Origin of the sequence: Chryseobacterium sp. YIM B08800 (assembly GCF_026163565.1) — a bacterium.
GTDB lineage: Bacteria > Bacteroidota > Bacteroidia > Flavobacteriales > Weeksellaceae > Chryseobacterium.
In genome coordinates this window covers 1-57,671 of record NZ_JAPDKN010000004.1, presented here as the reverse complement: position 1 = coordinate 57,671, position 57,671 = coordinate 1, and the positions used below count along the sequence as shown (strand labels likewise).

At 32.9% G+C, this 57,671-nt stretch carries 34 protein-coding genes and 1 pseudogene; 29 read left to right on the top strand and 6 right to left on the bottom strand.

Annotation, left to right across the window (positions count from 1 at the left end):
• Positions 1-45 precede the first annotated feature (45 nt).
• The 5 genes and pseudogenes from OEW74_RS02165 (at position 46) to OEW74_RS02145 (ending at position 7,695) form a co-directional block, all read left to right on the top strand.
• The gene (locus tag OEW74_RS02165) at positions 46-408 is read left to right on the top strand and encodes a hypothetical protein (protein ID WP_265426928.1); all 363 of its coding nucleotides are present in this window, start codon (positions 46-48) and stop codon (positions 406-408) included.
• A gap of 82 nt (positions 409-490) precedes the next feature.
• A pseudogene (locus tag OEW74_RS02160) lies at positions 491-3,643 on the top strand (efflux RND transporter permease subunit); the annotation flags it as partial.
• 240 nt (positions 3,644-3,883) lie between these two features.
• Positions 3,884-5,092: a TolC family protein gene (locus OEW74_RS02155; protein ID WP_265426927.1), complete on the top strand. Its 1,209-nt coding sequence runs from the start codon at positions 3,884-3,886 to the stop codon at positions 5,090-5,092.
• 7 nt (positions 5,093-5,099) lie between these two features.
• Positions 5,100-6,251 (top strand): efflux RND transporter periplasmic adaptor subunit, encoded by a 1,152-nt coding sequence (locus OEW74_RS02150; RefSeq protein ID WP_265426926.1) that lies wholly within the window; start codon positions 5,100-5,102, stop codon positions 6,249-6,251.
• A 256-nt stretch (positions 6,252-6,507) separates the two neighbouring features.
• Positions 6,508-7,695, top strand: a complete 1,188-nt coding sequence (locus tag OEW74_RS02145; protein ID WP_265426925.1) for a GAF domain-containing sensor histidine kinase — start codon at positions 6,508-6,510, stop codon at positions 7,693-7,695.
• 59 nt (positions 7,696-7,754) lie between these two features.
• Here the strand turns inward: OEW74_RS02145 and OEW74_RS02140 are convergent, their stop codons facing one another.
• Positions 7,755-8,426: a DNA-3-methyladenine glycosylase family protein gene (locus tag OEW74_RS02140; RefSeq protein ID WP_265426924.1), complete on the bottom strand. Its 672-nt coding sequence runs from the start codon at positions 8,424-8,426 to the stop codon at positions 7,755-7,757.
• Positions 8,427-8,441: 15 nt separating this feature from the next.
• Positions 8,442-8,954, bottom strand: coding sequence for a methylated-DNA--[protein]-cysteine S-methyltransferase (locus OEW74_RS02135; RefSeq protein ID WP_265426923.1), 513 nt, complete (start codon positions 8,952-8,954; stop codon positions 8,442-8,444).
• Between the two features lie 658 nt (positions 8,955-9,612).
• On the opposite strand from OEW74_RS02135, the gene OEW74_RS02130 reads away from it, so the two are divergent.
• The 6 genes from OEW74_RS02130 to OEW74_RS02105 all read left to right on the top strand — a co-directional run bounded on the left by OEW74_RS02130 (position 9,613) and on the right by OEW74_RS02105 (position 24,681).
• The gene (locus OEW74_RS02130) at positions 9,613-10,224 is read left to right on the top strand and encodes a hypothetical protein (protein WP_265426922.1); all 612 of its coding nucleotides are present in this window, start codon (positions 9,613-9,615) and stop codon (positions 10,222-10,224) included.
• 14 nt (positions 10,225-10,238) lie between these two features.
• Positions 10,239-11,258 (top strand): hypothetical protein, encoded by a 1,020-nt coding sequence (locus tag OEW74_RS02125; RefSeq protein ID WP_265426921.1) that lies wholly within the window; start codon positions 10,239-10,241, stop codon positions 11,256-11,258.
• Positions 11,258-17,368 carry a hypothetical protein gene (locus OEW74_RS02120; protein ID WP_265426920.1) on the top strand — a complete coding sequence of 2,037 codons (6,111 nt, stop codon included), beginning with the start codon at positions 11,258-11,260 and terminating at the stop codon, positions 17,366-17,368. The genes OEW74_RS02125 and OEW74_RS02120 overlap by 1 nt, the downstream gene beginning before the upstream one ends.
• Before the next feature lie 446 nt (positions 17,369-17,814).
• Complete coding sequence (locus OEW74_RS02115; protein ID WP_265426919.1) at positions 17,815-18,666, top strand: hypothetical protein; 852 nt, start codon at positions 17,815-17,817, stop codon at positions 18,664-18,666.
• Positions 18,667-18,668: 2 nt separating this feature from the next.
• Positions 18,669-20,087: a hypothetical protein gene (locus OEW74_RS02110; RefSeq protein ID WP_265426918.1), complete on the top strand. Its 1,419-nt coding sequence runs from the start codon at positions 18,669-18,671 to the stop codon at positions 20,085-20,087.
• Position 20,088: 1 nt separating this feature from the next.
• Complete coding sequence (locus tag OEW74_RS02105) at positions 20,089-24,681, top strand: pyocin knob domain-containing protein (protein ID WP_265426917.1); 4,593 nt, start codon at positions 20,089-20,091, stop codon at positions 24,679-24,681.
• A gap of 162 nt (positions 24,682-24,843) precedes the next feature.
• On the opposite strand, the gene OEW74_RS02100 is transcribed toward OEW74_RS02105, so the two are convergent.
• Positions 24,844-25,959 carry a serine hydrolase domain-containing protein gene (locus OEW74_RS02100; RefSeq protein WP_265426916.1) on the bottom strand — a complete coding sequence of 372 codons (1,116 nt, stop codon included), beginning with the start codon at positions 25,957-25,959 and terminating at the stop codon, positions 24,844-24,846.
• Between the two features lie 369 nt (positions 25,960-26,328).
• Here OEW74_RS02100 and OEW74_RS02095 point away from each other — a divergent pair, with 369 nt between their 5' ends.
• The 12 genes from OEW74_RS02095 (at position 26,329) to OEW74_RS02040 (ending at position 46,161) form a co-directional block, all read left to right on the top strand.
• Positions 26,329-26,925, top strand: a complete 597-nt coding sequence (locus OEW74_RS02095) for a hypothetical protein (RefSeq protein WP_265426915.1) — start codon at positions 26,329-26,331, stop codon at positions 26,923-26,925.
• A 2-nt stretch (positions 26,926-26,927) separates the two neighbouring features.
• On the top strand, positions 26,928-31,286 hold the full coding sequence (locus tag OEW74_RS02090) for a hypothetical protein (protein WP_265426914.1): 4,359 nt from the start codon (positions 26,928-26,930) through the stop codon (positions 31,284-31,286).
• A 5-nt stretch (positions 31,287-31,291) separates the two neighbouring features.
• The gene (locus OEW74_RS02085) at positions 31,292-32,827 is read left to right on the top strand and encodes a hypothetical protein (RefSeq protein ID WP_265426913.1); all 1,536 of its coding nucleotides are present in this window, start codon (positions 31,292-31,294) and stop codon (positions 32,825-32,827) included.
• Between the two features lie 11 nt (positions 32,828-32,838).
• Positions 32,839-33,561 carry a tail fiber protein gene (locus tag OEW74_RS02080; protein ID WP_265426912.1) on the top strand — a complete coding sequence of 241 codons (723 nt, stop codon included), beginning with the start codon at positions 32,839-32,841 and terminating at the stop codon, positions 33,559-33,561.
• 14 nt (positions 33,562-33,575) lie between these two features.
• Complete coding sequence (locus tag OEW74_RS02075; RefSeq protein ID WP_265426911.1) at positions 33,576-36,317, top strand: DUF6603 domain-containing protein; 2,742 nt, start codon at positions 33,576-33,578, stop codon at positions 36,315-36,317.
• A gap of 2 nt (positions 36,318-36,319) precedes the next feature.
• On the top strand, positions 36,320-38,317 hold the full coding sequence (locus OEW74_RS02070; RefSeq protein ID WP_265426910.1) for a hypothetical protein: 1,998 nt from the start codon (positions 36,320-36,322) through the stop codon (positions 38,315-38,317).
• 34 nt (positions 38,318-38,351) lie between these two features.
• Positions 38,352-38,537 (top strand): hypothetical protein, encoded by a 186-nt coding sequence (locus OEW74_RS02065; RefSeq protein WP_265426909.1) that lies wholly within the window; start codon positions 38,352-38,354, stop codon positions 38,535-38,537.
• Positions 38,538-39,039: 502 nt separating this feature from the next.
• A complete protein-coding gene (locus OEW74_RS02060) occupies positions 39,040-39,690 on the top strand; it encodes a Crp/Fnr family transcriptional regulator (RefSeq protein ID WP_265426908.1) in 651 nt (216 codons plus the stop codon).
• A gap of 897 nt (positions 39,691-40,587) precedes the next feature.
• Positions 40,588-41,055, top strand: coding sequence for a hypothetical protein (locus OEW74_RS02055; RefSeq protein ID WP_265426907.1), 468 nt, complete (start codon positions 40,588-40,590; stop codon positions 41,053-41,055).
• Between the two features lie 276 nt (positions 41,056-41,331).
• Positions 41,332-43,827 (top strand): PIG-L family deacetylase, encoded by a 2,496-nt coding sequence (locus OEW74_RS02050; protein ID WP_265426906.1) that lies wholly within the window; start codon positions 41,332-41,334, stop codon positions 43,825-43,827.
• A gap of 100 nt (positions 43,828-43,927) precedes the next feature.
• Positions 43,928-45,619 carry a sodium:solute symporter gene (locus OEW74_RS02045; protein ID WP_265426905.1) on the top strand — a complete coding sequence of 564 codons (1,692 nt, stop codon included), beginning with the start codon at positions 43,928-43,930 and terminating at the stop codon, positions 45,617-45,619.
• A gap of 23 nt (positions 45,620-45,642) precedes the next feature.
• Positions 45,643-46,161, top strand: a complete 519-nt coding sequence (locus OEW74_RS02040; protein WP_265426904.1) for a DUF2911 domain-containing protein — start codon at positions 45,643-45,645, stop codon at positions 46,159-46,161.
• Between the two features lie 68 nt (positions 46,162-46,229).
• Here OEW74_RS02040 and OEW74_RS02035 read toward each other — a convergent pair whose 3' ends face one another.
• The 3 genes from OEW74_RS02035 to OEW74_RS02025 all read right to left on the bottom strand — a co-directional run bounded on the left by OEW74_RS02035 (position 46,230) and on the right by OEW74_RS02025 (position 50,409).
• Positions 46,230-47,522, bottom strand: coding sequence for a serine hydrolase (locus tag OEW74_RS02035; protein WP_265426903.1), 1,293 nt, complete (start codon positions 47,520-47,522; stop codon positions 46,230-46,232).
• 272 nt (positions 47,523-47,794) lie between these two features.
• A complete protein-coding gene (locus tag OEW74_RS02030; RefSeq protein ID WP_265426902.1) occupies positions 47,795-48,931 on the bottom strand; it encodes a helix-turn-helix domain-containing protein in 1,137 nt (378 codons plus the stop codon).
• 368 nt (positions 48,932-49,299) lie between these two features.
• Positions 49,300-50,409, bottom strand: coding sequence for a hypothetical protein (locus OEW74_RS02025; RefSeq protein ID WP_265426901.1), 1,110 nt, complete (start codon positions 50,407-50,409; stop codon positions 49,300-49,302).
• Positions 50,410-50,796: 387 nt separating this feature from the next.
• Here OEW74_RS02025 and OEW74_RS02020 point away from each other — a divergent pair, with 387 nt between their 5' ends.
• The 6 genes from OEW74_RS02020 (at position 50,797) to OEW74_RS01995 (ending at position 57,313) form a co-directional block, all read left to right on the top strand.
• A complete protein-coding gene (locus tag OEW74_RS02020) occupies positions 50,797-51,471 on the top strand; it encodes a response regulator transcription factor (protein WP_265426900.1) in 675 nt (224 codons plus the stop codon).
• 11 nt (positions 51,472-51,482) lie between these two features.
• Positions 51,483-52,766, top strand: coding sequence for a sensor histidine kinase (locus OEW74_RS02015; protein WP_265426899.1), 1,284 nt, complete (start codon positions 51,483-51,485; stop codon positions 52,764-52,766).
• A 292-nt stretch (positions 52,767-53,058) separates the two neighbouring features.
• Complete coding sequence (locus OEW74_RS02010; protein WP_265426898.1) at positions 53,059-55,476, top strand: TonB-dependent receptor domain-containing protein; 2,418 nt, start codon at positions 53,059-53,061, stop codon at positions 55,474-55,476.
• A gap of 11 nt (positions 55,477-55,487) precedes the next feature.
• A complete protein-coding gene (locus OEW74_RS02005; protein ID WP_265426897.1) occupies positions 55,488-56,078 on the top strand; it encodes an HD domain-containing protein in 591 nt (196 codons plus the stop codon).
• A gap of 13 nt (positions 56,079-56,091) precedes the next feature.
• Positions 56,092-56,886: a phosphatase PAP2 family protein gene (locus OEW74_RS02000; protein WP_265426896.1), complete on the top strand. Its 795-nt coding sequence runs from the start codon at positions 56,092-56,094 to the stop codon at positions 56,884-56,886.
• 10 nt (positions 56,887-56,896) lie between these two features.
• Positions 56,897-57,313, top strand: a complete 417-nt coding sequence (locus tag OEW74_RS01995) for an EamA family transporter (RefSeq protein ID WP_265426895.1) — start codon at positions 56,897-56,899, stop codon at positions 57,311-57,313.
• Positions 57,314-57,671: the final 358 nt, after the last annotated feature.

Here is a 57,671-nt window from a genome sequence, read left to right as displayed (position 1 = left end):
CACACCCATAAGTTTTAAAATGATAAAAGACTTATCTTTGCAGCCATGATAAAATGGGTATCCATCTTTTGTTCTGTAATGTATGTACTGGCTACAACTTCATTGGCTGAAGTTTTAAAAATGCCCGTATTTATAGAACATGCGATGGAATATCAAGGGAGTTTTGCAGAATTTCTTTTGGAACATTATGATAATCATGAGGAAGATGAAGACTGGGCTACAGATCAACAGCTTCCGTTTATCAATCCGCCATCTGTTTTGATGGTTCATGCGCAGATTCCCGAAACTATATTTCATATTGAGAAATTACCGGAGATGGTGACCTCATCAAAAATCCTCATTTATCACGATAAGGGCTTTTCGGATCTTTATCTTTCACGAATTTTCCAGCCACCGCGCTTTTGTTAATTGATTTTTAATCTAAATATCAATGCTTTAAGATTTTCCTTAAAGCAGTCGATTTCTTGTTAATTCAATTAATAATTTTTTCATGTTAAATAAAATTATTGAGTTTTCTGTAAAGAATAAACTCATTATCGCTCTTTTTACCATTGGGCTCATCCTTTTTGGGATCTATGAAACCACAAAACTTCCTATCGATGCACAACCGGATATTACCAATAATCAGGTTCAGGTTATCACTGTTGCATCTTCTTATGGCGCTGCAGATATCGAACGGTTGATAACTTTTCCTATCGAACAGGCAACAAGCAATATCAGCGGAATAACCGAAATCCGTAGTTTTTCACGTTTTGGATTGTCATTGGTGACTGTTGTTTTTGATGATGATACCGATGTGTATTGGGCTCGTCAACAGGTTCAGGAACGCTTGCAATTGGTTCAGGAAAATATTCCTGAAGGAATCGGAAAACCGGAATTAGGTCCTATTTCTTCTGGGTTAGGAGAAATTTTCCAATATGTTGTAAGAGCCAAAAAAGGGTACGAACACGTTTATGACGAAACAGAACTCAGAACCATTCAGGATTGGGTAATCCGCAGACAGTTATTAGGAACAAAAGGCGTTGCTGATGTCAGTAGTTTCGGAGGTAAATTAAAGCAATACGAAATTGCGATTAATCCTAATCAGCTTCAGGCTTTTGATATCAATATCAATGATGTTTTTGATGCGCTGGAAAAAAACAACCAAAACACAGGCGGAGCTTATATAGAAAAGAAAGAAACAGTTCTTTTCATCAGAAGTGAAGGTCTTTTAGGAAGCTCGGAAGACATAGGAAATATTCAGGTTTCCGTTACAAAAGAAGGGATTCCGGTTCATATCAAGGATGTCGCAAAAGTGAAAATTGGTTTCGCAACAAGATATGGTGCAATGACTTTCAACGATACAGGCGAAGTTTCAGGAGCAATTGTTTTGATGCTAAAAGGTGAAAATGCCAATGAAGTCATTGGAAATATTAAACAAAGATTAGATAAAATCCAGGAATCTTTACCGGAAGGTGTTGTGATTGAGCCATTTTTAGATAGAGCGAAAATGGTGAATAATACAATCAGTACCGTAAAAACTAATTTGATGGAAGGCGCATTAATTGTCGTTTTCATCTTGGTTTTATTCCTCGGAAATTTCAGAGCCGGTTTATTGGTCGCTTCTGTAATTCCTTTAGCGATGCTTTTTGCCATTATTATGATGAATATTTTCGGAGTCGGAGGAAACTTAATGAGCCTCGGAGCTTTAGATTTCGGATTGATTGTCGACGGTGCCGTCATTATTGTGGAAGCTGTCTTACATCAATTAGCCCACAAAAAACATTTCGGAAAAGACAATATGCTTTCAAAAGCTGAAATGGACAGCCAGGTTTCAAGTTCAGCAACGAAAATGGTGAACAGTGCGGTTTTCGGGCAGATCATTATTTTAATTGTGTATTTACCAATTTTTACGCTTCAGGGAATTGAAGGTAAAATGTTTAAACCAATGGCTCAAACGGTTGCTTTCGCATTGATTGGAGCATTTTTACTGTCTTTAACTTACATTCCGATGATGAGTTCTTTAGTTTTGAGTCGAAAGAAAAAAACAAAAGACAATATTTCTGATAAAGTGATGACTAAAATCGAAACAGGTCATCAGAAGCTGTTGATGAAAGCTTTAAAATTCAGAAAAACAATTCTACTCACAGTTGTAATTCTGTTTGCAGGAGCCGTTTTCGTACTTTCAAGAATGGGAGGGGAGTTTATTCCATCTTTAGAGGAAGGCGACTTTGCTGTTGAAATGCGCATTCTTCAGGGAAGCAATATCGAAGAAACCAAAAAGGTAACAACGCAGGCTGCACAAATTCTTCTAAAACAATTTCCGGAAGTTCAAAAAGTCGTCACCAAAATCGGAAGTGCCGAAATACCAACAGAGCCAATGCCAATGGATGCAGGAGACATGATTATTGTTTTGAAACCTAAAAAAGAATGGACTTCAGCATCATCATTTCCTGAGCTTTCAGAAAAAATGAGTACCGCTTTAAAAGTTATTCCGGGATTAACGACAGGTTTTCAGTTTCCGGTTCAGATGCGTTTTAATGAATTAATGACGGGCGCAAGACAGGATGTTGTTTGTAAAATTTATGGTGAAGATTTAGACAGTTTGGCGGTTTACGCTAAAAAATTAGGCGGAATTATTACCACAGTAAAAGGCGCTCAGGATTTGTATTTAGAACCCGTTGTTGGCGCTCCACAAGTTGTGATTGGTTACGATCGTGCTCAGCTTTCTCGTCACAATATTTCGGTTGCAGAAGTCAATAGAGTTATCAATATGGCTTTTGCAGGGCAAACTGCGGGTGCTTTGTATGAAGGCGAAAGAAAATTTGATGTCGTTGTAAGAATGGATCAGGAACATAAAAAAGATATTGTAAGCATTCAGAATCTTTTGGTTCCCACTCCGAATGGAGGACAGGTTCCGTTGCATCAATTGGCAAAGGTTGAGTTAAAGGAAAGTCCGAATCAGATTCAGCGGGAAGATACAAAACGAAGAATTGTTGTGGGCTTCAATGTTCGTGGCAGAGACGTTCAGAGTATTGTAGAAGAGCTTCAGCAGAAGGTTAACAAAGATTTGAAATTATCTGCAGGCTACACGATTTCTTATGGCGGAGCTTTTGAAAATTTAAATGAAGCTAAAGCAAGATTAGGAATTGCCGTTCCTATTTCTTTGGTGATGATTTTCCTTTTATTATTCTTCGCTTTCGGTTCTGTAAAACATAGTTTATTGATTTACACAGCAATTCCTTTATCGGCAATTGGCGGAATTTATTTCTTAGCATTACGTGGGATGCCTTTCAGCATCAGTGCAGGAATCGGTTTTATCGCCCTTTTTGGTGTTGCGGTTTTGAACGGAATTGTACTCATTTCAGAATTTAACCGACTTAAAAAAGACGGAATAAGAAATACGAGCAGAATTGTATTAATGGGAACCAGAATCCGTCTTCGTCCGGTTTTAATGACTGCTTTTGTGGCATCATTAGGATTTTTACCAATGGCGATCAGCAACGGAGCCGGAGCGGAAGTTCAAAGACCTTTGGCAACAGTTGTTATCGGAGGCTTAATGCTCGCAACGCTTTTAACTTTATTCGTTTTGCCGATTCTTTATGTCTTATTTGAAAGAGTCAGTAAAAAGAAAAAGTTTAATAAGATTAAAAAAAAAACAGTTAAAAATATCTGGATAAAGTAACTTAGAATTCATCCTTGTTTTTCTTCAATAAACGAAGTGGCATTGTTTATCTTAAAAAAGAATCCTATAAATAATCTTTGTTTAACCTTGCGATAATTTAAACGCAAAGAGATGCAAAGATTTATTTAAAATAAAATTTAATAATTAAGATATACAAAGGCGTTTCACTTAAAATCGAAAGACCATTTTTTAAATAAAAAAGTCTTTAAAATAAATAAAATGAAATTTTCAAACAATCATAAAAAACTCACCGCATTATTATTTCTGATTTCTTTCGGAGCAATAAATGCGCAGGAAAATATTACCTACGAACAGGCTTTAGAAAAAGCTTTTCAGCAAAACGGAACTTTAAAAAATTCAAAATTAATTTCCGAATATCAGGAAAAACTAAAAGCAAGTTATCTGGATATTCCGCAAACTGAATTCGGTGCGCAAATCGGGCAGCTTCAAGGTGTAGAAACAGATAATACTTTTTCCATTTCTCAACGTTTTAGTTTTCCTACGGTTTATACCAAAAGAAAAAAAATGCTTGATGCAGAATGGAATGCAAGTGTGATTAATCAAAACCTGACAAAAGCACAATTAAAAAAAGAAGTTTCTGATGTTTTTTACCGAATTCTTACGCTTCAGGAAAAGAAAAAAGTGATAGAATATATCAGCAAATTGTACAGCAGTTTCGCAGATAAAGCGAGTTTAAGACTCAAAAAAGGAGAAGCTAATATTTTGGAGGAATCGACTGCCGAAATTCAGAACGAACAGGCAAAAACACAGTTGAATATGCTTGAAAATGATCTGAATATCGCCAAACTTCAGCTTCAGTTATTGCTTCAGTCTGATGAGTCTTATCAACCGGTTTCAGATCAACCAATGATGAATGTTAATCTTCAGGTTTCCGAAGAAATGATTCAGCAACATCCTGAATTGCAGTATTTAAATCAGCAAATAAAAGTGAATGAAGCTGAAGCTCAGCTTGAAAAATCTAAGCTTTTACCCGAATTGATGGTTGGATACATGAATCAAAGCATGAAAAATCTGAATAACAATCGTTTTAATGCAGTTCAGGTCGGCGTTGGAATTCCTTTGTTTACGAAAGGTCAGCGAGCATTGGCAAAAGCGACAAAAGCAAAAGTTGCCATTTCTGAAAACGAATATCAACGAAAAGAAATTGAACTGAAAAACAGATTTGTTCAGCAAGTAAATAATTACACGAATCAACTGAAAGTTGTTGAAAGCTACGAGCAAAAGCAGTTGCCAAAATCTGAAACGATTTTAAAAACCGTTCAAAAGCAAATGGAAGTGGGTGAAATTGATTATTTAGATTGGGTAATTCTAACCAATCAGGCGGTAAAAACAAAGGTGGAATACATCGAAAATCTGGAAAGACTCAACCAAATCGGATCGGAACTTAATTTCTTATTATCAAAATAACAGCAAAATGTCTTTTAAAAATATATCTATCTACAGTTTAAGTTTAGCCCTCATTTTATCTTCTTGTTCAGGAAAAAAAGAAGAGGAAAAAACAGTATATGAAAACACAAAATTCAAAGAAAAAGACCAGAATACGGTACAGTTAACAGACCAGCAAATAAAATCTGTGGGTTTAACGACCACAGTTCTTGAAAATAAAACAATGGAAAAACTGGTTCGTCTGAATGGTACCGTTGATATTGCTCCGTCTCATATCAGTTCGGTTTCAAGTATTATGGGCGGTCATATCAAATCGATTAATGTGATTAACGGAAGCCGTTTCAGCAAAGGTCAGGTTTTGGCAGTTGTTGAAGACTCTCAATTTATTCAGCTGCAACAGGATTATCTGGTGACAAAAGCACAAATGGAGTCAGCGAGACTGAATCTAAACCGTCAAAAGGATTTGAATACCAGCAAAGCGAGTAGTGATAAAACCCTGCAAACTGCACAGGCAGATTATTCTACATTGAATGCGACTTTAAAAGGTTTAGAAGAAAAACTAAGAATCATCGGGATCAATGCAAAAGGATTGAATTCGTCAAATATCAGAAGCCGAATAAATGTTTATGCGCCTTTTAGCGGTTTTGTAAGCAAAATTTTAGTGAATAACGGACAGTATATTAATCCTTCAGACACTTTATTTGAACTGATTAATCCAACAGGTTTATTGCTTGAATTAAAAGTTTTTGAAAATGATATCAATGATGTGAAAATCGGACAGGAAATTTTGGTGTACAACAATCAAAACCCGGAGAAAAAATCGAAAGCAAAAATTATCAGCCTTGTTCCGAGTATTGAAAACGGAGGTTCTTCAGATGCGATTGCCAAACTTTCAGCTTCAAATCCTGATTTTATTAAAGGAATGTACATTAATGGAGAAGTTTCGGTCAACAGCAGATACACACTTGGTTTACCAAGCGAATCTGTGGTTTCTTTTGAAAATAAAAACTACATTTTTGAAGATTTAGGAAACAAAAAATACAAAATGATTCCTGTAAACACAGGGATTTATGATGATAAATTCACCGAAATTTTAAAAGCAGATCATTTAAAGGATAAGAAAATAGTTCAGAAAGGAGCTTACAGTCTTTTGATGTTGCTTAAAAATAAAGCTGAGTAATGTGATTTTAAAATTCACAAATGATGTAAATAAAAGGGCACTGATTTTCTTAATTGGTGCTTTTTTATTGGTATGATTTCAACAAGATTATTCTCAAAATATTTTAGCAAAATAAAGAAGACAAGTAATAGGAATTATTGTTTACGTTTTTCCAAGATCTAAAATCGTTGTAAATGTCGTGGATTTATTCTTACCTTTATCAATTGGGAAAGCTTTAAGAAAATGCCTTCTAAACTAATTAAGACCGAAGAATTATATGGAATCTCGTACAATTGAAAGCGATTTTGAAAAAGATATTGAACAGGTTAACCAGATTCCGGCTGTTGCAAATATATTGGAAGTGATCTGCAGTACAACGGGAATGGGCTATGCAGTGGTTGCAAGAGTGACAGAAAACCGTTGGATTGCCTGTGCCGTCAATGATAAAATCAACTTCGGATTAGGAATAGGTGGCGAACTTAAGGTAGAAACTACGCTGTGTCATCAGGTAAGAGAATTTCAGGAAACAGTTGCGATAGATTATGTAGACAAAGATCCTCTTTATTCTGATCATCATACTCCCAAAATGTATGGTCTTCAAAGTTACATTTCAATTCCTTTGATTCTGAAAAATGGAGATTTCTTCGGTACTCTTTGCGCAATAGATCCAAGACCTGCCTTGGTGAACAACGAAAAAACAATCAATATGTTTAAGCTTTTCGCTGAATTGATTGCGTTTAACCTAGATTCTATTCAGACGCTGAGTGAGACCAAAAACAAATTGCTGGAGGAACAAAAAGATGCGGAAATCAGAGAACAGTTTATTGCAATGTTGGGTCACGATTTGCGTAATCCTGTCAATGCGATTTCTATTTCTGCTCAGGTTTTGTTGAGAAGTTCTATGGACGAACGAAATATGAAGCTCGTAAAGATTATTCAGGATTCTACAATCCGTACAAAAGGTCTTATTGACAATATGCTTGATTTTGCAAGCGGACGTCTTGGAGGAGGAATTAAACTAAATTATGAAAATAATGACAGTTTGGAAGATGTTCTTAATCAGGTGATCAATGAACTGAGAGTAGTCTATCCTGATAGATTGATTCTTACGGATCTTGATTTAAATAAGGAAATTAAAGGAGATCATAAACGTATTGCCCAGCTTTTTTCAAATTTATTGGGCAACGCAATCACTCACGGAGAACAAGGAACTCCTATCATTGTAAGTGCAAAAACAGAATCTGATCATTTTGAACTGTGCGTAATCAATAAAGGAAATAAAATATCCAGCGAAGCAAAAAAACATCTCTTTATGCCATTTTCCCGAGGAAAAGTACATCAAGGACAGGAAGGATTAGGTTTGGGATTGTATATTGCCAGTGAAATTGCTAAAGCGCACAACGGAAAACTGTCTGTAGATTCCACCGATGAGCAGACTTGTTTCACATTTCATATTCCCAATTAAACCGATTGATTTTTTTTAATTAAGGCATATCACAAATAATATGATGTGCAGAATTTAAATTAAGGATTCTTTGGTTTTTTTGGAGCAGAAAGATAGTAATGCCAAAGCATCATTGAAGCTATCGATCGGAAAGGTTTCCACCTTTCACTGATTTCAAGAATTTCCTCTTTAGTAGATTTTGTAGGAATTTGTTTCAGGCGTTTTAAAGCATTTACTGCAGCCAGATCACCGATCGGGAAAATATCTGTTCTTTGAAGAGTAAACATTAAATAGACGTCAACAGTCCAATTTCCGATTCCTTTTAAGTTGACTAATTCTTTTCGTAACTCATCATTTGACATCTTCGAAAGTTTTTCAAGGTCAATTTCACCATTTACAATTGCATTTGCCAAGCCTTTGATATAAATGTTTTTCTGACGACTGACATAGCATTCTCTCATTTCTTCATCATTTAACTGAAGAATTTTTTCAGGAGTAATTTCTGTCAATTTTTCTTTTAATTTATTTAAAGCTGCCAAAGCAGAAGCCAAAGAAACCTGCTGTTCTAAAATGATATGAACGAGGGTTTCAAAAGTATTTTCACGCGTCCACATTGGAGGATAACCATGATTTTCCAAAATTAGCTTTAAATCCTGATCCTGACTTGCCAAATGCTTACATAAATCCTGAAAATTATCAGGATGGAAGGTTTCAATTTCCTTTAAAACTATACTATTTGTGCTTTTCTTCACAGCTTAAATGTTGTTTTAAAATAAACTTGGGATAGTAAAACCACACTCCAAATCGAGAAGAATAGATTTGTTTTCCAGGCCACCCGCAAAACCGACCAATTTTCCTGATGCTCCCACAACTCTGTGACACGGAACAATAATCGAGATTGGATTTTTATTTAAAGCTCCTCCAACAGCGCGAACTGCTTTTATATCGCCAAGAATTTTTGCCAAGTCACCATAAGTTTTGGTGGCTCCGTATGGAATTTTCAATAAAGCCTCCCAAACTTTTACCTGAAATTCAGTTCCTTTAAAATCAAGAGGAATTTCAAAAGTTGTTCTTTTATTCTCGAAATATTCGCTTAATTGCTTTTCAGTCTGCAAAAGTATCGGATGATTATTTTCTTGCACAGGTACAGAAAGTTTGGTTCTTTTATAATCTTCACCTTCCCAGATAATTGCCACAAGACCTTTATCAGAAGCAATTGCCCTGATTAATCCGACAGGCGAGAGAATATCTTTATAGTTCAACTGTTCCTGATTTTCCATTTTGTTATGATAATTTTTGCTTAGTGTCTGTAATGTTTCAGATAAGCTTTTCAATGATTTTTTTTGCAGATTGTATTTTGCTTGCTGTCTTGAACGATAGCTTCAGTTTTGTAAACCATAGCTAGTCAAAGATAAATAATAAATAGACAGAATTGTCTGTTTATTTCATGGCGTCAATTTGTGAAATTTTCAGCTTCAATTTCGAATTTTGAAAATAGTTGAAAAATAAGCTTATCATTTTTTGATGTTATTTTAAAGATATTATAAAAGTTTTAATTCAATTTTAGAAATTGAGTTTACTGCAACTACTGGATTGAGAGGCTCAAAAACTTTCACAGGAGTTAAAAAAAAATGAATTTTGAACATTGAAATTACCAAGTAGTATCATTCTGTTTAAGAAAGATAAGTCTACTGCAACTATAGAATAGAGAGGTCCAAAAACTTTTATATGTGTTAAAGTAAAATGAAATTTGCGTTCTAAAGAATGTTAATAATTAATTGAATAAAAAAATAACACTAAGGAATTAAATGGATGATACTGTTGAAAGAAATGTAAATATTGCTGTAGATATAAAAAGAATTACTGAAGTACGCTTACAAATTAACCTATCAAAAGCATAAAGCTTTAATTGTATCAAAACTAATTTTCAATCATCAAATGAGTACACCATTAAATACGATCTTCAGTTGGTTTGAAACTGGGGATTTTCCGACACAAACACAGTTTAAAGAAACATTTCTATCGTTTTACCATAAAGAATACTTAATTCCTAAGGAAAATATCGAAGGACTTAAAGAAGTTTTTCAATCATTTGAATTGGAGATAGAGGGTATTAAAAAGAAACTGTTATCTGATGATCTGTCTTTGGATGAGCTTCAGAAAATAGTCGGTTACATTAAAAAAAGCCGTGAGGATATTGAAGCTTTAAAAGCTATTCCGATAGGGGAATCAAGAGAGAATAAAGTAAAGCTATTACTTGACTACGATTGGTTACAAAGCCCGAAAAATCAACAGGAATTTAATAAGCATATCTATGATAAAGTTTTGTTGATCTCACAGACGCCTACAAGCGCAGTGGTACAAATCTCAGAAAGTACCGTATTTCCAAATACTCTTGAAACAGAAAATGTAATCATTCAGGCTCGGGATAGTGTAACGGGTAAAAAAATAAATATCGACGATTACGCAACCAATCAAACCATAGAGATCAATATGTTGGGAAATATTCTTAACCCAATTAACATTCTCATTTTAAAAGTTAAACCATAAAAAAATAAAAAACCATGAATAACAACGCAATAATTAGTAATAACGCACATCAGGATAATTTTTTTGGAGAGTTAAGACATACCCGTTTTCAATATTTTGATACACTTCCGAGTACGAGTAATGTACCTGCAGGTTGGATCATTGATTATAAACGTCAGTTGCATCAATGGAACGGAACCGAATGGATTGATTTGTCTCAAAATTACGTACATCCAGATTATCCGCTTACCAATAATCCATTTCAGACAGATCAGACAAGTGGACTTTTGTTGCTGAGTCAGATCCTGACCAATAGTTCAGGGCATGTGATTAAAGTAGCAGGCCGAAATCTTACCAATGCAGATATTGTCTCTATTTTCTTGAATGATGCCACTCAGTCTAATACATTTACGTGGTCATCAAATAAGATCAAAACGTATGTCGAAAACTTTATAGGACAAAGCCTTACAGGAGCATTAATCTATCAGCCGGGAGGTTATATTCCTTCAACTACTAAAGGTGCAATGATCGCTCCGTCGCCAATTACATCTGCCGCTATTAAAACAGGTATGGTCTGGGTGATTACAGCAAATGGATGGGTTGGTGATGAGCCTGTTTCTGTTGGCGACCATCTTATTGCCAATATTGATAATGCTACCAATGTTCCTGCAAATTATCAAATTATAGAAAAAGGGATTCCTGACATTGTAGATGCTACAGAAACGGTGAAAGGGCTTATTCAAATCGCTACAGATGTTGAGGCTATTATTGGAATGAATGACAATAAAGCAATGACCCCAAAGTCTACGAAAGCTGTTTTGGATGCAAAAATTAAAAGCAGAACATGGCAAATAGGTGACGGATCGTCTGTAACTTTTCCATTAACGCACAATTGGGAAACCAGAAATATTGATTATACATGCTACAGAAATACAGATAACAGAAGAATCAATGTAAGCTGTGTACCCATTACAGAAAATGATGTACAGATAGATGTTTTGGCACCTTTAACCCCGAATGAATACAGAATAACCTTAACCGCAAGATTAGACTAATGATTGCTCCAGAATACTTTAATAATCACGTCTCCGTTGAAGGCGAGATTATCATAAAAAGTGTTCCAAACGATGCTGGTTTTGTATTGGTTTGGAACCCTACTACAAAAAAAATTAGTAGAAGAACGCATGCAGAAATAGCAACCGATTTAGGTCTGGTTACGGCAAGTAATGAGACTTTTTTTAATAGAAATAGAATTAGATCAGAAACAATTTCCTCTGTTCCTGTATCTTTAGATGCTTATTTACCGCAAGGAGGTTTTATATCAAGTTATAATACTTCTTCCTGGGGAGGTTCAGACAGACCTATTAATGCCTCTTACGGAGGTTACATCAAGTTTTCTGATGGTAATAATGATTTTAATAATTTAGAATTATATTACAATAATGGACACAATACTCCGGATACACACAGATTATGGTTTAGAACAAAGAATAACCTAGGAAGTACAAATTGGTTTGAAGCTTATCATTCAGGGAATTTTAATCCGGATAATTATTGGGAAAAATATAATAGTGGTTGGTTAGGTATTAATTCCAATGACCCAAGAAACTTTTCTTTTTTGACTAATGATGCTAATATTGCTAAAAAAATTAATGTAGGAGGATTACTTGTATCTGACAGTTATTCAAATGAAACTTTTGTTCCAGCGAATGGAATTTGGTCGAAAGGTAATATTCAATCAAATAGCAGGGTAGTTTCATCAAGAGAAGGATTTTTTGGAGCTTATGATTATACTCAAACACAAGGTATTTGGAGCATAGGTGAATCTTTTAATGTTAACAGCAATGGCTCGACAACCGATTTGGGTAACCAATACGGTATTGCTTATAGTTATATTGATGTAGGAGGTTCAAGTTTTGCTAATGTTCACCAAATTCATTTTGCATCTGCTGGTGTAGCTCAAGTAAGTATTGATTGTAATTATGGAAGAATTAAGGGGCGAGAATATCAAGTAATAGGAGGTAATTCAACTCAGTTTTTAAAAGCAGATGGAAGTTTAGATAGTGCAAATTATGCGAAATCTTCAGAATTAGGATATTATCACAATATTGATTTCACGGGCAGTATTACTAATGGTTCAAATAACCACACAAATAAAACTTGGTTTGATTATGATTGGGCAGGAACTGGAGGCAAGGGTTCAGTGATTAATTTTTCCGGACTAAATGGAAATTATTCAACAGAGATTTTTTCAGATTATTTAAGCGGTAATGCTATTGGAGTTAGAACCAAAAATGGTGATGCCGGAGTTTGGAATGATGCTAAGTGGATCTGGCATTCAGGAAATTTTACACAAGGAGATATTAATAATTGGAACTCGGCTTTTAATAATCAAGGTAATTATGTAAATAAGTCTGGGGATACCATGACTGGTGATCTAAATGTACCCAATATAAAATCATCAAATCTTAATGGTGGTCAGTTATTAACAACAGCGGGGACTGCATTGTATGTATCAAATCAATCTGTTTCGACATATTTGCAAACAAACGGAGGTTTATATCATTCAACACCTGCGGGAGTTTATGATATCTGGACTGCACAAAATTTTAATCCGAATAATTATATTCCAACATCTCACCCATCTTATACTATTTCAAATAATAATATAAATAATTGGTTAGGTTATTTAGGTTATTCTGATACTCGAATCATTAAACCGGAACATTTATCTACACAAAAATTACAATTTGGGTTTACTTCTTGGAATAATCAAAACAATGAGTCTGTATATGCCGATTATCTTCATTTTGGTGGATATCAGGATGCATCTGGAGGAAATCAAAACCTTATAGTAATAAATAAATCTGTTTTTGGCATTAGACAATATCAAGGTTTGTTTCAAGAAACTAATGCATATTCTAAATTTGTTGATTATTGGCATTCAAATAACTTTAGCCAACAAGACATAGACAATTGGAATAATACTTTTAATGATCAAAGTAATTATTGGCGCAAATCAAGCACAGCCGGATATGTGGGTATTAATGCAAATACACCGTTTTCAGTTTTAAATAATGGATATGCGCAAAAAGTTTACATGGGTGGGCTGCTGGTTTCTGATGCTTATCAGGATGAAGGGAATGTTCCAGCTAATGGTGCCTATGTAAAAGGTCAGATAACTACTGGTTCTCACGGTAACTCAGCAGAATGGAAAACAGCCTATAATTGGGGAAATCACAAAGAAATAAATACAGGACAATATTTAGGAAATACAGGACTGTACACTATTGATTCTAATACATCAGTCAATTCATTACCTCATGGTATAGCTTCCTATTTTGTGCAGGCTGACTCCGTTTATCCAAGTTATGGTTCTTTATTAAATATTAAAACATACGATGGAGGAGGTGGTACATTACAATTATACACCCCATATTCAAATCAGTATGGCGGAGATTTTATAAAGTATAGACGATATAATTATGGAACTGATGTATGGACAGAAATGCGTGGTTTCTGGGATACAGGTCATTTTAGCCTTACCGATATTTCTAATTGGAACCAGGCATTCAGCTGGGGAAATCATGCCTATGCCGGATATCTCACTCAATCTGCTTTAAATTCTCAACTCGGAAGTTATGCAACTTTAAATGGTGTTCAGACTTTTACGAGTACCAATACTTTTTTGCAAAGTCCGGTAATACCTGACGGAACGATAAATAGCCATGCTGTGAATTTGGGGCAACTCTATTATAATGACAGAAATTTTATAACAGATTCAAGAGGCGCAGTAAGACCTCCGTCGTTTTATGATGACAGATTTGCTCAATGGGATTTTCAACATGGGAATGATACACAAGTCACTGGTGATGCTTGGCAAGGCGTTTTAACCGTGGCTAAATGGAGCAATTTTGACCCTTCTCATAGACAGGAACAGCTATTGTTTACCGGAGATAATTTAAAAAGAAGAACTGCCATAGATGATGATACTTGGGGACCAGAGAAAACAATCTGGGACTCTGGAAATTTCACTCCGGCAAACTTTGCTTCAACTTCTCAGGTAAATGATAAAGTAAATAGGTCTGGAGATATCATGTCTGGAGCTTTAAATATAGCCTCAAACCATAAAATTGGGGATTGGAGAGGCACTACTCAGACAGGTAATTATTTATCCTGGTTAAAATATGACGGTTCAAAAGCCATAGCCTATATTGGAGCTGATGGTGGCTCAGCAATAGGTAACGGAGGTACGGGAGATAATTTTGTAATAACTTCTGCAGGAGGTGGTGATTTAATTCTATCAAGCAGCAGCGGAACGATTCAGGCGAATGGTCAAATAAATACGACCAATCATGGGAACTCTTCTCAATGGCAAAATACTTCCCAGTCCGCTTTAATGAATAGAGGAGCAACTTTTACTTCAAATGTTGATGCTGACCAAATATCTCAAGGAACTGAAATTATATCAATAGAATTACCAAACGGATCAGGAAATACTAATTTCCCGTTTCATGACTACGGTACTTTTATGCGCTTTAGAGCCAACAGTTTTATAACAGATTTTGCACATGCTCATAATGGCAATTTATGGTTTAAAAATTTCTATATTCCTAACGGAGCCGCCGGTGCAACCTGGAGGAGGGTTTGGGATAACCAAAATTTTAATCCTGATGCTTATGTATTGCAATCAGTTTTAAATAATCAGCTTGGTAATTATGCAACTTTAAACGGTGTTCAGACTTTTACAAATACCAATACTTTTCTGCAAAGTCCTGTAATACCTAATGCTTCTTTATCAGGTCATGCTGTGAATTTGGATCAACTTAATACTAAAGTTGCCGGATATCTTCCTTTAACAGGTGGTGGACTTACAGGTGGTGGTAAAATTGACCAATTCGGTAGTATTACAATTCAACAAGCCTCTACCTATAATGCCACAGGTGTTTTTTGGGAAACAATGAATGATAATGATCATTTAGCAGGTATTGGAGCTTTAACAACAGGAGATACTCTGCATGGAGTTTATATGGGATGGGGTCCATATCCTTGGACTCCACAAAACTCATTAAGTGTTGCAACAGATTATTTTAGATACAAAGGATATGATGTATGGCATAATGGTAATTTTAATCCTGATTCTAAAGTAAATAAGTCTGGTGATACCATGACCGGAGCATTACTTATTGGTAACACTAATATTGGCAAACAAAGAGTTCTTCATTTGGCAGAACCTACTTTCTTAGATTCTTATGGATTTAATTTCTTTACAGATACCAATACAGGATTATTAACATTACATGGTCTGAATCATGGATTAAACAATTCAGCACCCATTTTATCAGCAAGTAGAGTAAATAATTTTGTTGGTGTAAATAAAGAAAATCCTGCAACCGAATTAGATGTTAATGGTTATGTTGCTTCAAATGGTTTTATTAAAAATAATTCATCCGATGATTACTTCCTTATGGGAGGAGGAGGTCAGCTTACGAAATATAGTAAGGATGATTCGTATGTAAATTCACATAGAGATTTTCCTGACGGTACATTAATCACAACAAGTATTGATTATTCACAATCTCAAGGTGACTCTTTTCTTTTAGAAATCAAGGGGAATATGTACGGAGGTGGCATGCCTATGGACACCAAAGTTCAGGGTTACATCTATGCAGATACGATCATCAACCAAGCGGGATATTCAACGTATGCAGATCTTACCGGTATCATTGCAATGAATATCAATGGAAATCTATGTTTCTGGTTTCCAAGATTATGGTATTGGCAAGGGTTTTCGGTAAAAGTTATAGCAACTGGTGGTGGTGATATTACAACTATTAATCGTGTAACTTCAATTGATAACTCACCTGAACCAGCAGGAACGAAGCAAGTAAAGATCGCAATTTATACATTATCAACACAGAGTTGGGTAAACAATCAAGGATTTTTAACTTCAGCTAATTTGAATGGATATGTAACACAATCTTCTTTAAATAGCCAGTTAGGTAATTATGCGACATTAAATGGTGTACAGACATTTAATAATACCAATACATTTAATCAAAGTCCTGTAATTCCAAATGGTACATTAGGAAATCATGCAGTTAACTTAAATCAGTTATTAGATATAGCACCACCTTATCATTGGAACTATGTAGGTCAGCCGGCGATTACTAATAGACGGGTTTTAAGAGAAATGACCTGGAATAATTATGGAAATGGCCATACTATATTTGATATTTCAAGTGGGACAACTCCTTGGGGCGCTTCAAAATCAAATGTTGATGCAGAACAGCCTTGGAACCCGAGTTATCCAACATTAGTAGGCGGAAATGGTTCCGGAACTTATGGTGTCAGAGTAGACAGTGCAAGAAATGCGGATAATTTAGGCGGAATTCCGGCAGGGAATTATGCAACACAAACATGGGTAGATAGTAATTACATTCCTAAGTCACATCCTGTATTTAATATAACTCAAGCTAATATTAATTCATGGAATGCAGCAGGAGGAGGAGGAAGTTCACATACTCATTCCAATTTGTTTTATCTAAATAATATAGACCAATATTTAGGGACTGGTCAAGCTCCAGAGTTTAGTAGTATTAGGTTAATGGATATCTTAGGCTATGGTTTATTAGCTTTGGAAGAAGGCTATATTGGAGGAGAAATAGGATTAGTAGATACAAGTAATAAAAGGTTTTATGCTGGTAGAATAAATGAATACCTTAAATATGGTTCATCAATTGATGGGTTCGAAGGATTAAATATGCATTTTGATGCACAGTTGCTTGGTATAGGAAGAGAGATAGCGAATGATGAAGATAAAGTTCAATTAGCCGGAGATCTGTCAGTAGATACTATTGACTTTGATCACAATTCTAGGCAGTTGATCCTTAATCCTCTGTATAATACAGACGGCGATGTAAGACGTTCGAGAAATGCTCATATTTATATTGTAACAAGAAATCCTGTAAGCTTACCAGACAAACCAATATTAGGACAAAGAATTGAGATCTTTAATGATAGTGACAGTTATATAGAAGTAACTCATAGTAATGTGGGTACAATGTTTAAGATTCCTGGTTTTTGTAAAGTCACAGGTATAGCAGCTAATAAAGGATTTAAATTTGATGCAAAACCTGTTGATACAAAGCAGTATGACATCTAATTAAAAAGTAAAAACTCTCTATAATTTATCATAAAGCCCATAGTTAGAAGACATCAATCTTCTGATTGTGGGTTTTGTATGCGATCACGATAAGATAGATTATCCCATTTTGAATGAAACAATTTTTTTAAGAAAAATACATGTTACTGCAACTACAGAATGGCAAGGTCAAAAAACTTTTATAAAAGCCATAAAAACAGGAAATTTGACCTCTAAAGAATGTGAATAATCATTGAATTCAGAAAAATATTACAAAAATCATTGACAGAATATATGTTTTTCTAAGGCAATAATCATATCAACAGTTCACTAACTAATAGCATGATAAAGTAGGGATAAAATCAAAAATCATTCAAGAGATTTTTATTGAAGGGCAATCAATCTATGAAGAATAGAAACCTTTCCTAGTTATCAAATCGTATCAAAATTAATTTTCAATAATCAAAATGAGTACACCATTAAATATAATTTTCAGTTGGTTTGAAAAAGGTGACGTTCCTACAGAATCTCAATTTCAACAGGTCTTTTCTTCATTCCGTCATTTAGATGAAAAAATCAAGATGGATGAAGTGATGGGTTTAAATGAAACCTTTCAAAAAAAACTGCCTACCACAACTTTTACAAATCATCTGGAAGATGAAAACGCACACGATTTAGTGCTCGCAAAACTTAATGCATCCAATCTTACTGCTGCGAATGTAGAAGAATGGAAAGAAAAATTAAAAATCAAATTAGCAGCCACAATAGACGATGACGAAGACACCGGAAATGTCTACACAAAAGAGCAAATTGTAGAAATTGTAAATATACTTCAGGCAAAAGATGATGAAATGCTTGAACATATTGCAAAAATTAACAAAATACTAGATTCTAATGATGTAGACCTTGATGAGCTTCAGAAGATCGTAGACTACATCAAAGAAAACAGGAAACAGATAGAATGGCTTAAAGAATCTATTGCCAGAAACATTTCTGATGACAAAATCAACCTCGCTGGAATTTATTCAAACTGGGGTGCAATTACTTATCAAAATCAGTTTAATGATCTGGTATATAATAAGATTAAAAATATAGAAGATGCAGCCAGTCCCGAAAAAAATAAATATGAAGAGAGAGTGAGGGGAGACTCTATGATAAGACATGATCTTGATACTTTAAGCTTTGTGATTGATGCTTACGACACCGTTACCATGTTTACAGTACCCCTCAAGGTGAGACGAATAGACACCAATAATATTGAAGTGTTATTTGATTCTTTACCACCCAATATCATTCAGTTAACAATTAAAAAAATATAATTATGGACATTAAGTACGCTTATTACAGAAGTTCTGTTGGATACAAAATCGAAGGAAAAACAGACAATGACATTTTAACAGCCGGAGGTAGCACAAGAGCAATCAATTCTTTTTGGCATAATGGAAATTTAGATCCATTAGATTTTGTGCCAAAAACACGAACTTTAACTATTAACGGTACACCTTATGATCTGTCAGCAAACAGAGTAATTACAACAACCGATACCATTACCCGTCTAAAAGGAGGCGCATCAGGAATTTTTGTATCTGGAGACGTTACACTTGCTGCAGGAGCTAATATGACGATTAACCAAGCCGGAAGTACAATTACATTAGTTTCTGCAGATACAACGTACAGCGCAGGTAATGGTTTAACATTGTCGGGAACTTCATTTTCATTACCGGTTACTACTTCAGGTACAGGAAACGTGGTTACAGGAATTACTCAAACCGCCAACGGAATTACGGTGAATCTTGGCTCTATGCCTACCTCAACAGATTTGGCTAATTATGTTCCGTTATCACAAAAAGGAGCTGCGAATGGGGTTGCTTCACTAGACGGATCGGGTCAGGTTCCCGCATCTCAGTTGCCATCTTACGTAGATGATGTTTTGGAAGGCTATTACAAAACTGCAGACGGAAAATTCTACAAAGAAGCAGCTTATACAAATCTAATCGCTGGAGAAACAGGTAAAATTTATGTATCTCTTGATACCAATAAAACCTACAGATGGACCGGAACAACCTTCGTTTACATCACCTCCGGAGCAGTAGATTCCGTAAATGGGTTAACTGGTGTTGTGATTTTAAATAAATCTCATGTCGGTTTAAATAACGTAGATAATACCGCAGATGCGGCGAAAAGTGTTCTTTCCGCTACAAAATGGACTTCACCGAGAACGATTACACTTTCCGGAGTTACTGCAACAGTACAAACAATTGACGGTTCTGCAAATGTAACAATCCCTATTACCGCTGTTCCTGCGACATTATTAACAGGAACTGCAGCAATTAATACAACAGGATCGGCCGCAAAATTAACGACACCAAGAACAATTACTGCTTCAGGTGATGCTACTTGGTCAACAACTTTTGATGGATCGGTAAACGTTTCTTCAGCTTTAACATTAGCTACAACAGGAGTAGCAGCCGGAACTTATGATGAGGTGACGGTAGATGCTAAAGGTAGAGTAACCGCAGGTAGTAATACTGTCAAATCATACACTACTTCTATCGTAGGAACAGCAAGTGTAGCACACAATTTAGGGACAAGAAATGTAGATGTTGCCATGTATGATACGGTAACATTTTACAAAATTGAAGGCAGGATAAAATTAACTGATCCTAATAAAATAGATATTGAATTTGATTCTGCTTTACCTAATACTGTAGCGATAACAGTAACTCGTAAAGATATTTAATATGGATACAAAATATGCTTATTATAGCACTTCTAAAGGCTATAGAGTTGTGGGCGGTACTGCCGCCCATTTTTTAAAGGCAGATGGTTCGTTAGATAATAGTAGTTATTTAACCACCGATACTATTCAAAATATCACAGCTGTAAAATCATTTATTACTAGCGGAGGTAGTGGCTGGGCTAATAATGCATTAAGAGTGACTTCTAATGATGGTTCAAATCCTGGGCTTACCTTCTATAAAACAGGTGTCGATGTTGGGGTAGTCAACTATGACGGACTTAACGATTTTAGATTTAGAAACTCAAATGACACTGCGTCAAAATTTATTTTTGCACAAGGATTTAAAAAAGACGGGTCAGATGATAACTCTTTCTTGACTGCAGGAGGAGGAAGTGTGTTGAGGTCAACTTATCCTACAACTACACAGGCAGATGCGAAGTATTTTCCCAAAACAAACGTTGTAACTATAACTACCGACCTTAATACGTTGATATTAGAGGGTGTTTATTATGGTAATTTATGGGTAAATAATCCAGTAGGATATAATACAATATCTACTGTAACAATTAAAAGATATTCACAAGATTGGATAGCTCAAGAATTTAGACCTATAACCAATGCATCAAAGATTTTTATTAGAAATAGATATAATGGTACAACTTGGACTGATTGGAAAGAGATAATAACCAGTGATACAGTCACATCTTTTGTTCCTTATGCAGGTGCTACATCTGATTTAACTCTTGCTGATAAAAACTTAAATCTAACTACAGGTTCACTTTCCAAATTTGAAAATGGATTACGTGTTTTCAATAAAGTATTTCATAAAACGTACTCAAATGTTGCTCAAATAGGAATTATAAGTTTTAAATTTCCACAAGCAACTACCTCAGCAACAATGTTTACTGTAGATATAAATTACCATGAGTATAATAGTAGAAGTTTAGGTAAATTGAGAGTTGCTTTTTATAAACAAACTGCTGCAATATTACATACTTCTGGTAGAGCAGCATTATGGGAAGCTACAGACAATTTACCATCTACAATAATTAATATAGGGATTGATTTAGCTGGAAATGTTTGTATAAATTTAGGTGAAATAACAACTAATTGGGGTACTTATGCACATTTTGAAATTGAAAGAGTACAAACTTCATATTCTGGTGTAAATGCTGATTGGTCAAAAGGTTGGTCACAAACTACGGAAACTGTAGCACCAGTAGTTCTTGACACTTATCAATCTTTAGTAAATATAGTTCCAGAAATTGTTGCTACAAGAACATTTATGGACACAAACCTAATGGGTTCAATTCCTAAATCCTCATCATCTTTAGGTACATTAGATTTAAACACGGTACTTACGGCTGGATTTTATCAACAACTTTCAACATCAAATGCTACAATTGCAAACAATTATCCAACTACTGTAATTGGCTATTTAAATGTGTATAGAGTTAGTACTAACAGAGTAGTTCAAGAATATACAGAATTTACTAACTTAACAACATATAAAAGAAGTTATAATGGTTCAACTTGGTCTACTTGGATAGAATCTGGAATAACTACAACAACGAATCAAATTGGTTTATATGGTAACAAAACAACTTCAGGTGCATGGAATTTTAGTGGAGTAAATGCAAATCCTATTACACTTCAAAGATTAGGTAATACATCAAACAATTCAATAGCATTTGGTTTCGATACACCTTCAATGTATGCTGGAATGGCTGATGCTGGTAATTTTGCTATTGGTAATAACGCTAATTTATTATCTACACCCAACAGAAAATTCTGGATTGATTTCGCAACAAATTCAGTTAATGCACCCGGGCAAATCGGAGGTTCGACGCTAACTTCAAAAGATTTAGGCGGATTTACCATCAATACTGCAACAAATGCGAGTAAAGCTGAAATGATTTTACGTCATGTATGGACAGCTAATAATCAAACTTTTGGAATTGGTGGTACAGGTTCAGCAACTGCTGGTTCAATGTCTGAATGGGGAATGTACAAATGGTTAAACAATAGAACTGTAAATGGTAAAGATGGTTTTTTTGGTTGGACTGGGGATAATGATGAATTGAAAGCGACCTCACTTGCAGGAACAGGTGTTAGAATGGTAACAGCTAATTCAGTTGGTACATTAAGTACACAAGCAATTCCATCATCACAAATATTAATAAATAACGCAACAAACGCAGGTGGTGTTGATATTTCGGGAGGTAATACAGTATATTTAAGAAATTTATTACCATCAACAAGACAAGATGCTAATGTTAGAGTGTTAAGAAATGAACTAAGTTCTTATGTTACTAATGCGGGTTCTGTTAACTATCCTTCTACATTTGGTATTGGTATTAGAAATGAGCGTTATTCATCAGCAACTGACCAAAGAGGTTTTGATATTTTTTCGGGAGGTAACTCAGGGCAAATATATTTCAAAACATTCTCAGGTTCAACAACAGATTCCAATTGGGAAATGTTTGCATCAAGAGAATGGTCTGATGGTAAATTTTCACTATTAAACCACTCACATACGTTTGATTCAATTACAGATAAACCTACTACTTTGGATGGTTACAGCATTACTGATGCTATTCCATTAAATCAAAAAGGCTCAGCTAATGGTGTCGCTACATTGGATGGATCTGGTTTAATTCCATCAACCCAGTTACCAAGTTATGTTGATGATGTTATAGAAGGTGCAAGTTTAGCAGCAATCAATGCATTGCCGGCAAATGAAAAACAAACGGGTAAAATATATGTCACGACAGATACCAATAAATCTTATAGATGGAGTGGTAATGTTTTTATTGAAATTTCATCAGGTGCTGTTCAAAGTGTAAATGGTCAAACTGGTGTTGTTAATTTAACATATTCAGATGTCGGTGCATCATCAGTTAATCACACACATGCTATTGCTCAAGTAACAGGATTACAAAATGCATTAGATGGTAAAGTAGACGATTCTCAGGTTTTAACAAATGTACCTGCTGGTGCATTGTTCACCGATACTATTTACACATTACCTACAGCTACAAGTACTGTTAAAGGAGGTGTTGAAATATTTAGTGATGCTGTACAAACTGTTGCATCAAATGCCGTTACAGCTACCGTAAATAGAACTTATGGTATTCAATTAAACTCCGCAGGTCAAGCTGTTGTAAATGTGCCTTGGTCTGATACAAATAATACCTATGCAAATGGTACAGGTTTAAGTCTTACTGGTGCTACATTTAGTGTAAATTATGGAACAACAGCAGGAACATCTGCACAAGGTAATGATTCAAGAATTATTAATGGGCAAACTGCATTTGACTGGGGGAATCACGCAGGAGCTGGTTATGCTAAACTAACAAGCAATCAGACTTTTACCAATACAAACACATTTTCAAAAAGTCCCATTATTCCAAATGGTACACTTGATGCTCACGCAGTCAATGTAAACCAGCTAAATACAAAAGCTAATGGGCAGGAAAATGCTACAGCAGTTGGTTTTTCGTCTGGAAATATACCGACTACAGATGGAGGTTCGTATCCTTACATGTATCATAATTCAGGATTATATGTAGCATTGGCAACACAGTCTTATGTACAGACCAACTTTTTAAGTACACCGAATGGTACCTCTATTGTAATATCCGGGTCTAATCTAAATAATTATCTTAAAACAGGTTTTTATAGAGGAGTTGGATTAATCAATGCACCTTTTAATAATAATGGTTGGTGGTATGTCACCATTGAAACCCATGATGCTACTTGGGTTACACAAAAAGCAACTTCATTTGGTTCAGGTAATATACCCAATGTAACTTACCAAAGGACTATGAATGGAGGTAACTGGTCAGATTGGGCACAAATTTGGACTACCCAGGATTTTACTGTAGCAAATATTCAGCAGTGGAACTATGCTTATCAATACGGATTGAAAGTAAACGAAACATTTTCTGTAAACATGAGCTCTGGGATGGCTATAACAGATGATGGTATTGATAGTGAATCTGGATTAACCGATTTAAATGAAAAAAATCTTGTCTCTGCAAAAAGAGGGTCTTACTACAAATATGGTAGTAGTATTCAGGGATTTGAAGGCTTAAACTACGAATACAAGAAACAAAAATTTGGTTTAGGAAGAGAAGCTAATGATATTGATAAGTTAACCGTAGAAGGATCTGTAAAAGCCATTAAAAACTTTAAATCTGAAGGAGAAAAACCAGATACATTATTTATCCCTAATGGTGAATTAGCAAGTCTCAAGGATGAAATTGTGAATGATCAATCTGATTATGCAATCAGATTAAATCCACACGAATATGAGATTGATTCTTCTGGTTCTATTGGTATCGATGACAGAAACAGGCTAATCCATGTTATTGGGGAGCAGATTAAAATGACTGTTGATTTTAAAAAAGTTTATCCAAAACAACAGATTGTTATTTATAATTTTGATCAAAATGGTGGTACGATGGTAGTTAAAATACAAGGTAAAACCATAGCCAATGTTAATGCACGTGGTTTCCTTAGATTGTATGTAACCAAATCATTAAAGGTAATTGCTGAAAGACAACAACCATGTGAATTTGTTTGGGGATAAGAATTAAGAAGCGTTATCAAAAAAATTTCACAATAATTAATTTTACATAAAATAAAACCCACAGTTAGAAAATGAAAGTCTTCTAATTGTGGGTTTTGTATTAATAAAGCAGTTGGTATTAATCCCTATAAAACTTTTTTATAAAATATCATATTGTATTACTCAGCGTTTTTTTATAGCATCTTTCTTCAGTTTCGCAATCAAAAGATCTCGAATCTGTAAAGCAATCACTCTTTTATCAGCTTCAACAGAAGCTATAGAAATAGTGGTATTCAATTCCGGGAAGTAAGTTGCATCTGTACCTAAACCTCCTCCGTGGTTATAGCCTGTAATGTTTCCCACTTTAATTTTCCGAATTCCCAAGCAATAATTAGTTGTAAGATCAGGTGGAACGTCAGTAGATATTAGTTTCAAAATATCTTTATTTTTAATAATTTTTCCATTAAAAAGCAATTGATAAAAATGTGCCATATCTTCTACAGTAGAAGCCAATCCGCCGCCGCCGTACAAATCCCAGGAAGGATTTAAGTCTTTAATATTCCAATTAAAATGACTCCAATATTGATTGAGCAGTGGTAAAGTATTTTTAGGCTGTTTCTCCAATTGAATAAACCAGGTGTTTTGCAAATGATTTTTTTTAAATTTCAATAATCTTCGTACAGAAGTATAAAATGGCTCTTTGGTAAAATGTTCAATAATTTCCGAAAGCAAAACGTAATTGATGTCTGCATAACGAAATATTGCTCCGGGTTTTCCTAATGGTAAACCCAATTTTGAAGCCCTTTCAATCTGCTTTTCTCTTGTCCATTGGTATTGTTTATTTTCATTAATAAAACTGAAATAACTTTCATCAACATAATCTCTGATTCCCGAAGTGTGAGAAAGCAAATGAAGTATGGTAATAGAATCTAAATTGTATCCTGCTTTTATCAATTGATTTCTTGACGATTCTGTGATTAAATTTTTTATGTTTTGATTGATATTCAGTTTACCTTTTTCTGCCAAGCGAAGAATTGTTGCCGACATAAAGGTTTTTGTAGTACTCGCAATCAACATCGGCTGTTGTTCGTTCAGTTCTTTTTTTAAATTTTTTCCATCGAAACCTGTTGCATAACCCCATGAGATTTTTGGGGATTCGATATATGCTAAAACACCGATCATATCAGGGTTTTTTTGATAAACAGAGTCAATAATTTTTTGATAAATATTTGTATTGGTTTGAGCCGAAGTTTTAAATAGCCAACAGAAAAATAGAAAAAGGGTGAAATATAATCGCATAGCATTATTTTGATTGGTAAAATTAATCAATATTTTATGGATTTTGGCTTAAAATGAATGTAGTTCCATTCTAAAATGTCCTATTTTATTCAATTGTAGATGTGTTATCACTACTCTTTAAAAACTTATCAAATAGAATTTTAGTTTTTAAAAGAAAACAGGTATTTATACTGAAATAATTTACATTAATTTCTTATAAATTTGTTATTTAGCTAACTATTTTTAATCATATTTCGATTATATTTAAAAATTAGAAATAATAAGCTTGTTATTTCATACAAAACAATAACCACGGAGACCAGAAACCATTGCAAACGGGGCGTAAACCGAAAAGCCATATGAGTAGGGAATTTTAAAAAAAATTACATCATGAGTGAATTTCAATTAGCAATGTCCTTAACTTTTTTAAAAAGAGATTTAGCTGTAGTTATTCAAAATACGAAACTTAAGAATCCAGAAAACAAAGATATTACGATTAAAGAATATCTGCTTATTCCAACCAAACTTCCATCATCAGAAGTTTCCGTAACATTCACTGAATTAAAAAATGATTTTGATAAAATATTTGGTACAGGTTCTACAGATTCTCAGGAAGCTACAGATAAAATTGAAACTAAGTTGAAGGAAAATAGTAGTGTAGGTAATAGTTTTAATGTTGACAATATTAAATTTCACCTAAAAACCGCCTATTTATATAAAAAAACATACTATACAAAAGATGGAACTGTAGATAAAGAGTGTAATAGTAAAGGTGAAGTGCTAAAAGATACTGATGAACCTGCAAAATGGGAATATGCATTGTCAATCAGCATAGACAGCAAAGATTTCTTTTCAGAACTTAGTACAATGTCGATTAACTCGATAAGTTTTTCTATCTGGAATACAAACCGTGATGTGGTGAAGAAAATGATGACTTTAGGATCAACTGATGATATCTTTAAACAGTTGGAAGAATCTAGCAAATAAATATGCCAAACCTGCTTCCGCTCCAAATAAATGCTTTATATCTTGAATCACCTGAAGAAGTAATCGGTCAGGATATCCGTTTTGAAAATGTTCCTTGGATGAATACAGAGAAAGATGTGTTCGAAAATCCCAATGTCCCTTTAGAAACCAATTCTATTATTCCAAGACCTTTTTCTCATGATAATGCCATTTATTTGGATAAGGGTGTACATATTCATTTTGTGTTGCCTTCATACTTTAAAAAATTTGATGATCAGGGAAATCTTCCTAAAGCACCAAATCGTTGGTATATAAAAAGAGAAAGAGACGGCGAAGAATGGATTGTAGAAAGCGACTATATATGGAATGTTAACGATCCGGAACTGAATAAATATGCTACTTGTACCTATGTAGAAGAAGTGGGAGATAATTTCCGGTTTAAATATATAGGAAGAAAATACAAACTGGATGAATGGATTACTAAAAGTAATGCTAACAATCATTATTTAAACAATCTCAGTGCTTTAGGATGGGGCAGTTTTTCATTTGATATACATTACCCGAATTGTAGGAGTGTATTTGGCTTTTACGATGAAAAGGGAACAAAAGATGACACCTATTCTATTGTTGGTTGGGTAGAAACTTATGGACAAAATATTCTTAATGAAAACATTGTTGCAGGTAAATTTAAGTTGAAATTAAGTGCCACAACTGAAAATGAAGCATCATTTGATATAGCCATTGCGAATACTTTACCAGAAACCCTTTCTGCATTAATTATAAATACGAATAATCCTACCATATCAAAGCAGGATTTGCAAAAGCAAGAAGAACAGATTGCTTCAATTATCAATTTTGATGAATTAAAAGGTTTGAACTTAGACTGGATTTCCAGATTGAGAAACAAACAGCATGAGCAACAATTTAATAAAACATCAGGTACTACCAAATACGTACTGAATATTGTTGATTTCGATGATGAAGATTTAATTCAAGAATATGATTTTGATATTAATCTTTTAGATTTTGAGTGGAGTAAAAGTATCGCTGATGAATATGGAAATTTACAAACAAAATTAAAAGCTCTATATGAATCTCCGTCAGAGGAAAATATTCTCGCTATTTCTGAAGGAATAAATTTATCAGATCTCACCAATATTTCTTTTAATGAATCTTTGGAAGATGAATTAGACGCTCTGAATAGGATATTAAACAATTACGAACTGGACAACTTCAGGCTGCATACCAAAATTGAAAGTCTATATCTGCACTGGTCTACTTATTTAAGTGCTTTATTCTTAAATAAAAATAAGAACATCAATAAGCTTAAAGATGATTTAAAACTATTGATTTCTCAGATTAATATATTAAAAGAAAAGCTTAAAAAATCAGAAATTAATGTCGCTAATTTACAACGATTATTTTCTGATAAAATATCCGGTTATTACAGTAAATACAGTGATTTTGCAATCATTAAATTTCTAGTAAGAGCACAACATTCGCATGATGCCATTGATCAAAAAGAACTTCAAAATTTACTTAACCAGAGGCATAAAACTCAAATAATCTTATCAAAAAAAAGCAGAACAGATTATTATAATGCGTTACCTCCAAGTATAATTATTTCTTCCCCAAAAAAGGATACCATATTTAACCTGTTTACCAACCCAGAAACTCCAAAAGAAGTAAACAGCATTATTTCATTCGATGCTAAGCAGAAAGATAGTTTTAAAAATGTTTTGACTAAAATTTCTGATTTTCAGGGAGTTATTGTTAATGATTGGCATACATATAAAGTAGAATGGGAAAGTTTATTTTTACCTAAAAAAGAAGGTCATTATCTGGCTACAGATAAAAAGTTTAATGAAAGTTTTTTACAAGATTCTTATACTTTAGATGAGCTTAATGCAGATTTAATAAAAAAATATGCATTAAATGATATTGCTTATATGCCCAATCCTAATGTTTATTATGGGCAATCTTTTGTAAGCAATACGGTTCAGGAATATGTAAAAGAAAAATTAGAGAAAAACCTTACTCATATTGATGAAGCAGATAATGCTCAGTTAATAGAGCAAATGAAAGGTTTTTTGCAAACATTGGAAGGTACTGCTTTATTCGAATTAACGCTTTCAGACTTCAATAATCTGATGTTGCAGAGGAGTAATGGTTTATCTGTATTGCCGTTAATCCCAAACGGATTTAAAGATCACAAAAAACTGGCGCAAAGTATAAAAAGTTTATGTAAAGAATACTTTAATAACTTAAATCTTTTAACGCCTAATCGCTTATCTATTTTTAATCCGTTTAGAAATGGAGCTTTTAAAATGAGCAGACTCAGAGTGATAGATTCTTTTGGAAGGAGTAAAATAATAGAGCCTCAAAAAATAATAACCACTCATGTGCAAAAAATCGAAAATAAAGATAATTGGGTAGCATTGCCACCTAGATATCTGCAGTCTGCTGCGATGAGTACAAGATTTAGCAGAACGATAACCAATAAAAGAAAATCTCCTGTAATAGGGTGGATGGTTCCCGTTTATCTTAATCAACGATTAGAATTTTTTGACGCTGACGGTAAGCATTTAGGAGCAATAGATACAGAAGATCAGTGGGAGTCTTCCCCTTTTGATATAAGCATCGCTCAAGAAAATTCTGAGTATAAATCTGTTGTAAAAAATCCGCATCTTAAGAGGATTATACATTGGATCATAGAAAAAATTTGTAAGCCTAATAAAAAAGATGAGTTTATAAAGGAGTTACAAAAAACGATGGAGCACATCTCACCTGAAGATTACGTAAATCCTTCCTTATTAGAAACAATATCTTCTGTCCCGATAGCTATTACTTTGGTTAATATTAATTTATTTACGAAAGGTGAGTCGCTTTATGATATTAATTATTCTGAGAATATTAGTATTAATACCTACGACAATCAAAGAAAATATGATAAAGTTAAAATCCCGATGTCTATTGGTGATTTAAACCAGTACAATGATGGCGTTTTGGCTTACTGGCATTACAATCTAAAAAAGGAAGAGGAAAAACCTGACGAAAAATTAGGTTTAAAATATTTAGAAAGTAAAATTTATTTCAATAATGATGTAACGAAGAAGATAGACAATCATCCTTATTCTATCAATAATTTTCTGAAAGAAAACCCTTTTGACGGCAAAGAAAAATGGAGCGAAATTGAAGGTAAGCTTATGAGCAGTTCTGCCATTAACTATAAAACTCAGGATAAAGAAAGTTATTTGGCATTAAATGAAACCTTAAATGCATGCCAAAGATATGTTCTTATGCATCCTAAAGGTAATCTACACATTAAAACCGGAATTTTGCCGGAAAAAAGCATAAAATTACCCTACAATAAAATAAAAAATGCCTTAAAAAGAATTGAACTTACATTATTAACGGCGCCTGTTTTAACTCCTAAAGAAAACCTTCAATTATCTTTAGCTAAAGATAAACGCTATGAATGGTCGTGGGTAGAATTAGAAAAGAAAAATAAAAAAGAACCTTTATCTGCTACAAATCCGCCCACCAAAAAACGGATTACCCAAAATTTGGCAATAGATTTTAATAAAGATTTTGAAACAGAAACTTATTTACAGGCTTTATTGTCAGATTTAAAAAATGATGACCTTTTAGTAAACGAGTTAATGGCATTTTTCCCGAATGATAAGATTTATTTTATTGATAAAGAAGAGTTTGAAAAGAAAAATGAAGCAGGTAAAGATCAAATAAAACTTGGGTTTATTAACGATACAATTACCAATCTATTAGGTAAAGAAGAAAATATCAGATCAAAAAAAGTAGCATTTGATTTTAATCAATTTAAAACTAAAAAACTGGTTTCCCTTAAAGAATTTCTCATCAGAGAAGGATATGTCATTCACTCTAAAACCAGCCTGTTAAATGACGAAGTTTACTTTATTGACTTCAGCAACATAAAAATACTGCAAGCAAAAAAAGAATCTTCTTTAAACGATTTCGAGAAAGATATAATGAGTTTATTATCACTGAAGACCTCTAATAAAGTAATAAACCTCAAAGGAATATTAAAAAAACTATATGTTTTCACGAGAGAAAATGCTTTTCTGATCATTAATGACGGTTTTAAGCAATCTCTAATTTCTAAAAAAATCATTCAGCAAGATCCTTTTTATCCTGATGAGCACATTTATTTTGTAGACATCGGCGAATTAGAAAAGATTAAAATAAAAGATGATTTAGATGAATATGAAAAGATGTTATTAAAGCTGATCAACAATAAATCTAAAGCAATTCTGGAAATCACCGATTTTAATACCAATTCCGGCATTATTCCTACTCTGGTTTTAAAAGAAGGGTGGCTGTCTATAAAATCGACTAAATTTTAAACATTATGGCAAAACTATCATATTACTTTCCTTTAGATAATTTAGTTAATGATGATATTATTAATAACTATAAATCTCAGGTGCAATCTGCCTTAGAAAATAATACTATAGAAGTTGATTTTGATCAATACAAAGGTTCTTATCTCAACTTTAGAGATGGAAGTAAGCTAGAATTAACCTTCAAAAAAAATATAAATAAAGGAGCAACTTTACTTAATTTCTTTTTTAATTACGATAAAAAAAACAATAATGACACGATAAACCTTCTTGCGATTGGGGATAAAATATTAAGTGTCTTAAAATCGAATAAAAAAAACGCTCTTTCTTTTAAAAATAGTATTAAAGTAAATGATATAGATTTTAAAATAAGAGAAAATGCATGGTTTAACGGTTCTATATACTTTGATGAAAACGGCAATCTGGATATCTATATAACCGACGAAAAATTTTTGTTAAACAGAAAACCCATTATCTCTGTTAATAATTCTGATGAGCATCAAAATATTATCATCGGTGGAAATAAAGAAGGTGATCAGCTTAGAATTGCAGATCTGTCTGTTTACAGCGATGTGACCAAAGATGAAGTAGAAAATATAATTAATAAATCTATAGCGCAACGTCTTATTCTTTTATCAAAATCTACTTTAATTGATACCGTAAGCTTTAATTTGAATAACAGCGCAGAATATGATAAATTAGTTATTGAAAATAAACAGCAACCTCTATCCTTCGAGTTTTTGCAGGGAGACATGGCTCTTGAAAAGTATGCTGATTGTGTAGCAAAATTGAAGGTTAAAAAAGGATTTTTTAAATATCAAGCTGCGGAAAATAAAGAGATAGAAGAGTCTGATGAAATAGATATATCTTTTAGTTTTGACCAACAAACAAATACCACAAATTTAAAGGCAATATTAGATGGTGTATCTATCATTAATAGTTTAGAGCAGGAAAGAGTTTTGGTTCAGCTGGAAATTTATAATCTAACACTCACTAAAGACGAATTTTCTACAACTTATACCAAATTTCAGCCTCTTATTATAGATAAGGTATTTGAAGTAATAGATTTAAGAGGTGCTAATGAATGCCCGTTTGAAGTATTTATTTTAGGAAATGATACTTTGTATAACGGTGTAGGAAATAACATTCAAGCTGTAAATCTGTTAATCAACAATATATCAGATAAAGAACTGAAATTTTCAGATGATAGTGCTTTTAGAGTAATGAGTAATTTTCTTCATATCCTCGAGAATGATGTGCAGCAAACCGGCAATTTAAAATTGAAACAATTTCATTCTTTCAATGATATTCCTACTAAACCGAGATCAACGGGCAATGATTTTTTATATTATCAAAACGAATATGTATTAGCTAATGCTGAGTCTGTCATTTTAGAAATTTCAGGATTAAAAGCTAAGCAACCCGCCTTTACAAACCCGTCCGGATCATATCCTTTCTACTTAGAATACAAAAATATTCCGGGTTATAGAAACGGAAAAGCAAAATTCTATATCAAAACAGGTAAGATTTTTTATTCACTATAAGTTTTAAAAATATGTCAGAAACGCTAAATATAAATGAATTTGAAGCCAATCAGGGGAAAATTGATAAGTTAACTTCGAAGACTGCTACAATCAATACTTTAGATTCACAAAATGTTACAATCAATACGTTAACAGCAGATTTTATTAAACTTAAAAATCAGATAGAATTATTAAGTGAAGAACTTAAAATTATAAAAGGTTCTAAAGAACTGGTAAAAATAACTTCAGATAAAACAGAAATCAAAAATGATTTATATGTTAAGAATGAGTTGGTTTCTTTACCGATAGGTACTGTTATCGCTTTTGCCGGAAAAAATGTTCCTGATGGTTGGCTATTATGTGACGGACTTGTTATTTCAGAAAAATATACCGAAGCACGTTCTATTATTGGGAATAATACTCCTAATTTAATTAGAAAATATATAATGGGTAGCCAAAAAAATGACTTTACAGCATTTGGAACAGAACAGATTACTATAAAAAACGAAAACATTCATGAAAATCAATTACAGGTTTATTATAACTTGTATAAATGGAAAGCCGGTAGAGGAGGATCTGACGAAAGTATTACTTATTTAACTTCATCAGTTTCAGGTAACACAAATCCTTCTTATTATGAGGATTTTAAAGGGATGATACGTGATTCATACACCAGAATTGGGCATGCAAAACCTACTGCAATTGATATTCTTCCTCCAAGTATAAAAATGGTTTATATCATCAAGGTGAAGTAATAATAAATCGACTAATGCAAAATACCAATATCCAGCTCGAACTCGACGTCACAATAAAAAAAGTTGACTTCAAAATTACAGGGAATACGATCAAATTAAATGATGATATCTCAGTAACATCGCTTGTTGGTAAACTTCCTGATGTTTCAAATAATATCTCTAAACTTTTGGAGGATGAAGGTGATATAAAAGATAGTATTATTCCTTTTGTACCTAATGAGCTCAACTTCGGGATTTTTAAAATCTCAAATGAAAAAGAAAGTTTATCGGCTTTTCAGTTAGGAGTTAGGTATTCAAAAGCCAAGCTTAAAGGTGTTTTTGCTAAAGAATTCAAACTATTTTCGGTAGCTATTGCTGAAGAAATCAATTTTGAGAAAATGCCTTTGGTGGGAGAGTATCTTAAAGATTATTCTATTCCTTCCATAGAATTGGTGTATGTTTCTCAACAAGAAAAAGACAAATCATTAACAGATGAACGGCTAAAATTAATTAGTAATTCTAAAAAATATTTTGTTGATAATAAAATCTGGCTGAACAAAGAAAAGCTTTCTCTTTCTACAGGATTCAACGCAGGAATGATTTTGAAAAATGGAAATGAAGAGCAAAAAATCACCTTTCCCGGCTTTGATCTAAATGGTATAAAAATTCCCGGTTTACCTGTTCCTGATAAAAATTCAGCAAAAAAAGAGAACAAAAGTACTTCAGGCAATATTCAAAAAGAAGAAAACAAAAAACATTCATTAGTAAAAATTAATGAAGTAAAACCATCCATTGAAAACCAAAAAATAAATATTGCAATATCAGCAGATTTCAATATTGGTCCTTTTGGTTTACAGCTTGTCGGCATGGGAATTCAGGTGCCTTTTACGGTTTTTCAAAACTTCAGTCTTGAAAAATTATGGAAAGAAATTCAATTTTCTTTAAAAGGTTTGGCGATTATTTATGATACACCTACGCTTTCAATCGCAGGTGCATTTTTGAGAGAAACAAATAACGGAACAGAAGAATACAATGGTTTGCTCACTTTCAGGCTCGGTAAAATAGAAATCATTGCCATTGGCTCTTATATTAAAACACCAAGCTACTCTTCATTATTTGCATTTGGGTATTTAGGGATTCCGATTCCTATAGATCCTGCTTTTTACATCCACGGATTTGCATTAGGATTTGGGCTAAACAGAAGTTTTATAATGCCTAATATTACCGAAATCCCGGATTTTCCTCTCATCAAAATCGTTCATCAGGGAGGTTTAAAGCAAGGAGATAATATTCAGAAAATCTTTCACGATTTAAATCGTTATTTACCTGCGAGTGAAAATAGTTATGTAATTATCGCAGGAATTAAATTTGATTCCTATAAAATGATTTTTACCACCGGAATATTGGCTATTGCTTTTGGGAATAAAACATCTATCAATCTTTTAGGCCTCTCAACGATGAAGCAGGAAGGAGTTTATAATTTTGAATTTGCATTTTCTATGCGTGCAGATTTAGAAGAAGGCACTTTTTTGGCTCAGGGTCAGTTGACAGATAACACTTTTGTATTATTGCCGCAGTTAAAATTAACAGGTGGTTTCGCCTTAGGAATGTGGTTGAAAGGCGATACAGCGGGTGATTTTGTATTTACTTTGGGTGGTTATCATCCTAATTTCAAAGTTCCTGTTCATTATCCCAATAATGTACCACGTTTGGGGTATAGTTTTAAATTAGGTTCGGTTCAGTTTTACGGAAAAGCTTATTTTGCTCTCACGCCGAGTTGTATAATGGCAGGTTTAGCAGGAGGTTTAAATCTTGTGTTAGATGCAGGTGTAGTGTATGCAGAAATTGGAGTTCTCTTTAGCGCAGATTTCATTATTTCATGGAAGCCATTTTATTATAAAGCAGAGGTATTTGTTCAGATTTATGCTAAAATTGTCGTAGATGTATGGCTGTTCAGCATCAATCAATCTTTTAATTTAACGGCTAAATTACAATTAGAAGGACCTGATTTTAGAGGGATTGCAACTTTTAAGGTTGTTGGTTATCAATTGGAAGTAAAATTTGGTAATCATAATAAGCCTCTCAATAAATCATTAAATAAAGAAGAATTCATATCTGCTTTCTTACCAGATGCAACCAAAATACTTACATACAATATAACATCAGGAATAATAAAAAAAGTAAAGAATACAAACGGGGTTGAATCTATAGTAGTGAATCCAAAAACTTTTGCTTTAGAAATTTATTCAGAAATCCCAATCACTGAAATTGATGGAAATGAGTTGATTACCGGAAATAAAAGCACTGAAAATATTTTTCCGGTATATAAAGAACCTGTTCAGCTAAAGAATAAACTGAATCTATCGATTAAAGGTGCTGTAAATGATTTTCATTCATTTGAAGGTTCTCCTATTTTAAAATCAGTTCCTAAATCGATATGGAATAATACGAATGCAATAGCAAGCGATGATGAGGTTTTATCAAATCCTAAATTATTGAAAGATGTATGTAAGGGTATTCGTTTAGAATTTTCAAAAATAGAATCTAAGATTGATCCGGTAATTATTTCCTTATATGATACTTGTGTTAAAAATTATCAGGATAGCTTTATGACCAACAAAATAGAGCATAAGGATAGTTCGGTTAAACTAAATAATAGCGTAATGAGTATTTTAGAAATTTTGAATGAAGATGAAATAGATTTTACAGATTTAGAAAACTCTACTGATGTATATAAATACAAGAAAAAATCTTTAGGAAAATATCAAATAGCTTAAAAATGGCAAACGAAGAAATAGGAATTGCTCCGTCGCATATACCCACAATCGTATCTGGAAAATATGAAATTAAAGCAAACTTGCAAAATAACCTGAGTAATGTTCTGGGGCAGGAGGTTGTTTTTTATGTTGCCGGTTATAATTATACGATTCCTCAAAATGAAGTATTGGCAATGTATCCTCCAATGGAGCATACAGGCGACTTTGCCGGAACTTTTCCGCATATACAATTCAGAAGAAGTACTTTGCCTTGGGAGTTTAATTGTGAATCAAAAGGAAAAAGAATTCCCTATATTTTCTTGGTTTTACTCAAGGAAGAGGAGTTGGTTGCCAAAGATTTTGAAATATTAGAAACCAATACCAATGAATTAAAAGATTCGTTAGAAGACACTACAGAACCCAAACCGTTAAAAATTCTCAATATTGTAAAAGGTGATAAAGAGCTTTTTCCTTCCATAGATTTTGTGTCTCAATTAGCCCATGTCAGAGTGCAGGAACATATAGAATTGAAAGATTTGAATCTTCCCAAAGAAACAAGTATTTTAATTTCTCATCGTAGAGTAGAACCTAATACAAAGTATAGAGCTTTTGTTTGCTATTATTCTGCTGAGGTTATTAAAGGAAAAGATAAGTATCAATTAAATAATTCTCACGAAAAAAATGAGTATCAAAGCACAAAAACGTGCGTAATTTTATCCGAATGGTCTTTTGAAAGTATTAGTACTCAATTATATCAGATTGATACCAATAGATTGAAAAAACATTCGGAGTTTAGTACATTCCAAAAAGATTTAGTCGACTCTGAAATTTTAACTTTAGAAGAAGTAAAAACAAAAGCAAATGCTGAACTTGCCAAGTTAATTTCAATCAATGAAACCTATTTAAAAGAACGTGCATTAAGATGGGCAAAATTGCCTGAACCCAAATCTGTTGATGATTTTGAGCGTGCAGAAGAAATTAACTTTAAGCAGGAAAATAATTACATTCTTGAATATTTAAAATACAACGGTAAAAACCTGAAAGGCTATTTAAGTGAATTAAATCTTCAACCTTTTAAAACGCAAATTAATATTAAAAATGAGGCTGTAATCAAGTTGGTAGATATTGCTAAAGTGCCATTAGAACATCAGCTAAAAGGTGGCGGTAAAATAGTTTCGTGGTATCAAGGGCCTTTTACTAATTGGAATTACTCCTTTAATCTGGAAAATTTGCTACAAGAGAAAAATTGGGCAGATATTCCCGATCATCAGGATTATTTAAACATTTTTAATGATGATACGAAGATGTACGATATGACCTATTCCGCTGCATGGCAATTAGGGAGATTAATGATTATGAATGACAACAAAGTTCTTCAGGAATTGAAAAAATGGAAGAATGAATTGGAATTGCATAATTTACTGCAAGAGCAAAACCGATATAGCCATCTCCCCAATTTAATGACTCAGGTTCCTGATATTTCTGATTTGTTACTGAATTACGTTACAGAATTGATTCAGTTGAGAAGTTTTCCCGTTTATTACCTGCTTCCTCATGCAGATTTAAGTACGGAAGAAAGTATTAAATATTTTAAAATTGATAATTCCTGGATTTTATCTTTCTTGTATGGAGTTTTTAGTGCCGGACCAAAACTAAGTATGAAGGACTTTGAAAAATATATTTTAAAGAACAAAACTCTTCATAATATATTTGATTATAATAAACCTTATTACGGTATTTTACTTCAATCACAAACCATTAAAAATTGGCCGCATCTTGTAGTAGAATTAAATAAAAGCAATGATTTTCATTATATCACAAATATCAACAATACCCTGCGTTTGTATATAACCGATCAGAAATTTTCTGATATCGAACTGTATCTCAAAAATGAAAATGCCCATTTTGGAAAAGAATATAATGCTGAAGCAGATAAATTCATTAAACTGACAAGTGATAGTGTAAAATTAGCTAACGAATATCTATACAAACAACCTAAACTAGGTTTAAAAATAACCTAAATAGAAGGCAAAAAATTTAATTATATTATCTTTTTTGATAGTTTCCTGCAACCGTACAGATGATGAGGTACCGAATTTTCCCGAAGGAAGCACCGAGTCTGTGAATGTTTGGGTACAAGACAGCATGAGACGATATTGTTATTGGGCAGATTATATGTCGCCAAAACCCAATTATCATTTTCCGGTAAAAGATTTTTCTGTAATCACAAAAAGATACTGATTCTAATTACTCCTTTGATATTGATGAAGTTTCTGAATTGGGTAATCTTTATGAAGAATATCTCAAAAATAAAACCAGCTTGAAAAAAGCATAAAAAAATATAAAGAATGCCACAAAAAAGCGCAAACTCAACTGTCTTTAAAAATGCGTATTTTAAGAAGAAATTTAAGGAAAGGATGATGGTTTTACTTTAATTACAAAATTTTGTAAAAATGATAGTAATAAAGTTTGTTAATCATAAAAGCTAAGCAATTGAATAATATAAAAAGGTTCTATTTTAATTTGAAATGGAACCTTTCGTGTGTTTGTTACTTTAAATAAAAACTGTCTTCAAAAATTTTTATAGATGATTTGCTTCGATTAAGGAAGATTAAAAATGAATGTTGGGTTTCTTATCTTCAAGCTAAAAAAAATAAATTTGGAGTATCATTAGAGTATCAAAAAACAGATAATAATTAGCCAAATAAAATACTTTTGTATTTTAAAATTTTACAATTAAAATATGTTAAACAATCAATTTATTATTGAAAAGTTTGGGTTTTCTGATGAGGCTTTTATTGCAGAATTTCATGAAAAAGCAATTTTCAAAAGTATTAAAGCTAAAACGGAAATAGCTACAGTAGGGCAAAGAAATGCGTTTGTTCCATTTGTTATTAATGGGGTAGTTCGGGTTTTTACTTTAAATGACGGAAGAGAGCTGATCTATTATTATGTAAAAGAAAATGATTGTTGTATGATGACTTTTTCGTCTATATTTTCTAATTATATAAGTCGTATTTATGCTGTAACAGAAGTAGATTCCGACGTTTTGCTTGTTCCGGTATCTGTGATGCATGATTGGTTAATTCGTTTTCCGGATATCAGTATTTCTTTTTTTAAAGAATATGACAAGCGTTTTTCTGATGTAATGCACATGGTAAACGAAGCGGTATTTCATAAACTGGATAAACGGGTGCTTAATTTTATAAAAACACAAGTTTCTATTAAAGGTGAAAATCCTATTAAGCTAATGCACAAAGAGATTGCTTCTAATCTGGGCACATCAAGAGAGGTAATAAGCAGGGTTATGAAAAAAATAGAAAACGAAGGAGAAATTTTACAAAGTAAAGATGGAATACTTGTGTTTGATTTAGAATACGTTAGCTCAATCTGATGTTTTTTTTATTTAGTAATTAAGAAAAAAAACAATTTTACAGGTGACTTTTGTTACCAACTTTTATATCTCCAATCAATTAGTTTTGTCATATCAATAATTAATATTTATTTATATGACAAAACTTTTCTTCCCTTTGTTGATTTTTTTATCAGTCCTTACTTATTCTTAGAAAGATTTACTGAATTATCTCTATACCTCATACCATTTGATTTTCAGTTTTGTTATCGTGGATCTATAAAACTCTAAAGCAGAACGATAAGATTTATTTATATTTATGCATTCTTTTTTCATAATTTATAATTGATGAGTTTTAATTAATTTTAAATGAAATGTAAATGGTTTTATTTTATGGGTGTCTTGAGGATTTATAGATTAAAATTTAGTTATTTGAGATAAACTTTATTATTTTTTTCTTGAAATTTGTTTTTATAATAGTAAAATATTAAATTTTACATGTTTTTACTAATGTGTTAAGTTTTTATATTATTTTTGAAATATTATGAAACTGATTATTCTCAAAAATAAAAAAAGCTACCATAAAATTCTTCGTGATATCGTCAAATTATCTGCTGTGAAATTATCAACAAATAAAGGTTTAAACAGGTTTTGAATGCTATGAGAATTTTTCTTGCTGTTTTTTTTGGATTATTCTTTCATCAACTATCTGCACAGCACGTGTCAGATACTCAGCAACTGTTTAATAAAATAGATTCGAAAATTTTTATAAACCCTTCAAAAGCTAAAGATTTGATCGTTTTTATAAAGAAAAACTATCAAAATAATTATAGCTGTTTTCTATTGCAATGATACTATTATGAAAAATGCGCTTCAGTTAATTATTCAAACTGTTTTTTTAAGTCTGAATCTAAGTTTAACTAAAAATTTTAAAGATTTATGATAATCGTAAATAATAAAAATAAAATAGTTGGAACAAAGAATTTTCTTTTTGTATTTCTTATGCTAATTTTGAGTACGGCTCTTATAGGGTTTGTTCTTAAAGACTTAATTGTACATTATTTAAGATGGCCGCTATTTATGGCAATGATAATCGTGAGCATCTTAATATTTTACCAGATTAGAAGATTAAAAGTATTTCAATTTGAAAATACAGGATCTACATTCACTATTAAATATTATCATCCGCTTAATAAACGAATGATATTTCCGTATGTTGAGTTTCCCATCAGTAGTATTACAGGATTTAAAATCGAAAAAAAATTAATAGGACAGGATATCTTAAGAATTGAGATTTTGCTTAGAGAAAAGAGGAGGGTGGTTTGTTTTAAATTTAAGGTTTCGGGTTTGAGTGATGAATCGTATGCGAAAATTCAAAACTCATTACAGGAAATAACATTAAAATAGTAGAAAAAACTTTTTTAAGAGGCTGTTTAAATTTGATATTTATTTTAACATTCAGAAATTAAGATCATCGTCTTAAAAAACTTAATACAAAATCAACGTGTTGATTTCTAAATACCTTAATGTTAAAATAAGAATAAAAAAAGTTTATTTTAATTTAGAAATCGAAGATTCAACGTAGAAAAAATTTAAAACAAAGGCTAGAGTCTTTAATTGCTTTATCTTCCAAAGCTGAAAGAAAAACCATTTACTTATATTTGTCCCGCAAAGCAAATTCAAATGTTCAAAAAAGTAATCACTGCATGTATTCTTAGTTTCTATACGGTTTTTTCAGCCCAACAGGTTCGGCCTTCAAAATCATCTGAAATTTATCGTGAACTTAAAACCCTTAAACAACTACCTAAAGTTTTATATCTTGCGGCTCATCCCGATGATGAAAACACAGGATTACTCTCCTGGTTAATCAATGATCAAAATGTAGAAACGGGTTATTTGTCTTTAACAAGAGGTGATGGCGGTCAGAACTTATTAGGTACAGAGCAAGGTGCAGCATTGGGATTAATCAGAACGCATGAGCTTTTAGAGGCGAGAAAGTTAGATGGTGCTCAACAGTTTTTTACCCGTGCGATTGATTTCGGTTTTTCTAAAAATACGACCGATACCTTTAAACAATGGGATAAAAACAGTATTGTTGCTGATGTAGTTTGGGTCATTCGAAAATTCCGTCCGGATGTTATTATTTGTCGTTTTCCTCCAACTGCTGCGGCAGGTCACGGACAACATGCGGCCTCGGCTGTGGTTGCGGAAAAAGCTTTTAAGTTGGCAGGCGATAAAACGGCCTTCCCAAATCAATTAAAATACGTTAATGTTTGGCAACCAAAACGCGTATTGTGGAACACCTTCCGATTTGGTAACAACAATACGACCGCAGAAAATCAACTGAAAGTCACAGTTGGGCAATACGATGCACAATTGGGAATGGGCTACGGTGAATTGGCGGGATTAAGCAGAAGTTTACATAAAAGTCAAGGTGCAGGAACACAGTCTGTAGCCGGGATTAAAACTGAATATTTTTCCCATGTTGATGGCGAGCCTGCAAAGTCAACACTTTTTGACGGAATAGCTAAAACCTGGACTTCACAAGGAAACACTGATATTGAACAATCATTAGATAAAATTATTTCAGATTTCAATTTCAATAATCCTGATCTCAGCTTGCCTGATTTGCTTGTTTTGCGAAAAAAAGTTTTGGCATTAAAAGATTCAGATTTGAAAAATGACAAACTTAAATCTCTGGATCAAATCATTTTAAGCTGTGCCGGATTTATGGGCGAGGTGGTGACCAATCAGGCTGAAGCTGTTGCCGGAGATCATTACAATTTTAGACTAAATCTGATTTCAAGAGCTGAGAATCCTGTTGTTTTAGAAGATGTAAAATGGTTAAATCAGTCAGAAAGTTTCAACAGAAAACTATCAAAAGATTCTTTAATTACCATTCAGCATGATATTCAGATTCCTGCAGATGCAACACTTACAGAACCTTATTGGTTGGCAAAACCAGCTGTAAATGCGGCAACTTTCTCTGTTCCAAATGATACTTTAGTCGGTTTACCTGAAGCAGAATCGCCACTGAATGTTTTGCTTAATTTAAAAATTGGCTCTGAAAAGTTTCAGGTTAAACTTCCTTTATCTTTCAAAAAATTAGACCCAGTTCGTGGTGATGTGGTTGAAGCTCTGCGTATTGTTCCTGCATTGGAATTGAAATTTACACAACCACTTTATTTAGTTAAAGAAAATGAAGATTTACATTTGAGTTTAAATTTCAAGATTAATTCAAATAAACAATTTACTAATGGAAAAGTAAATCTGATGTTTAACGGAGAAAGATTAGGCGGTGGTGATTTAAAATCAATCAATGGAAAAGATGTTACCGTCGATTATGTCATTCCAAAAGCCCAACTTGCTTCAATAAAATCAAATCAGTTACAATTAGATGCAAATTTTGTTGCTGATGGAGTAACTTATAATAAAAAACAGGTATTGATTCAATATCCTCATTTACCTTCCTTACAATATTTTACACCTGCGACGGTTGTTGTGATGAAAGGAGATATTCAAACAAAGGTTAAAAAGGTTGGTTATGTACAAGGTGCAGGAGATTTTATTCCTGAGTTTTTACGTATTGCAGGAATTCAGGTAGTTGTCCTGAAAGACGAAGATTTTTATGGCAACTTAGATGAATCTAGCAGAAACCAAAATAAACTTTCTCAATATGATGCCATTGTATTTGGTGTTCGTGCAAACAATACAGAGAAAAAACTGGGTCGTTGGATGCCATTTTTATGGTCTTATGTAAAAGCCGGAGGTAATTTGGTGATGCAGTACAACACCAATCAAGATACAACGGTTGACCAATTGGGAATGTTCAATTTTACGATTGCCAACAAGCGTGTTACCGAAGAAAATGCTGAGGTTAAATTTTTAAATCCAAATCATAAATTACTCAATTTCCCAAATAAAATTACTGCAAATGATTTTAAAGGCTGGGTACAGGAACGTGGCGCTTATTTCCCCGATCAATGGGATGCAGCGTACGAACCGCTTTTTGAAATGCATGATACCAATGAAGAACCTTTGCAAGGCTCAACTTTATATGCTAAATACGGGAAAGGTAATTTTATTTATACACCATTGGCATTTTTCAGACAGTTACCTGCGGGAAATGTGGGTGCGGCACGTTTATTTTTAAACTTTTTATCTGCACAGAAAAACTAATGAATAATCAACTTAAAAATTGGAATATTTGGTACCTGCTTTTAGCATTTGCATTAGTAGCACAGATCGTATTTTATTATTTGTTTACTAAATTTTGGGCATGAGTACGATAGATTGGACAGTTCTTATTTTTACACTGGTTGCAGTGGTGGTTTACGGCGTATTCATCGGTCGTGGGCAGAAAAGCAACGAATCTTACCTGAAAGCAGATAATAAAATGCCTTGGTACATTGTGTTGATAGGAATTATGGCAACTCAGGCGAGTGCCATTACCTTTCTTTCAGCACCGGGACAGGCTTATACAGACGGGATGCGTTTCGTTCAGTATTACTTTGGTTTGCCTTTGGCGATGATCGTGATCTGTATTACCTTCATCCCGATTTTTCAGCGGTTGAATGTTTACACAGCTTATGAATATTTAGAAAACCGTTTTGATAAAAAAACAAGGGTACTCACTTCACTACTTTTCCTTTTTTCCAGAGGTTTATCAACAGGAATCAGTATTTATGCGCCGAGTATCATCTTATCAAGCGTTTTAAACTGGAATATTTATCTGACGAATGTTTTAACGGGTGGAATTTTGTTGATTTATACCTATGTTGGCGGAGCAAAAGCAATCGCTCATACTCAAAAATTACAGTTTTTGATTATTTTAGGAACAATGGCTTTTGCAGGTTATCTTTTGATTGAAAATATGCCGAATGGAATTGGTTTTAATGATGCACTTTATTTAGCAGGGAAATCTGGAAAACTAAATGTCATCACCACAGAATTCGACTGGAAAGATAAATACAATATTTGGAGCGGATTAATTGGAGGTTTTTTTCTGGCACTTTCTTACTTCGGTACAGATCAAAGTCAAGTTGGGAGATATATTACTGCGAAAGATAATACCAATGCAAAAATGGGTTTGTTATTGAACGGATTGGTTAAAATTCCGATGCAGTTTGCTATTCTTTTGATTGGTGCTTTACTTTTTGCATTCTTTTCTTTGAAACCAGCTCCGATTTATTTTAACGAACGTTCTTATCAGAATTTAAAGGAAAAACAACCGGAACAGGCAGCGGTTTTTGAAAAAGAGCATCAGGATTTACAAATAAAATTTAATGCAGAATCCAAAGAAATTTTAAAGTTAAAAGAAAACAATTCTCCTCAACTAAATAAAACGATTCAGGATTTTAAACAAACACAGACTGAGGTAAAGGCACTTCACGGAAGGGTAGAGGAAGCCATTAATAAATCCAACTTTAATGCAGAGAAAACAGATACGAATTACATTTTCCTGTATTTCGTAAAAAATACTTTGCCTGTCGGAATGATAGGTTTGCTGTTTGCTGTCATATTTCTGGCAAGTTGGGGCTCAATTTCGGCAGCATTAAATTCTCTTGCTGCTTGTTCATTAAAAGATGTTCATTTGATATTTAAAAAAGAAATTCCAGATGATGCAACCGAATTGAAGTATAGTCGCTTGCATACTTTAGCTTGGGGCATTTTTTCAATCGGTGTTGCGATGTTTGCCACTCAAATGGGTTCTCTTATTGAAGCGGTGAATGTCTTGGGTTCACTTTTTTATGGTCCGATATTAGGGATTTTTCTTGTTGCATTTTACTTAAAAAAAATCGGTGGGAAAAATGTGTTTATTTCTGCCATTTTATCGGAAATTACGGTGATTGCCGTTTATCAGTTAGATATCATTTCTTTCCTTTGGTTAAATGTAATCGGGGCAGCAGCGGTCATTATATTTTCTGCAATTGGTTTGCTGTTTTATAAGGCAAAAGAAGTAAATTCGTAAACGAATAAATTAACAAAAATCTTATGAAAACGATCATTAAATCTGCTACAGTTCTTGTTGCGAGTATGACAATCTCTTTTAATGCCTTTGCACAGGAAGCTAAAAAACCGGCAAGTCCTCCTGCAACTGCTACAGGAAAAATTAAAGATGCAAATATTACAATTGCCTACAGCAGTCCTTCTGTTAAAGGACGTACAATCTGGGGCGGTCTGGAAGCTTATGATAAAGTTTGGCGTGCAGGTGCAAATGAAGCAACTACTTTCGAAACAGATAAAGACATTACCGTTCAGGGGAAAAAACTTCCTGCAGGTAAATACAGCTTTTTCTTGATCCCAAAACAAAGCGGAACCTGGACTGCAATTTTTAACAAAGAGCCAAAACAATGGGGTGCTTATAAATATGAACAAGCTAAAGATGCTTTGCGTGTAGATGTAAAAACAAAGGCTTTGCCAGCAACACAGGAAGCTTTGGTTTATAAAATAAATAAAAATGGATTTACAATGGATTGGGATAAAATCTCGGTTCCTGTAGAGATCAAATAAATTTGGATAAGAAATTAGAATCCCGGTTAACCCGGGATTTTTTTGTTTATAATTTTAATTTGGAAATTTTACTTCCTTGTTTCTTTCTCTATTTTATCGATCATTTTTTCAGCATTACCGTTGGTTCCGCCAAGGCTGATTGCTTTTTTGTAACTCTCCAATGCTAAATCGTATTGTTTATCTGTAAAATAAGCTTCTCCTAAGCTATCGAAAAGATTCGCATTTTTAGGAAACTCTTTTGTAGCCAATTTAAATACCGTTATGGATTCATTGATTTTTCCGAGTCTTAATAATTCGTAGCCTAATTTATTCAGTTCACTTGAGTTCTCAAAACTGTATTCTTTTTCAGATTTTTTTTTGAGTAAATAGTAAGTTTCTATCGCTTTATTTACGTCGATAAAAGCTTCCTTTCTTAACTTTTGATAAACAGATTTTTTAGGAATTTCGTACTCTTTTCCTAACATTAAGTTGTGAATAATGTGTCCTAAATCCCAAACTCTATTTAAATTATTGGACACGAGAATTATCGTAATATCATTTTTAAAATCATTTAAAAAGATGGATTCAAATTTATACGATACCCCATTGTGCCTCTGCAACTCATCTTTATCAAAGTATCTGCCAAGAGATCCGCCTTCATCTTTTGCGTATGGATTATTCAAAAGAGTTTGAAAGGATTCCTTGGAGATTAATCTATTAGAATTCATCGCTTCAATCCATTGATAGAAGTCATTGATGTCTACCCAAAGCCATCCACTTATAAATTCCATTTCCGGACATTTTATATTATCCATATCATAACAAGACGTTCTATTTTTATAATCCAATTTCGGATCAAATACCGAATTGTTCATTTTCAAAGGCTTGATAATGTTTTTAGTAACAAATTGCTGAAAAGACATTCCGGTTACCTTTTCAATAATCCTTCTTTGCAAAAATACATTGCCATTATCATACATATAACTGGTTCCTGGTTCAAACAGTAAGGTGTCATTGTTTCTCAATATTTTCCAGGCTTCTTCATCATTTTTTGGAACTATTAGTTTATTTTCTATTTTCGGAATTCCACTTGCGTAATTAATCAAGTGTCTTGTCGTTACTTTTTCTGACCATTTCGGTAAGTCCAAATTATATTTAGAAATCGGATCATCAAGATTAAGAAGCCCACGTTCCACCAAAATCATGATGGCAACAGCATTAAATTCTTTTGCAATAGAACCAATGTTGAATATCGATTTGTTATTTAATTTAGTTTGTTTCGTTTCATCCGTAAAACCAAATGATTTTTGGTAGATGATTTTATTATTTTTAGCAATAAGAACATTTCCATTGAACAAATCTCTCTCGTAGGATTTTGTCATTAAAGAATCAATTTGATTGATTTCTAATTTTTGTTCAATTGATTTTTGATTTCTGCTCTTTGCTTTTTGAGAATGACTTGATTCTTGAGCAGAAAGAAAATTTATAATTAAAACTGTTGTTAATAATAAGAAAAATCGGTTCTTCATTTTAATTAATTTTTTCTGAAATAGATTTGATTAATGGTCTAAAACTTTCTGCAAAGATGCTTTAAAACGCTTCAGTACGCGACCGATTAAAAAAAGTCGAACCCATTTCTTAGAAAAAAAACAAATTATTTTGAATTTTTCCTGAAATCTGTTGGAGTGGTTCCTGTATATTTTTTAAATGAAGTACTGAACGACGATTTGGAATTGAAACCCACTTGATAAAGAATCTCTAAAATTGTAACATCTTTTTGTGAAGAATCTTTCAGTATTTCTTTGGCTTTTTCGATCCGATATTCATTAATGAAATCAAAAAAATGTTTATTCATATACAGATTAATCAAAGCCGATAAATCTTTGGCGGGCATTTTTAATTGTTCTGCCAAATCCTGAATCGTTAATGAAGAATCGAGATAAGGTTCTTTTTCAATCATAAATTCTTTTAAAGCTAAGATTTGTTTATTTTTTTCGTCGTCAATCGCTGAAGAAGGTTTTTGTTTCGGAATTAGCTCAACGATAGGTTTCAATTGAGAATTAACACCTCTGAAAAATTCAGGTTTGTTTAAGGCAACAAATAGATACCAACACGTACAAAAGAAAAAAGCAAACCCATCAAGAGTTACAATCCATTGTCTGATTTCTCCCAAACCAAAGATGAAAGTAACCAACCATCTTATCAATACTAAAAAATGTAAGACATAATATAGGATTGTTATTTTATAAAGTGCATTTAAGATAGAGATATTTGGATTTGTATAATTCTCGAGGTAGACCGTTTTAGACTTTCTGATCACCAAAAATGAAGCAATAAAATAAACCTGGAATAGAACTTCGAAAAGAATATGAAAAAATTGCATGACAGGTGACTCGCTCAAAGCATTGATGAAACTCACTTTTGAAGTTCTGTCTTCAAAATAAATCCCATACGCCATATACAGATTGAAAGCAATAAACGGAATGGTATGCCATAAATGTTTTGGTTTTAATCTGAATTTGGAAAAACAAACGGACAATACATAGAGATAAAAAGATGCCGGAACCAAATAATTGATACTCCAACGAAAAGCCTCGAGGTTGATGAAATTAACAGGAAAATCACGCATCAAAAATTTACAAGCATCTACAGCATTGGTAAACAGAAAAAAAGCAAGAAGCCAATTGGCAAGTTTGTGTTTAGTTTTTACAGTTAATAAAAATAAGGCAAGAAGCAGCACCAAAAATATTCCTGTAAATGCTGCTATTTCCAAAAAGCTGTATTTGTCCATAGTTTTTAATAGAAATACAAATTTAATTCTTACCCAATTAAAATATTTGATGTTTTATTGTAATTTTTGAACAACAATGGTAATTATTGTAAATGATGTTTTTTAGTTAGAATAAAAAAATAGCACCAACTGTATTTAGTTGGCGCCATTTGGCTTTTGGTGTACTTTATAGGACTCTATCGAAACCATTTATTAGCAGATATAGATAATATTTTGAAGATATTAAATAGCATTTAAGTTATGCTTTGATGTATTAACAATCATAAAAAATACCTAATTGTACTGGGTTGTATCCTAAATAAAAATGATGTGATTGAGTTTCCCAAAATAATTTTCTATATTATTATAGAAAGCACTTATACTGTTGATCATTTCGTATGAATTGTCATTTCCTTTGTATAATTTGTTCTGGCAGAGCTACTATTTTGAAGTACTTTATTTCCCCCATTTTCCATGTCGAAAAAACCATTATCTACCCAATTATGAAAAGCCATCGGACCTTGGAAGGTTGTATTTACCTGATGTATTAAATTATTATCCATGTAATAAGATACTAAGTTTTTATCCATTGATATTTTATAGGAATGCCATTCTTCATCTAAAGGAACTGGGATGTTATATATATCTATCGTTACACCATTGAACGTCCAAATTTGGAATTGATTTTCTTTTGTTGATTGATTCTGTTGCTGTATAAACCATGCTACTTTCATTCCCAATACAGGTAAAGCATCTGTGTTCCAGAATCCCCATCCTCTAGATCCACCTTCTAAGTTTTCAACTTTTATCTGAGCTTCAAAAATGACTTTATGGGAAGCCGCAAAAGGTACATTCATAAAAAGATCGGCTATATAATTTTGCAGTTCGTTTTCATTAATAATTTTCTCAGCCGGAAAAGGAGTAGCGATCACACATTTGGGCGACAGATTTGTGTAAGGATTGTTATATATTTCAGCATTCGAGTATATAGATTCAGAAGCATTCGGGATCGTGTTTTTAAGATAATTATTATCTGTATTGAACGTATGTAAACCATTGGTATCTGAACGTAAAAACCAAAAATCCTGCTCAGGATTAACAAGAGAATAAGAAGTGGGTGTCTGTATATAATCCTGACTTTTTCTAAAATCACCAATAAGAACTAAAATACTATTCCTAATTGTATTTATAAGATTGCCTATTTTATCCCCATCTGAGTATAATAAAGCATTCAAAATAAGATTCAGCGCATTCCCTATAAGTTCTACTATCTGGTCGTAATACTCTGTGTCGACATCAATTTTTGATTTTATAGTAGATAAAAAAACTTTATTGTCTGATGTTTTTATTGCTTTAATATCAGTGATTAAGCTGTTTTTATTTTGTATTGCAGCTAGAACTGTTTGGGTAATTAATTGATATTCGTTTGGTGGATTTTTAGATGTTACTAATAGAATCAGATTTTCAATAATCTGATTGATATTATTCTCTTTGTTCATAATTTTTATTTGATGGTTAGTTTTAGTTTTTTTAATACAACACAAAATCCCAATGTTTTTGATTCAAAAATTCCCATAAGCCAAAAATAAATACGAAGCTGAAGAGATTTTTTGTAAGCAGATCGAGCCGAAGCTCAATGCCTTATCTATTCTATTGAGATATTGATACGAAATTCACACCTTGGCGAAAATCTTCATATTATTGTACAATTTACTAAAAAGTTTTATTACATAAACAATTATTTTTTTGAATTACAACTTAAAATTATGGTTGAAAAAAATTGGTAACGCAGAGCTTTTCACTACTGTCCATTTAACTAAATATAGTTTTTTATAACATTAGTTTAAGTTCTAAATTTTTTCTAAATTCAACTTTAAATTAGCAAAATGAAAATTTTAATAATAGAAGATGAGACAGAATTGGCTAAAAGTATTTCAGAATATCTTTCTGAAGAGAACTACTTGTGCTCATTTGCCTCATCTTACCTCGAAGCAATGGACAAGATTCAGAATCATGAATATGATTGTATTATCTTAGATATAATGCTACCCGATGGAAACGGATTAGAAATATTAAAAGAACTTAAAAAGCAAAACAAGCAGGATGGTGTTATCATTGTTTCGGCCAAAAATGCTATAGATGATAAAGTGAGCGGATTAAAACTTGGGGCTGATGATTATTTGACCAAACCTTTCCATTTGTCTGAATTGATGGCCCGTATTTTTTCTATTATTCGTAGGAAACAATTTGAAAATTCGAATGTCATTCATCAAAATGCATTGCAAATTGATCTTTTGTCAAAAACAGTAACAATAAATAAAGAACTTGTTTTTTTAACTAAAAAAGAATTTGACCTTCTTATTTATTTTATCGGAAATAAAAATAAAGTAATCTCTAAAAGTACATTAGCAGAGCATTTGTCCGGTGATTTTGCAGATATGCTCGATAATCATGATTTTGTGTATGCCCATGTGAAAAATCTGAAAAAGAAACTATACGATGCAGGTTGTGATCATTATTTAAAAACGGTGTATGGAACAGGCTATAAATGGGAAAGCTAAAAACACAAGCAATGAAACCTCTTCTAAGCAAAACAACCAAACCGTTTGTCATCTTTTTATTAATTGTTCTTACGATTAGTATTCCCGTTTATTATTACGTAATCGATGTAATCTGGCAAGATGAGTTGGATGAACACAATGAAATCGTTGCTGAAAAAACAGCACACGAACTTAATAGATTAAACATTTCTGCTGAAGATTTACAGAAAAATATTGCATTGTGGAACCAAATTCAGCCAGGTACAAATATTGAAAAAATTTCATCTAAGAAACTTCCCAAAGATTCAATTTTTACGGAAGAGAAATATAAACCGTTTTCTGCAGATCCTACAATAGAGCGCTACAGATCTTTGAGAAAAATTGTTTTCATAAAAAATTCACCCTATCTTTTTACAATTGAGACAAATATTGAAGAGACAGAAAGTACAATAATGATCATAAGCTTTATTACATTCTTTTTCTTTACTTTAATTGTTATTGGACTTGTTGTTCTAAACAGAAGACTTTCGAAAATTATTTGGGCACCTTTCAACGATACTCTTAATCAGTTAAAAAAATTCAATCTGAATAATCAAAACAAGATAAACTTTATTAAAACAGATACCAAAGAGTTTGAAGAGCTTAATGATTCTCTAAGCAGGTTGATTGATCATAGTATTGCAGTATATAAAGGTCAGAAAGAATTTACAGAGAATGCATCTCACGAGCTACAGACTCCATTGGCTATTATAAAAAATAAATTGGATATACTTTTACAGAGCAAAGATTTAACAGATCAACATTATGAGATTGTTGAGGAGATAAATATGGCTTTAACCAGAAGTTCAAGGATTAATAAAAATCTCTTATTACTGGCAAAAATCGAAAATAGCCAGTTTGACATTGTTGAAATTGAAATTGATGAGCAGGTAAAGCATAGTATCAGTAATCTTGAAGAGCATATTGATCAAAAAAATATTAGCCTTTCTACAAATATTGAGGAAAATGTAAAATCTCTGGGAAATATTTCCTTAACAGATGTCTTAATTAACAATCTTCTTATTAACGCAATACGACACACTGATATCGATGGAAATATTAGGATAGAACTGTCAAAACAATATTTAAGAATATCAAATTCTGGATTCGAGGGGCTAAATTCTGATTTAATATTTAAACGATTTTCAAGATTTTCAAATGATAGCAGTGGAAGCGGTCTCGGACTTGCAATTATCAAAGAAATTTGCAGATTTCAAAAATGGGAGATTGGCTATAATTTTCAAGATAATTCTCACGTTTTTTCCGTAAAATTTTAAATCTACAAATAATTCTAAATTCTAAAGTTTTTATTTTTTACGGATAAATCTATGCACAATTTTAGAATGATTGTGATAGCTAGAATTTATAATTTAATGTGTGTTTAAACTAATTTGAAATTTAATTGCAAAAATAACAAAAGACAATTATAAAGCTATTTTTTGAGTGGGAGTGACTATTGGATATAGTCGCTTCTTTTTTTTAAAATAAATGACAGGGTTACAATATAATTCAAAATTTCTTCTAAATCGAATCTCATTTTTGTGCAATAATCTTTAAATGAGTATCACAATGCTGAAGAATTTGTTTCTCCTGTTTTTTTTAATCACAACGAGTTTTATCAAAGCGCAATTTTCTAATGTTACGATATCCGGAATTGTAAAAGATAAAGCTGACAAAAAAACTCTGGCTTATACCAATATCGTTTTAAAAAAATCAAGCGATGATACTTTTGTGGCAGGAACCATTTCCAATGAAGAAGGCAGATTTTCTCTTGAAGGAATAAAACCTGACCAATATTATTTGGAAGCAACCATTTCCGGATACAGTCTGAAAAAGCAGGATTTATTTGTAGGAAGTCTTTTAGAATTTATTGAAATACCGGCTATCGAATTGGAAAATTCTTCTGTAAAGGAAACAAAAATCGATGAGGTTGTTTTAACGGCTTCAAAGAAAAATGAAATTAGCAATCAGCTTGATAAAAAAACGTATTCTGTTGCAGATAACATCAGCCAAAGTGGAGGTTCTGTACTTCAATCGATGCAAAATCTTCCCGGAGTTACGGTTCAGGACGGGAAAGTTCAACTTCGTGGAAATGATAAAGTGACTGTCTTGATTGATGGAAAACAAACCGCTCTTACAGGTTTCGGAAGCCAAACCGGATTGGATAATATTCCGGCTTCGTCGATTGACAGAATTGAAATCATCAACAATCCTTCATCAAAATATGATGCCAACGGAAATGCGGGAATCATCAATGTTATTATGAAGAAAAACAAACAAAACGGCTGGAACGGTAAAATAGGATTTACCTATGGAACGGGTTCGCTTTGGGAAAGAAAAGAAAATCTTCCAACGATAAGACCTCAATATACTTTCACACCGAAAATCAATCCTTCGTTGTCTCTTAATTACAGAAAAAATAAAGTCAATCTCTTTCTACAGGCAGATAATCTTTACACGCAAACATTAAATAAAAATGAATTTGTTACAAGAACTTATGATGACGGAACTGTGATTAATTCTCAGTTAAAACGAAACAGAAATACCAATTTCCTTACCACAAAAGCAGGTCTCGACTGGAATATAGACTCTCAAAACTCATTAACTATTTCCGGAATGTACGGAAGTGAAAAAATAATCGACCGCGGAGACCAGCCTTTTTTTAATGGAGATATCTCGGAAAGACTTCGTTTGTGGCAGTTTTTGGAAGATGAATTGAAAACCACAATTATGGGAACGGCAAGTTATCAGCATAAATTCAAAGAAGCAGGGCATTTGCTGAATGTAGGTTTCAACTATACTTTTCACAGAGAAGATGAAAAATATTTTTACGACAACTATTTACCAATTTCCACGGGAACAGACGCTTTCAAATTGTTATCGGATGAACAGGTTTATGATTTCAATGTTGATTATATAAAACCTTTAAAATACGGACGATTGGAAACCGGAATCAAGCTTAGAAACAGAAGTATTCCTACCAATATGAACTTTCTTCTTGGAGCAAACTCTGTTTTAGATATAAATGCAGGAGGTTGGGCAACTTACAAAGAATTGATTCCTGCAGCTTATGCCAATTATATATTTGAAACTCCAAAATGGGAAGCTGAGTTGGGCGTGAGATTAGAATATGTTAAAATCCAATATGATGTCAACCCGAATCATCCGACTTACAAAAGTGATAGCTACAACTATACACAACCGTTTCCAAATCTTAGATTAGCATATAAACTCAATGATAGAAATAAATTTTCGATTTTCTATAACAGAAGGGTAGACCGTCCGAATGAAGTAGATATCAGGATTTTCCCAAAATATGATGACGCAGAAATTATCAAAGTTGGTAATCCTGAACTGCGTCCACAATTTACCAATTCGGTGGAATTGGGGCACAAGTATAATTGGGATAATGGCTATTTGTACTCTGCATTGTATCACCGTTTTTCTAATGGAACGATTACAAGAATTTCCAGTATTGTTCCGGGAAGTACTTTGGTTTATGCGGTTTTTCAAAACGCAGGGAAAAGTTATAATTCAGGACTTGAAATGATTTTGAATCAAAAAATTTCAAAATTATATTCATTTAATATTAATGGAAATCTTTACAGAAATCAGATTGATGCTTTTACGGTAACCAATCTTTATCCAACTCCGAATACTTTTTCAGCAGAAATGGAGAAAGTGATATCAGGAAATGTGAAATTCAACAATACTTTCAAGTTTTCTAACGGATTTGATGCGCAGTTGACGGCTGTTTATCTTGCTCCGGATATTATTCCGCAAGGGAAAATCGGGTCGAGGTTTTCAATGGATTTGGGTGTGAAAAAATCGATACAAAATGGTAAAGGAGAACTATTCTTTAATGCTACAGATTTGTTGAACACGATGGTCATCAAAAAACAGATTCAAGGTGTTGGTTTCCGCTATACAAGCGATGATTACTACGAAACACAAGTGATACGATTAGGGTATAGTTATAAGTTTTAATACAAATTATAATGGATAATTTATTACAGTCAGTAAGAGATTATGTTATATTATTTCTAACGGAAAATCTTACTCAGCAGCTGACTTTTCACAATATAACCCACACTTACGAAGTGGTTTCTGCAACTCGCGAAATTGCTAAAGAAAATAAACTTTCTGATGAAGATTTTTATGCTTTGGAGATTTCGGCTTGGTTTCACGATTGCGGATATGCTTTTACTTACAAAGGTCACGAAGATGAAAGTAAAAGAATTGCCAAGAATTTTTTGGAGAATTCTAATTGCGATGCCTTCTTCATTGATAAGGTTTTAAAATGTATCGATTCAACCAAATATCCTCAAAATCCGACTTCAGAAATCGATAAAATCCTTTGTGATGCAGATATGTTTCATTTAACAAAAACTAATTATCATCAATATGAAAAAGCTTTAAGACTTGAGTTCGAAAAATTTCTCGGACTAATTTTTACCGATGAAGAATGGCAAATGAAGAACCATATTTTTTTACAACATCAACACTATTTCACATCTTACGGACAAGATGTTCTTGAAAAATTTAAAGATGTAAATATTCAGTTGATGAATTCTTCTAACAAATTTTAATACCCCAAAAGAAATGTCAAATTATCGTCATAAAGTAGCCATCGGCTTTTTCATTTTACTATCAGCTTGCGGGAAATTATCTGCTCAGAATAATGATTCAATCCAGACTCAGGAAGTCAAAAAAGACAGCGTCGTTGTCTTAAATACAGAAAAAAATACTTTAAGCTATAAAAAATTGATCATTCCAACTGCGTTTATAGGATACGGAGTGGCAAGTTTAAGTGTTGATGGTTTAAAAAAATTGAATTTCTCGACCAGAGATGAAATCAATGAGCATAAACCAGATCACATCAGGTTAGACAACTACACGCAATTTGCTCCTGCAGCTTTGGTTTACGGATTAAATGCATTCGGAGTTGAAGGAAAACACAATTTCAGAGACAGAACGATCATCTATGGAACTTCAGTTTTAATTACTTCATCATTTGTAATGCCACTGAAACATATTGTAAAAGAGGAAAGGCCCGACCAATCTAATAAACTTTCATTTCCGTCGGGACACACGGCGCTTGCTTTTGCATCTGCGCAATTTATGTTCAGAGAATATAAAGACACAAATTTTCTGTTGGGAATCTCGGGTTATTCATTTGCAGTATTTACAGGAGTTTACAGAATGATGAATGACAAGCATTGGTTTGGAGATGTAGTGGGAGGTGCTGGTTTCGGGATTCTTTCTACAGAATTGGCATATTGGCTGTATCCAAAAATCAATAATCTTTTGGGAGGTAAGAACAAAAATTCGGCAACGATGATTATGCCTTATTACCAAAATAAAAGTGTGGGAATAGGTTTTGTTAAAAATTTTTAAAGTTTGAATAATGTGGTTTTATTATGCATTGTTGTCAGCGCTTTTTGCTGCATTCACGGCTATTTTTGCTAAAATTGGAGTCTCCAATATCAATTCTAATCTTGCGACAGGAATCCGAACGATTATTATCCTGATATTAGTTTGGAGCGTTGTTTTCATCAAAGGAGAAGCAAAAGATATTGGTTCGTTATCAAAATTTAATCTAATTTTTCTTGTATTATCGGGTGCTGCAACAGGATTATCTTGGTTGTTTTATTTTAAAGCGCTTCAAATCGGAAAAGTTTCGCAGGTTGTGGCTGTTGATAAATTAAGCGTTGCTATAGCCATCATTTTTGCAGTATTGTTTTTTAAAGAAACTTTGACTCTGAAAACCGCAATGGGAGCAGTATTGATAATCATTGGAACGATATTGTTTGCATTAAAATAATGTAAACGTTTTATCAGTCGCTAGTCATAAAACTTCTCCTCGACGTAACATTTGGTTAATTTGAAGATTTTAAATATTTAACAAAAACATAGAATACATCTGTGTTTTTATTATTTTTTTTCTAATAATTTGTCAATGATGTGTGTCAATTTATTTGTTTGATATTTAGGTGTTTATTGTTTGGTTTTTATTTTTTTTAATAAAAGATTAGAGATAAATATAAAAATTCAAAATTTCTACAAAATTCAAATTTAGCTTTGCTGTTTGACAATTTTAATTTTTAGTATTTTAAGAGACTAAATTTTACTAATTTTTACCCGTAGTGCATTTGGTTTAGATTGAATAAAAGTTGTGCAAA

Excerpts from the sequence above, each read along its gene's own strand:
- OEW74_RS02085 (WP_265426913.1), top strand. The coding sequence starts at position 31,292 with ATGGCAAAACTATCATATTACTTTCCTTTAGATAATTTAGTTAATGAT.
- OEW74_RS02030 (WP_265426902.1), bottom strand. The coding sequence starts at position 48,931 with ATGGACAAATACAGCTTTTTGGAAATAGCAGCATTTACAGGAATATTT.
- OEW74_RS02010 (WP_265426898.1), top strand. The coding sequence starts at position 53,059 with ATGCTGAAGAATTTGTTTCTCCTGTTTTTTTTAATCACAACGAGTTTT.
- OEW74_RS02075 (WP_265426911.1), top strand. The coding sequence starts at position 33,576 with ATGCAAAATACCAATATCCAGCTCGAACTCGACGTCACAATAAAAAAA.
- OEW74_RS02070 (WP_265426910.1), top strand. The coding sequence starts at position 36,320 with ATGGCAAACGAAGAAATAGGAATTGCTCCGTCGCATATACCCACAATC.
- OEW74_RS02095 (WP_265426915.1), top strand. The coding sequence starts at position 26,329 with ATGAGTGAATTTCAATTAGCAATGTCCTTAACTTTTTTAAAAAGAGAT.
- OEW74_RS02100 (WP_265426916.1), bottom strand. The coding sequence starts at position 25,959 with ATGCGATTATATTTCACCCTTTTTCTATTTTTCTGTTGGCTATTTAAA.
- OEW74_RS02130 (WP_265426922.1), top strand. The coding sequence starts at position 9,613 with ATGAGTACACCATTAAATACGATCTTCAGTTGGTTTGAAACTGGGGAT.
- OEW74_RS01995 (WP_265426895.1), top strand. The coding sequence starts at position 56,897 with ATGTGGTTTTATTATGCATTGTTGTCAGCGCTTTTTGCTGCATTCACG.
- OEW74_RS02020 (WP_265426900.1), top strand. The coding sequence starts at position 50,797 with ATGAAAATTTTAATAATAGAAGATGAGACAGAATTGGCTAAAAGTATT.
- OEW74_RS02135 (WP_265426923.1), bottom strand. The coding sequence starts at position 8,954 with ATGGAAAATCAGGAACAGTTGAACTATAAAGATATTCTCTCGCCTGTC.
- OEW74_RS02005 (WP_265426897.1), top strand. The coding sequence starts at position 55,488 with ATGGATAATTTATTACAGTCAGTAAGAGATTATGTTATATTATTTCTA.
- OEW74_RS02090 (WP_265426914.1), top strand. The coding sequence starts at position 26,928 with ATGCCAAACCTGCTTCCGCTCCAAATAAATGCTTTATATCTTGAATCA.
- OEW74_RS02125 (WP_265426921.1), top strand. The coding sequence starts at position 10,239 with ATGAATAACAACGCAATAATTAGTAATAACGCACATCAGGATAATTTT.
- OEW74_RS02040 (WP_265426904.1), top strand. The coding sequence starts at position 45,643 with ATGAAAACGATCATTAAATCTGCTACAGTTCTTGTTGCGAGTATGACA.
- OEW74_RS02165 (WP_265426928.1), top strand. The coding sequence starts at position 46 with ATGATAAAATGGGTATCCATCTTTTGTTCTGTAATGTATGTACTGGCT.
- OEW74_RS02050 (WP_265426906.1), top strand. The coding sequence starts at position 41,332 with ATGTTCAAAAAAGTAATCACTGCATGTATTCTTAGTTTCTATACGGTT.
- OEW74_RS02115 (WP_265426919.1), top strand. The coding sequence starts at position 17,815 with ATGAGTACACCATTAAATATAATTTTCAGTTGGTTTGAAAAAGGTGAC.
- OEW74_RS02105 (WP_265426917.1), top strand. The coding sequence starts at position 20,089 with ATGGATACAAAATATGCTTATTATAGCACTTCTAAAGGCTATAGAGTT.
- OEW74_RS02120 (WP_265426920.1), top strand. The coding sequence starts at position 11,258 with ATGATTGCTCCAGAATACTTTAATAATCACGTCTCCGTTGAAGGCGAG.
- OEW74_RS02110 (WP_265426918.1), top strand. The coding sequence starts at position 18,669 with ATGGACATTAAGTACGCTTATTACAGAAGTTCTGTTGGATACAAAATC.
- OEW74_RS02060 (WP_265426908.1), top strand. The coding sequence starts at position 39,040 with ATGTTAAACAATCAATTTATTATTGAAAAGTTTGGGTTTTCTGATGAG.
- OEW74_RS02055 (WP_265426907.1), top strand. The coding sequence starts at position 40,588 with ATGATAATCGTAAATAATAAAAATAAAATAGTTGGAACAAAGAATTTT.
- OEW74_RS02025 (WP_265426901.1), bottom strand. The coding sequence starts at position 50,409 with ATGAACAAAGAGAATAATATCAATCAGATTATTGAAAATCTGATTCTA.
- OEW74_RS02155 (WP_265426927.1), top strand. The coding sequence starts at position 3,884 with ATGAAATTTTCAAACAATCATAAAAAACTCACCGCATTATTATTTCTG.
- OEW74_RS02045 (WP_265426905.1), top strand. The coding sequence starts at position 43,928 with ATGAGTACGATAGATTGGACAGTTCTTATTTTTACACTGGTTGCAGTG.
- OEW74_RS02150 (WP_265426926.1), top strand. The coding sequence starts at position 5,100 with ATGTCTTTTAAAAATATATCTATCTACAGTTTAAGTTTAGCCCTCATT.
- OEW74_RS02080 (WP_265426912.1), top strand. The coding sequence starts at position 32,839 with ATGTCAGAAACGCTAAATATAAATGAATTTGAAGCCAATCAGGGGAAA.
- OEW74_RS02145 (WP_265426925.1), top strand. The coding sequence starts at position 6,508 with ATGGAATCTCGTACAATTGAAAGCGATTTTGAAAAAGATATTGAACAG.
- OEW74_RS02035 (WP_265426903.1), bottom strand. The coding sequence starts at position 47,522 with ATGACAAAATCCTACGAGAGAGATTTGTTCAATGGAAATGTTCTTATT.
- OEW74_RS02015 (WP_265426899.1), top strand. The coding sequence starts at position 51,483 with ATGAAACCTCTTCTAAGCAAAACAACCAAACCGTTTGTCATCTTTTTA.
- OEW74_RS02000 (WP_265426896.1), top strand. The coding sequence starts at position 56,092 with ATGTCAAATTATCGTCATAAAGTAGCCATCGGCTTTTTCATTTTACTA.